43 protein-coding genes, 1 tRNA gene and 1 pseudogene are annotated in these 41,055 nt (G+C 71.2%); 26 read left to right on the top strand and 19 right to left on the bottom strand.

The window, feature by feature from the left end:
* Nucleotides 1-65 precede the first annotated feature (65 nt).
* The 4 genes from JMJ56_RS26525 (at nt 66) to JMJ56_RS26510 (ending at nt 3,109) form a co-directional block, all read left to right on the top strand.
* The gene (locus tag JMJ56_RS26525; protein WP_202834765.1) at nt 66-617 is read left to right on the top strand and encodes a D-glycero-alpha-D-manno-heptose-1,7-bisphosphate 7-phosphatase; all 552 of its coding nucleotides are present in this window, start codon (nt 66-68) and stop codon (nt 615-617) included.
* An 87-nt stretch (nt 618-704) separates the two neighbouring features.
* Nucleotides 705-2,237 (top strand): PAS domain S-box protein, encoded by a 1,533-nt coding sequence (locus tag JMJ56_RS26520; RefSeq protein ID WP_202834764.1) that lies wholly within the window; start codon nt 705-707, stop codon nt 2,235-2,237.
* Nucleotides 2,238-2,414: 177 nt separating this feature from the next.
* Complete coding sequence (locus JMJ56_RS26515) at nt 2,415-2,594, top strand: CsbD family protein (RefSeq protein WP_202834763.1); 180 nt, start codon at nt 2,415-2,417, stop codon at nt 2,592-2,594.
* 212 nt (nt 2,595-2,806) lie between these two features.
* Complete coding sequence (locus tag JMJ56_RS26510; protein WP_202834762.1) at nt 2,807-3,109, top strand: CsbD family protein; 303 nt, start codon at nt 2,807-2,809, stop codon at nt 3,107-3,109.
* 45 nt (nt 3,110-3,154) lie between these two features.
* On the opposite strand, the gene JMJ56_RS26505 is transcribed toward JMJ56_RS26510, so the two are convergent.
* Entirely contained in the window at nt 3,155-4,879 is a 1,725-nt protein-coding gene (locus tag JMJ56_RS26505) for a glycosyltransferase family 2 protein (RefSeq protein ID WP_202834761.1), read from the bottom strand.
* A gap of 107 nt (nt 4,880-4,986) precedes the next feature.
* Between JMJ56_RS26505 and JMJ56_RS26500 the strand changes: the two genes are divergently transcribed.
* The 3 genes from JMJ56_RS26500 (at nt 4,987) to JMJ56_RS26490 (ending at nt 8,196) form a co-directional block, all read left to right on the top strand.
* A complete protein-coding gene (locus tag JMJ56_RS26500; protein ID WP_202834760.1) occupies nt 4,987-6,090 on the top strand; it encodes a hypothetical protein in 1,104 nt (367 codons plus the stop codon).
* A 144-nt stretch (nt 6,091-6,234) separates the two neighbouring features.
* Nucleotides 6,235-7,617, top strand: coding sequence for a leucyl aminopeptidase family protein (locus JMJ56_RS26495; protein ID WP_202834759.1), 1,383 nt, complete (start codon nt 6,235-6,237; stop codon nt 7,615-7,617).
* Nucleotides 7,618-7,782: 165 nt separating this feature from the next.
* A complete protein-coding gene (locus JMJ56_RS26490; protein WP_043361185.1) occupies nt 7,783-8,196 on the top strand; it encodes a MarR family transcriptional regulator in 414 nt (137 codons plus the stop codon).
* 54 nt (nt 8,197-8,250) lie between these two features.
* Here JMJ56_RS26490 and JMJ56_RS26485 read toward each other — a convergent pair whose 3' ends face one another.
* From JMJ56_RS26485 to JMJ56_RS26465, 5 genes are all read right to left on the bottom strand, one after another.
* The gene (locus JMJ56_RS26485; RefSeq protein ID WP_202834758.1) at nt 8,251-9,183 is read right to left on the bottom strand and encodes a 2-hydroxyacid dehydrogenase; all 933 of its coding nucleotides are present in this window, start codon (nt 9,181-9,183) and stop codon (nt 8,251-8,253) included.
* Between the two features lies 1 nt (nt 9,184).
* Nucleotides 9,185-9,628, bottom strand: a complete 444-nt coding sequence (locus JMJ56_RS26480; protein ID WP_202834757.1) for a hypothetical protein — start codon at nt 9,626-9,628, stop codon at nt 9,185-9,187.
* Nucleotides 9,625-11,226 (bottom strand): ABC transporter ATP-binding protein, encoded by a 1,602-nt coding sequence (locus JMJ56_RS26475; RefSeq protein ID WP_202834756.1) that lies wholly within the window; start codon nt 11,224-11,226, stop codon nt 9,625-9,627. Before JMJ56_RS26475 ends, JMJ56_RS26480 begins: the two co-directional genes overlap by 4 nt.
* On the bottom strand, nt 11,223-12,257 hold the full coding sequence (locus JMJ56_RS26470) for an ABC transporter permease (protein WP_202834755.1): 1,035 nt from the start codon (nt 12,255-12,257) through the stop codon (nt 11,223-11,225). The genes JMJ56_RS26475 and JMJ56_RS26470 overlap by 4 nt, the downstream gene beginning before the upstream one ends.
* A gap of 77 nt (nt 12,258-12,334) precedes the next feature.
* On the bottom strand, nt 12,335-12,553 hold the full coding sequence (locus JMJ56_RS26465; protein WP_043361174.1) for a DUF3072 domain-containing protein: 219 nt from the start codon (nt 12,551-12,553) through the stop codon (nt 12,335-12,337).
* Between the two features lie 225 nt (nt 12,554-12,778).
* Between JMJ56_RS26465 and JMJ56_RS26460 the strand changes: the two genes are divergently transcribed.
* Together JMJ56_RS26460 and JMJ56_RS26455 are read left to right on the top strand one after the other, a co-directional pair.
* Nucleotides 12,779-13,882, top strand: a complete 1,104-nt coding sequence (locus JMJ56_RS26460) for an extracellular catalytic domain type 1 short-chain-length polyhydroxyalkanoate depolymerase (RefSeq protein ID WP_202834754.1) — start codon at nt 12,779-12,781, stop codon at nt 13,880-13,882.
* 50 nt (nt 13,883-13,932) lie between these two features.
* The gene (locus tag JMJ56_RS26455) at nt 13,933-14,883 is read left to right on the top strand and encodes an aldo/keto reductase (RefSeq protein WP_202834753.1); all 951 of its coding nucleotides are present in this window, start codon (nt 13,933-13,935) and stop codon (nt 14,881-14,883) included.
* A gap of 50 nt (nt 14,884-14,933) precedes the next feature.
* Here JMJ56_RS26455 and JMJ56_RS26450 read toward each other — a convergent pair whose 3' ends face one another.
* Nucleotides 14,934-15,254 (bottom strand): hypothetical protein, encoded by a 321-nt coding sequence (locus JMJ56_RS26450; RefSeq protein WP_202834752.1) that lies wholly within the window; start codon nt 15,252-15,254, stop codon nt 14,934-14,936.
* A 158-nt stretch (nt 15,255-15,412) separates the two neighbouring features.
* On the opposite strand from JMJ56_RS26450, the gene JMJ56_RS26445 reads away from it, so the two are divergent.
* Complete coding sequence (locus JMJ56_RS26445; protein WP_052214123.1) at nt 15,413-16,291, top strand: manganese catalase family protein; 879 nt, start codon at nt 15,413-15,415, stop codon at nt 16,289-16,291.
* 63 nt (nt 16,292-16,354) lie between these two features.
* Entirely contained in the window at nt 16,355-17,671 is a 1,317-nt protein-coding gene (chrA, locus tag JMJ56_RS26440; protein ID WP_202834751.1) for a chromate efflux transporter, read from the top strand.
* A gap of 44 nt (nt 17,672-17,715) precedes the next feature.
* Here the strand turns inward: chrA and JMJ56_RS26435 are convergent, their stop codons facing one another.
* The 7 genes from JMJ56_RS26435 to msrA form a co-directional block, all read right to left on the bottom strand.
* Entirely contained in the window at nt 17,716-18,189 is a 474-nt protein-coding gene (locus tag JMJ56_RS26435) for an AAC(3)-I family aminoglycoside N-acetyltransferase (protein WP_202834750.1), read from the bottom strand.
* A gap of 63 nt (nt 18,190-18,252) precedes the next feature.
* Nucleotides 18,253-19,425: a BaiN/RdsA family NAD(P)/FAD-dependent oxidoreductase gene (locus JMJ56_RS26430; RefSeq protein WP_202834749.1), complete on the bottom strand. Its 1,173-nt coding sequence runs from the start codon at nt 19,423-19,425 to the stop codon at nt 18,253-18,255.
* 147 nt (nt 19,426-19,572) lie between these two features.
* Nucleotides 19,573-20,532, bottom strand: coding sequence for a sterol desaturase family protein (locus tag JMJ56_RS26425; protein WP_202834748.1), 960 nt, complete (start codon nt 20,530-20,532; stop codon nt 19,573-19,575).
* 3 nt (nt 20,533-20,535) lie between these two features.
* The gene (locus tag JMJ56_RS26420) at nt 20,536-21,282 is read right to left on the bottom strand and encodes a polysaccharide deacetylase family protein (protein WP_328702476.1); all 747 of its coding nucleotides are present in this window, start codon (nt 21,280-21,282) and stop codon (nt 20,536-20,538) included.
* Nucleotides 21,279-22,454 (bottom strand): YVTN family beta-propeller repeat protein, encoded by a 1,176-nt coding sequence (locus JMJ56_RS26415; RefSeq protein ID WP_202834747.1) that lies wholly within the window; start codon nt 22,452-22,454, stop codon nt 21,279-21,281. The genes JMJ56_RS26420 and JMJ56_RS26415 overlap by 4 nt, the downstream gene beginning before the upstream one ends.
* Before the next feature lie 123 nt (nt 22,455-22,577).
* Nucleotides 22,578-23,015, bottom strand: a complete 438-nt coding sequence (msrB, locus tag JMJ56_RS26410) for a peptide-methionine (R)-S-oxide reductase MsrB (protein WP_202834746.1) — start codon at nt 23,013-23,015, stop codon at nt 22,578-22,580.
* A gap of 12 nt (nt 23,016-23,027) precedes the next feature.
* Nucleotides 23,028-23,588 (bottom strand): peptide-methionine (S)-S-oxide reductase MsrA, encoded by a 561-nt coding sequence (gene msrA, locus JMJ56_RS26405; protein WP_202834745.1) that lies wholly within the window; start codon nt 23,586-23,588, stop codon nt 23,028-23,030.
* A gap of 140 nt (nt 23,589-23,728) precedes the next feature.
* Between msrA and JMJ56_RS26400 the strand changes: the two genes are divergently transcribed.
* The 6 genes from JMJ56_RS26400 to JMJ56_RS26375 all read left to right on the top strand — a co-directional run bounded on the left by JMJ56_RS26400 (nt 23,729) and on the right by JMJ56_RS26375 (nt 29,317).
* A complete protein-coding gene (locus tag JMJ56_RS26400; RefSeq protein WP_202834744.1) occupies nt 23,729-24,565 on the top strand; it encodes a hypothetical protein in 837 nt (278 codons plus the stop codon).
* A gap of 22 nt (nt 24,566-24,587) precedes the next feature.
* Nucleotides 24,588-25,703, top strand: coding sequence for a THUMP domain-containing class I SAM-dependent RNA methyltransferase (locus JMJ56_RS26395; RefSeq protein ID WP_202834743.1), 1,116 nt, complete (start codon nt 24,588-24,590; stop codon nt 25,701-25,703).
* A 46-nt stretch (nt 25,704-25,749) separates the two neighbouring features.
* A complete protein-coding gene (locus tag JMJ56_RS26390; protein WP_202834742.1) occupies nt 25,750-26,382 on the top strand; it encodes a class II aldolase/adducin family protein in 633 nt (210 codons plus the stop codon).
* A 214-nt stretch (nt 26,383-26,596) separates the two neighbouring features.
* Nucleotides 26,597-28,336: a tetratricopeptide repeat protein gene (locus tag JMJ56_RS26385; protein WP_328702475.1), complete on the top strand. Its 1,740-nt coding sequence runs from the start codon at nt 26,597-26,599 to the stop codon at nt 28,334-28,336.
* Entirely contained in the window at nt 28,336-29,187 is an 852-nt protein-coding gene (locus JMJ56_RS26380) for a 4-(cytidine 5'-diphospho)-2-C-methyl-D-erythritol kinase (protein WP_202834741.1), read from the top strand. The genes JMJ56_RS26385 and JMJ56_RS26380 overlap by 1 nt, the downstream gene beginning before the upstream one ends.
* 55 nt (nt 29,188-29,242) lie before the next feature.
* Nucleotides 29,243-29,317: transfer RNA gene (locus JMJ56_RS26375), tRNA-Gln, on the top strand.
* A 48-nt stretch (nt 29,318-29,365) separates the two neighbouring features.
* Here the strand turns inward: JMJ56_RS26375 and JMJ56_RS26370 are convergent.
* The 3 genes from JMJ56_RS26370 to pal form a co-directional block, all read right to left on the bottom strand.
* Nucleotides 29,366-31,252, bottom strand: coding sequence for a monovalent cation:proton antiporter-2 (CPA2) family protein (locus tag JMJ56_RS26370; protein WP_202834740.1), 1,887 nt, complete (start codon nt 31,250-31,252; stop codon nt 29,366-29,368).
* Nucleotides 31,253-31,255: 3 nt separating this feature from the next.
* Nucleotides 31,256-31,801 carry a glutathione-regulated potassium-efflux system oxidoreductase KefF gene (gene kefF, locus JMJ56_RS26365; protein WP_202834739.1) on the bottom strand — a complete coding sequence of 182 codons (546 nt, stop codon included), beginning with the start codon at nt 31,799-31,801 and terminating at the stop codon, nt 31,256-31,258.
* An 80-nt stretch (nt 31,802-31,881) separates the two neighbouring features.
* Complete coding sequence (gene pal / locus JMJ56_RS26360) at nt 31,882-32,424, bottom strand: peptidoglycan-associated lipoprotein Pal (RefSeq protein WP_202834738.1); 543 nt, start codon at nt 32,422-32,424, stop codon at nt 31,882-31,884.
* 115 nt (nt 32,425-32,539) lie between these two features.
* On the opposite strand from pal, the gene JMJ56_RS26355 reads away from it, so the two are divergent.
* Nucleotides 32,540-33,940, top strand: coding sequence for a phospholipase D-like domain-containing protein (locus JMJ56_RS26355; RefSeq protein WP_202834737.1), 1,401 nt, complete (start codon nt 32,540-32,542; stop codon nt 33,938-33,940).
* Nucleotides 33,941-33,953: 13 nt separating this feature from the next.
* Here JMJ56_RS26355 and JMJ56_RS26350 read toward each other — a convergent pair whose 3' ends face one another.
* Nucleotides 33,954-34,562 carry a hypothetical protein gene (locus JMJ56_RS26350; RefSeq protein ID WP_202834736.1) on the bottom strand — a complete coding sequence of 203 codons (609 nt, stop codon included), beginning with the start codon at nt 34,560-34,562 and terminating at the stop codon, nt 33,954-33,956.
* Nucleotides 34,563-34,738: 176 nt separating this feature from the next.
* Between JMJ56_RS26350 and JMJ56_RS26345 the strand changes: the two genes are divergently transcribed.
* The 5 genes from JMJ56_RS26345 (at nt 34,739) to JMJ56_RS26325 (ending at nt 37,593) form a co-directional block, all read left to right on the top strand.
* Nucleotides 34,739-35,266: a prolyl-tRNA synthetase associated domain-containing protein gene (locus JMJ56_RS26345; RefSeq protein WP_202834735.1), complete on the top strand. Its 528-nt coding sequence runs from the start codon at nt 34,739-34,741 to the stop codon at nt 35,264-35,266.
* Between the two features lie 100 nt (nt 35,267-35,366).
* Nucleotides 35,367-36,317: a tetratricopeptide repeat protein gene (locus tag JMJ56_RS26340; protein ID WP_202834734.1), complete on the top strand. Its 951-nt coding sequence runs from the start codon at nt 35,367-35,369 to the stop codon at nt 36,315-36,317.
* Nucleotides 36,318-36,327: 10 nt separating this feature from the next.
* The gene (locus JMJ56_RS26335) at nt 36,328-36,999 is read left to right on the top strand and encodes an LON peptidase substrate-binding domain-containing protein (protein WP_202834733.1); all 672 of its coding nucleotides are present in this window, start codon (nt 36,328-36,330) and stop codon (nt 36,997-36,999) included.
* Between the two features lie 11 nt (nt 37,000-37,010).
* On the top strand, nt 37,011-37,214 hold the full coding sequence (locus JMJ56_RS26330; protein WP_043338233.1) for a Trm112 family protein: 204 nt from the start codon (nt 37,011-37,013) through the stop codon (nt 37,212-37,214).
* A gap of 7 nt (nt 37,215-37,221) precedes the next feature.
* Entirely contained in the window at nt 37,222-37,593 is a 372-nt protein-coding gene (locus JMJ56_RS26325) for a gamma-butyrobetaine hydroxylase-like domain-containing protein (protein ID WP_202834732.1), read from the top strand.
* Nucleotide 37,594: 1 nt separating this feature from the next.
* Here JMJ56_RS26325 and JMJ56_RS26320 read toward each other — a convergent pair whose 3' ends face one another.
* Nucleotides 37,595-38,866: a UbiH/UbiF/VisC/COQ6 family ubiquinone biosynthesis hydroxylase gene (locus JMJ56_RS26320; protein ID WP_202834731.1), complete on the bottom strand. Its 1,272-nt coding sequence runs from the start codon at nt 38,864-38,866 to the stop codon at nt 37,595-37,597.
* Nucleotides 38,867-39,049: 183 nt separating this feature from the next.
* Here JMJ56_RS26320 and JMJ56_RS26315 point away from each other — a divergent pair, with 183 nt between their 5' ends.
* The 3 genes and pseudogenes from JMJ56_RS26315 to JMJ56_RS26305 form a co-directional block, all read left to right on the top strand.
* Nucleotides 39,050-39,388 carry a P-II family nitrogen regulator gene (locus tag JMJ56_RS26315; RefSeq protein WP_202834730.1) on the top strand — a complete coding sequence of 113 codons (339 nt, stop codon included), beginning with the start codon at nt 39,050-39,052 and terminating at the stop codon, nt 39,386-39,388.
* 55 nt (nt 39,389-39,443) lie between these two features.
* Nucleotides 39,444-40,775, top strand: a complete 1,332-nt coding sequence (locus JMJ56_RS26310; protein ID WP_202834766.1) for an ammonium transporter — start codon at nt 39,444-39,446, stop codon at nt 40,773-40,775.
* An 89-nt stretch (nt 40,776-40,864) separates the two neighbouring features.
* A pseudogene (locus JMJ56_RS26305) lies at nt 40,865-41,055 on the top strand (hypothetical protein); the annotation flags it as partial.

Below are 41,055 nucleotides of genomic sequence, written 5' to 3'. Positions count from 1 at the left end.
GTCATCCGCCTCGACGCTGGCCGCATCGCACAGGACGGTACCGTCACCGAGGTCCTCGGCGAACCGTGAGGCGGGCGCTCTTCCTCGACCGCGACGGCATCGTCAACATCGACCATGGCTATGTGCACCGGCCGGACCAGGTGGCGTTCGTCCCCGGCATCTTCGCGCTCTGCCGGGAGGCGGCGGCGCGCGGGCTGCTGCTGGTGGTCGCAACCAACCAGTCGGGCATCGGGCGGGGGCTCTACACCGAGGACAACTTCCACGCGCTGATGCGCTGGATGGGCGAGCGCTTCGACCATGAGGGCGCGCCGCTCCACGCCGTGGAATACTGCCCCGACCATCCGCAGCACGGCATCGGCCGCTACAGGCGCGAGACGCCGCGGCGGAAGCCGGGGCCGGGCATGCTGCTGGATGCGGCGTCGGCGCATGGCATCGCGCTCGGCGCCTCGCTGATGCTGGGCGACAAGGCGAGCGACATGCAGGCGGCGCTCGCCGTCGGCATCGGCACGCGCATCCTGGCAAGCGAGGATGCTGCCGAGGTGGCGAAGGCACCGGCCGGTACGCTGGTGCTGCCCTCGGTCGCCGCCGTCGCCGCCTGGTTCGCCGGCACAGCCTGACCGGCGATGACGACGCCCCCGGAACTCGGGGCGGCCATTCCCCCTTTCGTGCCACGGCCGTAGCGGCCGCACGAACGAGGGTTTCCCATGGCGGATCAAGGAGACGAGACATTGTTCCCCGCCCGGCATCAGGCGGACCACCGGCAATTGCAGCAGCTCGTCACCGCCCTGACCGAGGGTGTCATCCTCATCGAACTTGACCAGACCATCGCCTGGGCCAATCCGCGCAGCCTCGAGATGCATGGCATCGAGCGGATCGAGGATCTCGGCCGCACGGTCTCGGATTACCGGACGCGCTTCGAGCTGCGCTACCGCAACCAGCACCGCCTGCCCGAAGGGGCTTATCCGATGGAGCGCATCCTCTCTGGCGAGGCCTTCGACGAAGTGGTCGTGCAGGTCGCGCCGGCAGGCAGCGCGGAGCCGCTCTGGACGCACCGCATCCGCAGCCTCGCCCTCACCGATGCCGATGGCCGTCCCGATTGCCTGGCGCTCATCCTCAGCGACGAGACGGAGCGGTACGACGCCGAGGAACGCTTCGAACGGACCTTCGGCGCGAATCCTGCGCCGGCGACGATCCTGCGCCTCGCCGACCTGCGCTACGTGAAGGTGAATGCCGGCTTCCTCGAACTCACCGGCTACACGCGCGAGGACGTCATCGGCCGCTCGCTTTACGAACTCGACGTGCTCGATGGCGCTGACCAGCGCGAACTCGCGGTCGAGCGGCTGCGCGAGGGCCGGACTGTCCCGCAGATGGAGGCCTCGCTGCGGCTCGCCGATGGCAGCGCCAAGCTCGTCATCGTCGCCGGCCAGCCGATCGACGTAGGCGACGCGGCCTGCATGCTCTTCACCTTCGCCGACCTCGAGCCGCGGCGGCGGGCGGAGACGCTGCTGCGCCAGAGCGAGGAGCGCTTCGCCAAGGCGTTCCGCCTCGCGCCCGTGCCCATGGCGATCACCGAGACCGAAGATGACGGGTTGCGCTTCGTGCTGGTCAACGACGCCTTCCGGCAGACCTTCGGCCATGCCGAGGCCGATGTGCTCGGCCGCGGCGCGACGGAGCTGCACTTCTGGGAAGACCAGTCGGCGCACCAGGAATTCGAGCGCCTGCTCGCCGAAACCGGCACGGTCCAGGCCTTCGCCACACGGCTCCGCCCGCGGGAAGGCGAGGCAATGGACTGCCTGGTCTCGGCCGAGACCGTCAGCATCCAAGATCGGCCGCACGCCCTGCTGACCTTCCTCGACATCACCGAGCAGCGGCGCACCGAGGCGGATGTCGTCGCCGCTCTCGAAGCGGTCATGCAGGACACATCGTGGTTCCACTACACCATGCTGCAGGCCCTTACGCGCCTGCGCCAGCCGGGCCGTCGCGGCACGAAGCCGGGCGGCGAGATCGCCGACATCTCGGGGCGCCGCCGCGAGGTGCTTGGGCTGGTCTGCGAAGGACTCGACAACAACGCCATCGCCAGACGCCTCGGCCTGTCCCTGGCCACCGTGCGCAACCACGTCAACGCGCTCTATGCCCGGACCGATGTGCATAGCCGGGCCGCCCTCGTCGTCTGGGCGCGGGAGCAGGGGTTTACAGGAGCGACACTCCAATCCGGTCGCGTGAAACATCGAAAATAGCGCAAATGCCCTAATTGATTGATGCATCTGCTTCCATTGTCGCTGCGCTTCGGCACCCAAAATCGTGCGGCACCAAACGGAACCTGCCCGGTTCGATCAGGTTATGGACCGGCCCCCGGCTGGATCGCCGCTCCGGGTCAAGGTGCCGTCTGGGCACGAACAACAAGGAGGGTTCACATGGACAAGGATCGTATTGCCGGTGCCGCGAAGCAGGTGAAGGGCTCGGTGAAGGAGGCGATCGGCAAGGTCACCGGCGACGCGGCAACCCAGGCCGAGGGTGTTGCCGAGAAGGCCGAGGGCAAGGTGCAGAGCGGCGCGGGCAAGGCGAAGGACACCGTCCGCGACATCACGCGGTAACATTGGCTCAGTCGGTCCTGCGTCGGGCCAGCGCAAGGCCGAATGGGCCGGTTCCTCGCCCGGCGCGTCACCAGAGCCCGCTTGCCGGGGCGGAACACAAGCGGCCGACCCGGCTTCCTCGCACTGCTGCCGGGGATGGCGGCGGCCTTGGCCGGCGCTGGCCGCCTGATCCATCGACCTAATCATCCCATGAAACGAGAAGGACTCGAACCATGAACAGCGACAATCTCGAAGGCGCCGCACGCGGCGTGGCCGGCAAGGCCCAGGAAGTTTTCGGCGAGGTCACCGGCAGCGGCAGCCAGCGTGCCGAGGGCGTCGCCCGCCAGGTGGCCGGGCAGGCGCAGGAGGTCTACGGCGATGTGCGCAAGGGCGCCGAGGCCGCGGCGAGCCAGGTCGGGCATGTGGTGAAGCAGCAGCCGGCGATCGCGCTGCTCGTCGCCGGCGTCATCGGCTATGCGCTCGGCGTGCTGACTGCCAGCTCCCTTGGCGGCCACAGCCGGCGCCACTGGTGGTAAGGCGACGGGGGAGGCGAGGCATCGCCTCCCCTGACTTCGAGGGCGCTATCCAGCCTTGTCGTCGGCAGGGGCTGGCGCGGTGGGGCCTGCCGCGTGCCGCCTAGGGCGCGGCAGGGCGTCCGACAGCACCGGGATCGGGTGGCTGTAGTCGAGATTGGGATTGGCGAAGGGATCGCGCCGCAAGGTCTCGCCCCAGCGCCGCTGCATATGGGCGATCTCGCTGGCGAAGCGCCGCGCCTTCGCCCCGGTCACGTCATCGCCGCGGGTGGCCGATTCGTGGTGGTACAGCTCTGCGAGCGGCGTCCACAGGATGCGCCAGCCGGCCTCGCGGATGCGCAGGCAGAGATCGATGTCGTTGAAGGCGACGGCTAGCGCCTCCGCATCCAGCCCGCCTACCGCCTCGAACACCGCCCGCCGCACCGCGAGGCAGGCCGCCGTCGCCGCGGAGACCTCACGCACCAATCGGAGGGAGCCGGCATGGCCGGCGGCGCCGGGCGCGGCTTGTGGCAGGTAATGCCCGGCGACGCCGCCCTGGCCGATCACCACGCCGCCATGCTGCAGAGTGCCATTGGGGTAGAGCAACTTCGCCCCGACCGCGCCGATGCCCGGCCGCAGCAGCAGCCCGACCATCTCGCGCAGCCAACCGGGGCCGATCACTTCGATGTCGTTGTTCAGCAGCAGCAGCACCTCGCCGCGCGCCTCGACCGCGGCCCGGTTGTTGAGGGCGGAGTAGTTGAAGGGTCCGGGCGCGGCGAGGATGCGTACCCGCGGGTCCCGCCGCAGCCGGTCGAACAGGGCGAAGGTCTCGAGGGCGGTGCTGCCGTTGTCGACGATCAGGAGTTCGATCGCTGGGTAGTCGGTGCGCCCGAGCAGGCCGGCGGTGCAGGCCTCCAGCATGGCGGCGCCGTCCCGCGTCGGGATGATGACGGAGACGAGCGGCGCCGGATCCGGCACGGCTGCGGTGAGTGGCAGCCAGCCAGGCTCCCGGCCGGGCGCCTGCCGCCGGTGGTACAGCACCTGCGGGAGGTGGCGGAGGCATCGCGGTCCGTGGGCGGCGACGAGGCGCGTCGCCAGGGCTTGGTCCAGCCGGTCGTCCTGCGTCAGCGCCGCCCGCCGGACCACGCCGAGGCGGCAGGCCAGATCCTGCTGGAGCAGCAGCACGGCATCGGCATCCGGCTTGAACCAGGGGCTGTGGCGCAGGCCTTTGGCGTCGATCCGGTCCTCGTCGGAATAGGCCAGCATCGCCTCGGGATGGGCAGTCAGCTCCGCCGCGACGGCCAGGAGCGCATGCGGTGCCAGCCGGTCGGCGGCCGGTAGGGTTGCGAGCCAGTCGCCGCTGCCGAGACCGGCGGCCGGCCCCGGCGGCAGCAAGCGAATGCGCGGATCACCCGCCGCCAGTTCCACGAGGGCCGACGAGGCTTCAGGCGTGACCAGACACAGCTCCCAACCTGGGTAGAGCTGGCCGTGCAGCGCCTCGATGGCCGCGCGCAGCTCCACCACCGCCTCCCCCTCGGCCGGCATCACCAGGGAGATCACCGGCCCCGCCGGAAGGGGGGCGGCGACGGCCGGTCCCTGCCGGGCGAGCCAGGCGCGGTAACTCACCGGATCGTTCGGGTCCTGCAATTCGTCGCGAGTGAGCCAGGGCACCTGGCGCAGCATCCGCCGCGCCAAGCCGCCTAGACGCAGTCGGAACGGCAGGGCGGAGGCCGGCAGGAGCTCCCAGAGACCGTGCCAGAGGCGCCGCAAGGTCCGGCCGGGCAGGAGGGGCATCGCTTGGTCCTTGGCTGCGATTCGTGCGAGACGCCGACGTCTTGGCATCCGGACCGAGTCCGACCAAGGCCCGCCCTTCCCTCCCGCCGGACCAGCCCCTCCTGCCCATGAATTTCGAGCCCTATCGGCTGACCGCGCTCACCGAGCAACCGCCCGGATTGCGCCGCGCCATCCATGGCTACAGCACCGCCGGCACCTGGGGCCGACTGGCGCGGCGGGTGCTCGAGGTTGGGCTGGAAGTCGGCCGCAGCCTGCCTCGGGATGCCTGGCGCCGCCTGAACCCCGGTTTGCCACCCCTGCTGCGGCTGGAGCCAGGCGAGGATGCCCGGCCCGGGGCGCGCAGCGTCGCACTCTATGTTCATTACGCTGCCTCCGGCCGCATTTCGGGAATGGTCCTGCGGCAGGTGGCGGCGCTGGCGGCGGAGGGCTTCGCCGTCGTGTTCATCACCATGGCGGCGGCGATGCCGGAGGAGGACTGGCAGGCGATGCGCGCCCATGCCGCGCTGCTGGCGCAGCGGCGGAACTTCGGCCTCGACTTCGGCGCCTGGCGGGACTTGGCGCCGGAGACGGCACGGCGCTGGCCGGAGGCCGCGGAGCTCATGCTCGCCAATGACAGCGTGCTCGGCCCGATCCGCCCGATGGGGCCGGTGATCGCGGCGCTGCGCGGCGGCGGGGACGGGCTCTTCGGCATGACGGAGAGCATCCAGGGCGGGCCGCATCTGCAGAGCTACCTGCTGCTTGCGCGCGGCGCGGCGGCGGTGGGCGATGTGCATCGCTTCCTGGCCGCGATGCGGATCAGCCATTCCAAGTGGCTCGTCGTGCAGCGGGGCGAGTTGCGCTTTGCCCGCTGGATGCGCGGGCGCGGGCACCGGGTCGCGGCGCTGTTCGGCTATGGGCGGCTGGCCGGGGCGGTGCTGGCGGACCCTGCGGAGCGGGCACTGCTCGCCGCCTCACACCCGCTGCTGCGGGGGCTGGAGGCGATGGCGCCGGAGGCGCGGGCTGCGCTGCTGGCGGAGCAGCCGCTCAACCCGACGCATCACCTTTGGGCGGCGCTGGTCCGCCGCCTCGGCTTCCCCTTCCTGAAGACGGAGTTGGTGCGGCGCAATCCGGGCCGCCTGCCGGGGGTGGAGGACTGGCCGGCCCTGGTACCGGCGGAGGCGCCCTGCCCGCCCGCGGTGATCCGCGACCATCTGCGCGGGTTGGTATCCTAGGAGGCGAGAACCGTTTTCGTTACTTACCTGTTGCGATTTACTGGACATTGCTCGGCCATCAGAGCAGGTTAAGCGCGGGCCACACGCGAAGGTTGTGGATCGCTTGGCCCGGCGACCGTCATCCCATCAGGATTCCGGAGACCCATGCTCGATTGCCTCGCCGCGCCAGATGAGAATGCCTTGCCGTTGCATTATACCGGCCCGGCTGGTCTCGACGCGCTGCTGGGGCGGCTGCCGGCAGCGGCAGGCGGCTTCCTGCGGACCATCGGTTTCGCCGGACGGGCGCAGGAACTGGCGCTGCTGCCGGGCGAGGCAGGGCTGGCTGGCGCGGTCCTGGGCCTCGGCGAGGGCACGGTGACGCCCTGGTCCTTCGGCGCCCTGGCCCAGGCCCTGCCCGCCGGCAGTGCCTGGCGGCTCGTCGAGCCGGCGCCGCATGGCGAGGCGGCGGCGCTTGGCTGGTGCCTTGGCGCCTATCGCTTCACCCGCTTCAAGGCGCCGAGGCAGGCCCCGGCACGGCTGGTGCCACCACCGGGCAGCGATACGGCCATCGCCACAGCCGAGGCGACCTACCGGGTCCGGAACCTCATCAACATGCCCGCCAACCTGCTCGGCCCGGCCGAGCTGGCGGCGGAGGTGCAATCTCTGGCCGAGGCGCATGGCGCCACCTGCCGCGTCATCGAGGGCGAGGCGCTGGCGGATGGCTTCCCGGCCCTTGCCACGGTGGGCCTTGGCAGCCCGCGGGCGCCGCGGGTCGCCATACTGGAATGGGGCGAGCCTGGGGCGCCCCTGGTCGCGCTCTGCGGCAAGGGCGTCTGCTTCGACACCGGCGGGCTCGACTTGAAGTCACCCTCCGGCATGCTGCGGATGAAGAAGGACATGGGCGGCGCCGCGACCGTGCTGGGCCTTGCCGAGCTGGTGATGCGGCAGCGCCTGCCGGTACGGCTGCTGGTGCTGGTCGGCGCCGTCGAGAATGCCGTCTCCGGCCATGCCTTCCGCCCGATGGACGTGCTCCGCACCCGGGCCGGCCTCAATGTCGAGATCGGTAATACCGATGCCGAGGGGCGACTCGTCCTCTGCGACCTGCTGGCTTTTGCGGCGGAGCGGGAGCCGGCGCTGATGATCGATTGCGCGACGCTGACCGGCGCCGCCCGGGTTGCACTCGGGCCGGATTTACCCGCGCTTTTCACTCCTGACGATGCGCTCGCGGAAACGCTACTGGCCGCGGGGCGGGAGACTCATGATCCAGTATGGCGCTTGCCTTTGCATGACGTTTACGATTCCTGGCTGGATAGTACGGTAGCGGACATGAACAACGTCTCGTCTCGACCGATGGCTGGGGCGATCGTTGCTGCATTATTTCTGCGGCGTTTCGTGCCCAAGGGCGTCCGTTGGGCGCATCTCGACCTCTACGCCTGGAACGACGCCAACCGTCCTGGACGGCCAGAAGGCGGAGAAGCTCAGGCTTTGCGGGCCCTGGCACAGGGTTTCGCAGATCTGTTCGGGGCGGCAAGGGGGCCGACCCGGTAACGAAAACGAGATGGTGGGGAAACTTTTCAGGTCTAGCCGCTCTGATGCATGAGCGGGAAAGCGTTATCCAAGACTGAAGTGACTGCGTTGTCGATGCCGGCCAGCAGGCCAGAGCCTGGGCGCCGGACTGTTCAAAGGCCCACAATGGGCGAGGGGATTGGAGCTATGGCGGTACAGAGCAACCCCGACCAGCTGGTCGGCATTCTGCGGGACACGGTAGTCGCCCTCGTCCGGCGCGATGGACCTGATCTTTCGGCGCGCCAGCTTGGCGTGTTCCTTACGGTCTACCTGACCGACGGCCCGCATACGGTGCGTGGCCTGGCGGCCGAGCTGAACGTTTCCAAGCCGGCGATCACCCGGGCGCTCGACCGGCTCGGCGAGCTTGATCTCGCGCGCCGCAAGGTGGACCCGATGGACCGCCGCAGCGTCATCGTGCAGCGCACGCTGAAGGGCACCGCCTTCCTGCGCGACATGCGCCAGATCATGTCCGAGGCCGAGACCACGACGCATGAGATGCCGGCAGTCGCCAACGAGCCCGCCAATGCCGACACGGCCCGCGAGAACCGCAAGGCCGGCTGAGCTGCGCCTATCCAGGATCCCCGCAAAACTGCACGGCAGTTTTGCGGGAAGGTGTCAGTAGCCGGCGGCGAGGTCGACCAAGTTCAGGGACGCGAGGCCCGCCCGCGCCCGATGGATGTTCTCCACGACCTGAGGTGCTGCGCTGCGGGGGATGGTGATGCTGGCGGCGTGGGGCGTCAGCACGACCTTGGGGTGCATCCAGAAGGGGTGCTCTGGTGGCAGCGGCTCCGGCTCGAAGACATCGAGCGCGGCGCCGGCAAGGCGGCCGCTGTCGAGCGCGGCCAGCACGTCTGCTGCGACCATATGGCCGCCGCGGGCGGAATTGAGTAGATAGGCGCCATTGGGTAGCAGGGAGAGCCGCGGCGCGTTGAGCAAGCCGCGCGTTTCCGGCGTCAACGGCAGCAGGCAAACAAGGATGTCGCTGCGGCGGAGCATGGCGGCGAGGCCGTCATCGCCACAAAATCCTTCGACGCCGGGGAGCGACCTCGGCCGGCGCGACCAGCCCATCACCGGGAAGCCGAGCGCCAGCAGGGCGCGGGCCGCATCGCCGCCGAGCGCGCCGAGGCCGAGGATGCCGATGTGGCGCCGCGCGGTGTCGGGCGCCGGCAACTCGTTCCAGAGCTTCGCAGCTTGTTGGGCACGATATTCGGGGTCCTGGCGGTGGAAGCGCAGCACGTTGAGCAGCACCCATTCGGTCATGCCCTGGGTCAGCCGGTCATCGACCAGCCGCGCCACCGGCACGCCCGGCGGCGGGCCCGGCGGGCGCAACAGGTGGTCCACCCCGGCGCCCATGGAAACAAGCAGCTTCAGGTTCGGGTAGCGGCGCAGCTCTCCCAGGTCATGCGCCGTCCAGCAGACCGCGGCCTCGATGTCCGAGGGATCGCCGGCCTCGGGGAAAAGGCGGATCTCGAGACCCGGATCCACCTCCAGCAGGGCATCGCGCCAGTCCTCCATGGTGGAGGCCTTGGTCGAGAGCAGCACGGCCATCCTATTTCCCCTTCGGCTCGAGTATCTGCAGTTCCTCGGGCAGGGCGCGCACCCAGTCCCGCCAGCTCTGCCGGGAGGTCGCCGCCCGCTCCTCGCCATCGGCGAGGCGGGCATAGAGGCTGAGCACGCCCTGCGACCACCAGAAATCGAATTGGCGTTCGTCGGCGAGGACGAGCGCCGCGGTGCGGTCGAAGACGCCGTCCTTCACCCGTGGCAGCTGCTTCGCCAGCCACCACCAGCAGCCAGCCGCCAGCACCACCGCGCCGAGATAGAAATGCACCAGCATGGTGCTGCCGAAGGACAGGACGAGGATGACGGCCGCCGGCGCCACGTTCTCCATGCTGCGGTAGACCGGGCTGCCCGGCGAGTTCATCCGGCGGATATGCACGCCGAGCTTCACCTGCCCTGCCGTCATCAGGGCGCGCAGCCTCTCCAGTTCCGTCATGCCCCCGCCTCGGCCCGTAGATCGAACGCCGCCGCCATCAGCGCGCGGGTATAGGGCTCGCGCGGCGCGGTGGCGAGTTGCTCCGCCTCGCCTTCCTCCACCACGCGCCCGTCCTTCAGCACGATGATGCGGTGGGCGAGCGCGCGGACTACGCGGAGGTCGTGGCTGATGAAGAGATAGGCGAGGCGGTGCCGGGCCTGGAGTGCCCGCAGCAGCTCCACCACCTGGGCCTGGACGGTGACGTCGAGCGCGCTGGTCGGCTCGTCCAGCACCAGCAGGCGTGGCTTGAGCACGAGGGCGCGGGCGATGGCGATGCGCTGGCGCTGGCCGCCGCTGAACTCGTGCGGGTAGCGGCCGGACATGGCCGGGTCGAGGCCGACCTCCTCCAGCGCGTCGGCGACGGCGGCCTCGCGGGCGGCGCGGGCAAGGCCGGGCTCATGCACCTCGAGCCCCTCGCCGACGATTTCGCCGGCGGAGAGGCGGGGCGAAAGCGAGCCGTAGGGGTCCTGGAAGACGATCTGCATCCGCCGCCGCAGCGGGCGCAGGGCGCGGCGGGAGAGTGGCTGGATGTCCTGGCCTTCGAAGCGGATGGCGCCCTGGCTGCCCTCCAGCCGCAGCAAGGCAAGGCCGAGCGTGGTCTTGCCGCTGCCGCTCTCGCCGACGAGGCCGAGCGTCTCTCCCTCCCGCACCGCGAGCGAGACGCCGTCGACCGCCTTCACCGCCCCGACCTGGCGGCGGAGCAGGCCGCGGCGGATGGGGAAGTGGACGCGTACGGCCTCGGCCTCCGCCACCAGTGGCGCGCCGGCGGCGATGGGGGCCGGGCGGCCGTGAGGCTGGGTCGCCAGCAGCATCCGCGTATAGGGGTGCTGCGGGGCGGCGAAGAGGGCGGCGGCGACATCCTGCTCCACCGCCTCCCCGTCGCGCATGACGACGACGCGGTCGGCATGGCGGCGGACGATGGCGAGGTCGTGGGTAATAAGCAGCATCGCCATGCCGAGCCGCGCCTTGAGGTCGGCCAGCAGCTGCAGGATCTGCGCCTGGATGGTGACGTCGAGCGCCGTCGTCGGCTCGTCGGCGATCAGCAGCTTGGGGTCGTTGGCCAGCGCGGCGGCGATCATCACCCGCTGGCGCTGGCCGCCGGAGAGCTGGTGGGGATAAGCGGCGATGCGTTCCTCGGCGCGCGGCAGGCCGGCGATGCGCAGCAACTCCAGCACGCGGGCGCGCAGCGCGGCGCCGGCAAGGGGGCGGTGGAGCGTCACCGCCTCCCCCACCTGGCGGCCGATGCCGTGCAACGGGTTGAGCGAGGTCATCGGTTCCTGGAAGACCATGCCCGCCACGCCGCCGCGCAGCCGTTGCAGGGCGCGCTCGTCGGCGGCGAGAACATCGGTGCCGTCGAGGGTGATGCGGCCGGAGAGGATGCGCGCGGCGGGCGGCAGCAGGCGGAGGGTGGACAGCGCCGAGAGCGACTTGCCGCTGCCGCTCTCGCCGACCAGGGCGAGCGTCTCGCCGCGGCGGAGGGTGAAGGAGAGGTTGCGGACCACGGGGCGCGGGCCGAAGGCGAGGGTCAGGTCCTCGACCGCGAGCAGCGGCGCGCTCATCGGCCGCCGCCCGGGAGCTTGCGCGGGTCGAGCGCGTCGCGCACCGCCTCGCCCACGAAGATCAGCAGGGTCAGCACGCCGCCGAGGACGATGAAGCCGGTGAACGCAAGCCAGGGGGCCTGGAGGTTGTTCTTGCCCTGGCTCAGCAGCTCGCCGAGCGAGGGCGAGCCGGGCGGCAGCCCGAAGCCAAGGAAGTCGAGCGAGGCGAGGATGGTGACGCTGCCCGAGAGGGTGAAGGGCAGGAAGGTGAGCGTCGCCACCATCGCATTCGGCAGGATGTGGCGGGCCATGAGGCGGGTGTCGGAAACGCCGAGGGCGCGGGCGGCGCGGACGTAGTCGAGGTTGCGGCCGCGGAGGAATTCCGCCCGCACCACGCCGGTCAGCGCCATCCAGGAGAAGGCGAGGAGGAAGGCGAGCAGGATCCAGAAGCTCGGCTGGATGATGCTGGCGAGGATGATCAGCAGGAAGAGCTGCGGCATGCCCGACCAGATCTCGATGAAGCGCTGGAAGAGCAGGTCGGTCAGCCCGCCGTAGAAGCCCTGCACCGCGCCGGCGGCGATGCCGATGGCCGAGCCGAGGATGGTGAGCGTGAAGCCGAACAGCACCGAGATGCGGAAGCCGTAGATGACGCGGGCCAGCACGTCGCGCGCCTGGTCGTCGGTGCCGAGCCAGTTGCGGGCCGAGGGCGGCGAGGGCGCCGGGCGGCCGAGGTCGCGCACCACCGTCGCGTAGGAATAGGGGATGGCGGGCCAGAGCATCCAGCCGCCGCGCTGCGCGATCTCCTCGACCAGGGCCGGGTCGTGCCAGTCGGCCTCGGTGGGGAGGCCGTCGGGAAGGATGTCGCTCTCGGCATAGTCGGCGAGGACGGGGACGAACCAGCGGTCATCCACCCGCGCCATCAGCGGACGGTCGTTGGCGATGAATTCGGCGAAGAGGGTGACGACGAAGAGCGCGGCGAAGATCCAGAGGGACCACCAGCCGCGCCGGTTCGCGCGGAAATTTGCCAGCCGTCGCGCATTCAGCGGGGTCATCGGCTGGTGGGGAGCCTGTCCGAGGTCATCCCCCCTGCTTAAGCATGGGGGGATGCCTCGGGACAAGCGGGCGGAGGCTACTTGCCCCGGCCGGTCTTGGCCTGCAGCTCGTCGATGCGGCGGGAGGCGTCGGCCTTGGTCAGCTCTGGGTCGAATTCCTCGCCGGCTTCCTCGCTGAGGGTCTTGAGGTAGCTGGCCTGGGCGCCGGTCATCTTCTCGTCGCCGGTGGTCCAGTCATCCGGGTCCTTGATGGTGTTGGAGCCGGGCTCGGCGTCGGTCTTCGGGTTCTCGGTCATGGAAAGCTCCTTGGTCGTGTTCCCTTAACGTTCATGACCGCTTGGCGTTGCAGCCTGGAATACGAGGAGACAAAAACCCATGTTGCAGTGCAGCGAAACCCGGGCCGTACCGATACGCTAGGGCCGCATGAGACGCGGGCCATTCCGCACACCGCCCGAAAGGATCAGCCTTTGAACCAAATGCGCAGCCGCCTGTCCGACTTGGTTCGCCAGTCGCAGGCTAGGATGAGCGCCGCGGCCGGCGCCGCGACGGATGAAGGCAGCCTCGTCGAGCTGGCCGGCTTCGGCCCCGATCCCGGGTCGGTCCGCATGCTGGCCTATTTGCCGGATGAGCTGCCCCAGGGCGCCCCGCTGGTGGTTGCCCTGCATGGCTGCACCCAGACCGCGGCGGGCTATGCCACGGGCAGCGGCTGGACGACGCTTGCCGAGGCCGGGCGCTTCGCCGTGCTGCTGCCGGAACAGCGCCAGGCCAACAACCCGAACCGCTGCTTCAACTGGTTCGAGGCGGGCGACTCGACGCGCGGCCAGGGCGAGGTCGCCTCCATCCATTCCGCCATTCAATACATGGTGGCGACGCGGGGTATCGACCCGAAGCGGGTCTTCGTCACCGGCCTGTCGGCCGGCGGAGCCATGGCAGCCAACCTGCTTGCCACCTACCCGGAGGATTTCGCCGCCGGCGCCATCATCGCCGGCCTGCCCTACGGCGCGGCGAGCAGCATGCCGGAGGCCTTCGAGGCCATGGCCACGGGCAAGCCCCGCGCAGCGGCCGACTGGGCGGCGCTGGTGCGGGCGGCCTCGCCGCACCGTGGCCCTTGGCCGCGCGTCTCCATCTGGCAGGGCGATGCGGATACCACCGTCCGGCCGGCTAATGCCGAGCAACTCACCCGGCAATGGGCGGCGCTGCACGGCACCACCGGGGCGCCGGTCGAATCGGGCAGCGGCACGCACCGGGCGGTGGCCTGGCGCGATGCCAAGGGGCAGGTGGTGCTGGAGCATCACACCGTCGCCGGCATGGCGCACGGCGTGCCGCTGGATGCCAGCGGCATCGGCCAGGCAGGGCCCTACTTCCTCCAGGCCGGGATCGGCTCCACCGCCACCATTGCCGAGTTCTTCGGCCTGCCGGTGGAGCAACCGGTGCGCCAGCCGCAGGGCCAGGCGCGCCCGGCCGGCGCCGCTGCGCCCCGCACGGTCATCGACCAGGAGGGGAACCGGGCCGAGCAGCCCGCGGCAGGTGAGGATTTCAGCCTGGGCGGGATCAAGCTCACCTCGATCGATCCGGGCGGGGTGATCCGCAAGGCGCTGACCGCGGCCGGGCTGATGAAGGGCTGACATAGCCCGGGGCCGACCCCATGCTCCTCCCCACCCCAGGGAGATGGAGCATGGAACAGCGCAGCCTCGGCCGATCCGGCATCAAGGTCCCGCCGCTGATGTTCGGCGGCAACGTCTTCGGCTGGACCATCAACAAGGCCCACTCGCATCGCATCCTGGACCGGCTGGTGGATGCCGGGCTCCACGCCATCGATACGGCGGATGTCTATTCCGCCTGGGCGCCGGGCCATCAGGGCGGCGAGAGCGAGACCATCATCGGCGAGTGGCTGAAGGCGAGCGGCAAGCGCGGGCAGGTCGTCATCGCCACCAAGGTCGGCATGAAGATGGGCTCAGGCGAGCAGGGCCTCTCGCGCGCCTGGATCATGCAAGAGATCGAGGCCAGCCTGCGCCGCTTGCAGACTGATGTCATCGATCTCTACCAGGCGCACAAGGACGACGAAACGGTGCCGCTGGAAGAGACGCTCGGCGCCTTTGCCGACCTCATCAAGGCAGGCAAGGTGCGAGCCATTGGCGCCTCCAACTACAGCGCGCCGCGGCTGAAGCAGGCGCTGGAGGTGAGCACGAGAGACGGCCTGCCGCGCTACGAAACCTTGCAGCCGCTTTACAACCTGATGGACCGCAAGGTCTTCGAGGAGGCGCTCGGGCCGCTCTGCCAGGCAGAGGGCATCGGTGTCATCAACTACTATGCGCTGGCCTCGGGCTTCCTCAGCGGCAAGTACCGGTCGGAGGCGGATTTCGGCAAGAGCAAGCGCGGCGGCAACATGGGCAAGTACCTGACGCCGCGCGGGCTGAAGGTGCTGGCGGCGCTCGACGCCGTCGCCGGCGAGACAGCGGCGACGCCGACGCAGGTCGCCATCGCCTGGCTGCTGGCGAAGCCAGCGGTGACAGCGCCGATCGCCAGCGCCACCAGCGCCGACCAGTTGGAGGATCTGCTGGGCGCGACGGCGCTCGGCCTCAGCCCGGCGCAGGTGGCGGCGCTCGACGAGGCGAGCGCGGAGTAACTCCCCCGCGAAAACGCTGCGCGGCTTCGCGGGGCACCCGGTTTCCGCGCCTACCCCTTCCCCGTCATCCTGGCGAAGACGGCCCGGTCCCGGTTCTCCTGCATCAGCATGCGGAAGCCCGGGATCGTGTCGAGGCCGAGGCCGAGCGGGATGCCGGTCTCCTCGTCCGCAGTGACCTTCGCATAGCTCTCGCCGGTGAATTTCTCCCATTTGCCGGCGGGCTTCTTCACCTCGATATGGACGACCGTCGCCTTCAACACCATCCGCACGATCGCCTCCTTCGGCGAGGAGGGCTTGGTGAGGCTCGGGTTGCCGGCGATCGTCACCCAGCCATTGGCCATCGCCCAGGCAGTCAGCTCTTCCTTGGTCATCGGGGACATCCTCTTGCGCGTGCAGCGATAGTCCGAAAGCGTACGCCTTGCACGGGGGGCTTCACGGAAGGCGGAGAGGCGCGGCTCGTTGCCTGGCTCGGCCCGAACCCATGCCAGTCCCATTGGTTCGGGGGGGACCAACCCTGTTGGAGGTCCAGATGTTCTATACCGATGGCAAGCTGCAATACCCCGTCCGCGTCGAGCGGCCCAACCCGGTCTTTGCCCGCGCCCTGCAACAGGCGATCGGCGGCGTCGAGGGCGAGATCCGCGTGATGATGCAGTATCTCTTCCAGGGCTGGGGCAGCCGCGGCCCGCAGAAGTACCGCGACATGCTGATCAACACCGGCACCGAGGAGATCGGCCACATCGAGATGCTCTCGACCGCCGTGGCGCTGAACCTCGAGGGCGCGCCGCTCTCCTTCCAGGAGGAGGTCGCGGCCGATCCGGTGGCGGGCGCGGTGCTGTCGGGCATCAACATGCGCCACATCCTCTCGACCGGCCTCGCGGCGACGCCTGAGAACAGCAACGGCGTGCCGTTCAACGCGAGCCATGTCTATGCCAGCGGCAACATCGCCGCCGACATGTACGCCAACGTCGCCGCCGAGGCGACCGGGCGCGTGCTGGCCACGCGGCTCTACAACATGACCGAGGACGCGGGGATGAAGGACATGCTCTCCTTCCTCATCGCCCGCGACACCATGCACCAGCAGCAATGGCTGGCGGTGATCGAGGAGCTGGGCGGATCGACGGCGAACCTCCCGGTGCCGAACAGCTTCCCGCAGGAGCAGGAGGCGACGCAGTTCTCCTACGCCTATTTCGGCCATCGCATCGATGGGCAGGTGCCGGCCGGGCGCTGGACCGAGGGCACCTCGATCGACGGCAAGGGGCAGTTCAGCCCGATGAAGTCGGAGCCGCTCGGCGGGGTACCGAGCTTGGCGCCGCCGCGCCCCGACAGCGGCGCGCAGTCCGACCAGATCAGCGCCTCGCCGCTCGCGGCCAACGACCCGCTGGCCGGCGGCACGCCGAGCGTCGCCTGACTGTCACGGATCCGGAGTGGGCAGAGCCTTCCCCGGATCTTTCCTGTCCTGCTACAGCGGGACATGGCCTTCCCCTCCTTCTCCGATGCGCTCCGCGTCTGGCTGCGCATCGGCTTCCTTTCCTTCGGCGGACCCGCCGGCCAGATCGCCCTGATGCACCGCGAGGTGGTCGAGCAGCGGCGCTGGGTATCCGACGCACGCTTCCTGCATGCGCTGAATTTCTGCACGCTGCTGCCGGGGCCGGAGGCGCAGCAGCTTGCCACCTATCTCGGCTGGCTGATGCATGGCGTGCGCGGAGGCGTGGCGGCGGGGCTGCTCTTCATCCTGCCTGGCGCGGCGGTGATGCTGGTGCTCTCGGCCATCTACGCCGCCTTCGGCGAGGTGCCGCTGGTGGCGGCGCTGTTCTTCGGCCTGAAATGCGCCGTGCTGGTGCTGGTGGTCGAAGCGCTGCTGCGCGTCGCCCGGCGGGCGCTGAAGGGCACCGTGCCCTGGCTGCTGGCAGGGGCGGCCTTCCTTGCGCTCTTCCTCTTTGGCCTGCCCTTTCCGGTGGTGGTGCTGGCCGCGGCCCTGGCTGGGCTGGCGATGCCGGAGGCCTTCGCCGGCGGCGGGCATGGCCGGGCGCAGGACGGCCCCCCTGCCCTGCTCGACGCGCTGATCGCTGCGGAGCCGGGGCGCATCCCGCGCATGGCGGGCGCGGCGCGGCGGGCGGGGCTTGCCGCGCTGGCGCTCTGGCTCTGGCCGGTCGTGCTGCTGATGCAGGCGGGCGGCCTCCTTGGCGACCTCGCCTGGTTCTTCTCGAAGATGGCCGTCGTCACCTTCGGCGGCGCCTATGCGGTGCTCGCCTATGTCGCGCAGGAGGCGGTGGAGGGCTATCGCTGGCTCTCGGCCGACCAGATGCTGGCCGGGCTGGGGCTTGCCGAGACGACGCCGGGGCCGCTGATCCTCGTGCTGCAATTCGTCGGCTACATGGCGGGCGGCACGCTCGGGGCGCTGGTGGTGCTGTGGGTGACCTTCCTGCCCTGCTTCGCCTGGATCTTCCTCGGCGCTCCCTATGTGGAGCGGCTGCACGACATGCCGCGGCTGCGCGGGGCGCTGGCCGGGGTGACGGCGGCGGTGGTCGGCGTCATCGCCAACCTGGCGCTGTGGTTCGGCCTGCGGGTGCTGTTCCGCCTGATCCGCGAGGTGCCGCTCGGGCCGATGCGGCTGGAGGTGCCGGTGCTGGCAAGCCTCGATTCGCTGGCGCTGCTGCTGGCGGTGCTGGCGGGGGTGGCACTGTTCCGGATGAAGCTCGGCGTGGTGCAGACGCTCGGCCTCACCGCGCTCGCGGGGCTGGTGCTGAAGCCGGCGGCGGACTGGCTGCTGGCGGGGTTCGGCGGGTGATGGAGGCTGCCCTGCTGAATGGCTGATCGCAGCGGAAAGCGGGCTCAGGACGCACTTAGTTTGGCTTCAATGTCGAAGTGCAGGACCTCCTCACGGGCGCCGAGTTTCTCATAGAGAGCGATGGCGGGATCGTCGCCGTGATCCGCCTGGACGAAGATGACCCAGGCCTTTCGTTGCACGGCGATATTGCGCAGCAGCTCGATCATCCCGGTCGCCAGGTGCTGCCGTCTGTGCTCCGCCGCAACGGCCAGGTCGTAGATGTAGACTTCCCGGCGCATTCTCTCGGCCTTGTCGAATTCATAGGCAACCAGTCCGCCGAGAACCTTGCCCTCCGCCTCTGCGACGACGGCGATGATGTGCTCCTTTGCCAGGAGGCCTTCCAAGTAGGCTTCGGTTGACGGAGCTCCCCGATACGTCTCATGGTCGCCGGAGGCCTCGGCGAAGACGTCATTCAACTGACGGAGAAGCAAGCCATCGCCGGGGCCGAGGCGGCGAAAGACGGCATGTGGGCGCGACATGGCCCAAGGATAGTCAGCTTCGAGAGCACGGTCATCGGACCCGAAGCCCTTCGTGCGGGGCGGTCACACCGCTTCGCCCGCGACCCAGCCGCTGCTCCAGGCCCACTGGAAATTATAGCCGCCGAGCCAGCCGGTGACGTCCACCGCCTCGCCGACCACGAAGAGGCCGGGAACCGCCTTCGCCTCCATCGTGCGGGAGGACAGCGCGCCGGTATCGACACCGCCGAGCGTCACTTCGGCCTTGGCATAGCCCTCCGTGCCTGCGGGCCGCAGCTCCCAGTGCTTCAGCATCCCGGCGAGGGCATCGAGGGCACGATCCGGCAGCTCCGCCATGGGCTTCGCCGGCAGATGCGCCTCGGCCAGGACGGCGGCGAGGCGCGTGGGCAGCAGCTCGCCAAGCACCGTCTTCGGCTCGGCCCTGGGCCGGGCGCGCTTGCGCTCGCGCAGCAGGGTCGCGGCATCGAGCTTCGGCAGCAGGTCGAGGGCGATGGCCTCGCCCTCCCGCCAGAAGGAGGAGATCTGCAGGATCGCCGGGCCGGAAAGGCCGCGATGGGTGAAGAGCGTCGCCTCCGGGAAGGAGCGCTTGCCGCAGCGGGCGATGGCCGGCAGGGCGAGGCCGGAGAGCGGGCGCATCAGCGCCAGCGCCTCACCCTCGAAGGTCAGCGGCACCAAGCCGGGCCGCGGCGCGACGAGGGGCAGGCCGAAGCGGCGGGCGATGTCATGGGCGAGGCCGGTCGCGCCCATCTTCGGGATGGACAGGCCGCCCGTCGCCAGCACCAGGGCCGGCGCCGAAACCTCGCCCTGCCCGGTCGCAACGCGGAAACCGTCCGCCTTCTCCACGCCGCTGACGCGCTGGCCGAGCCGCAGTTCCACGCCGGCCGCGGCGCATTCCGCCAGAAGCATCGCCACCACCGCCCGCGCCGAGCCGTCGCAGAAGAGCTGGCCGAGCGTCTTCTCGTGGAAGGCGATGCCGTGCCGCCGCACCAGTGCGATGAAGTCGTGCTGCGTGTAGCGCGCGAGCGCCGAGCGGGCGAAATGCGGGTTGGCGGAGAGGAAGCGGTCCGGTGCGCAATGCAGGTTGGTGAAGTTGCAGCGCCCGCCGCCGGAGATGAGAATCTTCCGCCCGGCCTCCGGCGCATGGTCGAGCACCAGCACCCGCCGGCCGCGCCGCCCGGCGCTGACGGCCGCCATCAGCCCGGCGGCGCCGGCGCCGAGGATGATGGCATCGTAGGGCATCAAGCGAGGGTGACGGGGGCGGCCAGCAGGTGGCGGCGATGCATGGGGAGCCCTCCTGCGGCAGGTCGGCCATCAGCATAGCCGCGCCGCGTCACGTCCGACATCGCCCTCGGTGCCGCCGACCCCGGAGCGGCCTCCGCCTTTGCCCTAGTCACGTCCGGCAAGCGCCAGCGCCACCCGGCGGAAGCCCGCCCATTGCTGGCGGAGCCAGCCGCCGGTCGCCATCGTCTCATCCATGCCGGGGGCGCCGGTGCGGGGATAGGCACGCCGGTTCCAATCGGCGGTGCCGAAGATCCAGTCCCAGACCGGCAGCAGCACGGCGTAGTTCTTCCCCGTCGCCCCGGCGGACAATACGCCATGGTGCAGCCGGTGGAAGCGCGGCGAGACGATCAGCCGCTCCCCCAGCCGGCCATAGCTGAGGCGGACATTGGCGTGGCTCATGCTCTCGGCTAGGCGCAGCACCAGCAGGATGAAGGGGAACTGTCCCGGCGGCACGCCGATCAGCAGCGCAATGCCACCGAACCAGAGCGCCGCCAGCACATCGTCCAGGATGTGGTTGCGGTCGTCGGTCCAGAAGGTCATCTGCCGCTGCGCATGGTGGATGGCGTGCAGCGCCCACCACCAGCGGAAGCCGTGCTGCGCCCGGTGACGCCAGTACTCGCCGAAATCCAGCACCACGACATAGACAAGGAAGGCAAGCAGCGGTGCGGCGCGGAGCGGGGGGAACAACTCCTCCAGCGTCGGCGGCAGCAGCCCGGCCTCGGTCAGCCAGCCCTCCCAGCGGGATTGCAGCGAGGCGAGCAGGACGAAGGCGACCAGCGGCAGCACCCCGAGCCGGGCGAGAAAGGTATAGACCATGTCGGTGCGGACGGCCCGCCGGTCTGCCACCGGCTCGACCGGCCGCCAGGCTTCGAGCGGCCGGCAGACCAGATAGACCACGGCGATGGTCAGCAGGCCGTAGAGGCCGAAATCCAGCCAGTCATAGGCATCCTCCGCCCAGTCCATCAGGCCGAGCGCATAGAAGGCGGGCTGCACGAGTGTCTCGAAGAGCCAGCCGGTGACGGCGGCCCAGGCGGTGGTGAAGGTATCGGTGGTGAAGCTGTCCATGTCTCAGGCCTTGCCTTGCGGCGGCAGGGTGGCGAAGCAGAAGCCGCGCGCCTGGAGGCCGGCGATCACTTCCTCCAGCACATGGGCGAAGGGGTCCTGGCGGCTGCGGATGCCCCAGTGCATCACCACCACCTCGCCATCCCGCGTATCGGCGATGGCGCGGCGGGCCAGCGCGGCATTCGGGTGGGCAGCACTGTCCAGCTCGTCGCCCCAGAAGCCGCGCGCGGTCCAGCCCTGGTGGCGGAGGCCGCAGGCGGCGGCGAGGGCGATGGCGTTCGGCGTCGTCCGCCCGCCCGGGGCGCGCCAGAGCGGCAGGATGCGCGCCTCGGGCGCCATCTGGCGCAGGCGGGCGATGGGGCGCTCCAACTCGGCGCAGAGGGCGCGCAGGTCCAGAACCTCGCTTCCCGGCCCGGTGCGGTTGGCGTAGCGGACTTGGCCCGGCGCCGGGTCGCCCCGGAAATACCAGTGCCGCCAGGTATGGCTGGCGAAGGCATGGCCCTCGGCCGCCCGGGCGCGCCAGAAGGACGCCCAGCTGTCGTCGAGCGTGCGGTCGCCGCGGAAGGTCGGCTCATCGGCGACGAAGAGCGTCGCCCGCACGTTGCGGCGCCGGAGGATGGCGGCGATCTCCTCCGCCTCGCGGCTCCAGCCGGTGTCGATGGTGAGGTAGACGGTGCCGCCGCAGGCCGTCTGCTGGGCGGCCGCGGCAAAAGGCAGTCCGGCGAGGCCGCCGAGCAGCGCGCGCCGCCTCACCGGCGCATCCAGTGGCGCCACCAGGACGCGGCCTCGGCAGGCGCGGCGGGCTGCGACGTGACGGCGGCGGGGACGGGTGCCGGCGCCACCGGCGCCGCGCGCACCGACTGCACCGGAGCCTCGCTCTGGAGGTCCTCCGGCTCGCTCGCGGCAGTGGCGGGGCGGGGGCCGGGCAGGCCGGCGCTCGGCACGGGGGCCATCGGCTCCCGCCGTGGCTGGACGAAGATGCCGTGCGGCGAGCGGCCGACGGGGATGGCCTCCGCCTGGCCCGTCGCCGTGTCGACCACCGCGACCTTGGCGATCCAGCGCAGGGTGACCCACATCTTGCCCTCGGGGTCGAAGGCGATGCAGTCCGGCCCGCCGGGGATGTCCCAGCGCGCCTTCGGCTCCAGCGTCTGCGGGTCGAGCACGGTGATGCGGCTGTCGACCCGGCTGGTGACGTAGAGCGCGCGGCCGTCCGGCGCGGGGAAGACGGTATGGGCGCCGCGGCCGACGAAGACGGTGCGCTCCAGCCTGGCCTCGGCCGGATTGACGACGGCGACGTGGTCGGAGCCCATGACGCCGACCAGCAGCCGGCCGTTGTTCCAGATGACGCCCGCCGGCTGCGAGCCGACCTCGACGGACCAGACCGGCTTCCGCTCGGCGAGGTCGATCGCCATCAGCCGCCGCGCGCCCTGGAGGGTGACATAGGCGAATCTGCTGTCGGGCGAGAAGGCGAGGTGGCTCGGCTTGTCCGGCACCTTGAGCCGGGCGAGCAGGGTGCGGCTGCCGGCCTCGTAGATGTCGACCTGGTCGCGGCGCAGGCTGGTGACCACCAGGTACCGCCCGTCCGGGCTGTGCTCCATGTGGTAGGGGTTGCTGAAACGCTCGCGCCGGGTCACCTCGGCCGTGGCGGGATCGAGGAAGAGTAGCTCGTTGCCGCCCGAATCGCCGATCATCAGCTCACGCCGGTCGGGGGTGAGGATGAGGTGATGCACCTCCCGTAGCACGGGGATGCGCCGCACCTCTTCCCGGCTGATGCTGTCCACCACGCTGATGGAGGCATCGGCCGAGTTGAGGACATAAATCAGGTTGGCCCGGGCAAGGCCCGGCAGGGCAAGGGCCAGGGCGAGAGCCGTGGGCCAGAGCGGCCGCGGCCCGCGCTGCCGCTCTGGCGTGTTGTCTGATCGCATTTTCCGGGTCGTCCGGCGCTCCGCGCCGGACTTGAAAATGCTCGGGAGCCGCATTCTGGGTGCCTTAGGACTGGATCACCGAGGAATTCAGCGCGGCTCGGTAAATGGCAAGTTGATAGTCGTTCAACCCTCGGCCGCAACGGGCTCGAAGCGGAGCGAGACGCCGTTCATGCAGTAGCGGAGGCCGGTCGGCGGCGGCCCGTCTGGGAAGACGTGGCCGAGATGGCCGCCGCACTTCGCGCAATGGACCTCCGTCCGGGTCATGAAGAAGCTGCGGTCGGTGGTGGTGCCGACATTCCCCTCGATTGGGGCGAAGAAGCTCGGCCAGCCGGTGCCGCTCTCGAATTTGGTGCCGGCTTCGAAGAGCGCCGTGCCGCAGCCGGCGCAGGCGAAGGTGCCGGGCCGCTTCTCGGCATTCAGCGGGCTGGTGCCGGGGCGCTCCGTGCCGTGCTCGCGCAGAACGCGATAGGCCTCGGGCGAAAGGCTGGCGCGCCATTCGGCGGCGCTCTTCTGCACCGGGTAGTCGGCCTCGGGGGCGGTTTCCTTGTGGAAGAGGGACATGGCTCGTTCTCCTTACGCCGCCGGGCGCTTCAGCCGGTCGGCGTAGACCTTGCGGAATTTGGCGACCTTCGGCGCGATGACGACGCGGCAATAGCCGCTCCAGGGGGTGCGGGCAAAATAGTCCTGATGCTCCGCCTCGCCGGGCCAGAACCGGTCGAGCGGCTGCACCTCGGTCACCAGCGGGGCATCCCAGATGGCGCTCGCGCCGATCTCCGCCATCACCTCGGCAGCGACCTTCGCCTGGTCCGGCGAATGGGTCAGGATGACGGAACGGTATTGCGGCCCCACATCGGCGCCCTGCCGGTCCTTGGTGGTCGGGTCGTGGATGGTAAAGAATACCCGCAACAGGTCGGCATAGGAGACCTGCGCCGGGTCGAAGGTGATCTGCACCACCTCGGCATGGCCGGTCTTCTTGCCACAGACCTCCTCATAGGTCGGGTTCTCGGTGTGGCCACCGGCATAGCCGGAGACGACCCGCGAGACGCCGCGCAGGTCGCGGTAGACCGCGTCGAGGCACCAGAAGCATCCGCCGCCCAGGGTCGCAGTTTCGGTTGCCAATTCCGTGCCGCTCATCGCGCGCCTCCTTCTCTCAGCTTGCGCCCGATATAGGGAGCCGGGGGCCGGGATGCAGCGGGGCGCCGGCCTGCCCTGGCTTGGTCGCAATTCGCCAATATGTCCCCCGCAGACTGCGTGCCTTCCAACCGGGGTAGACCATGACCGCCGCCACCGATGCCTGCGACTGGAGCATCGTCCTGTTCACCCGGGGCGAGGCCGCGCGCCTGGCCCGCTGCCTCGCCGCCATCCGCCGGGCCGCCGAGGGCCGCGACGCGCGGGTGACCGTCCCGCTGCGCGGCAGCGAGCGGGAGGCGGCGGCGCTGGCCGGACGGCTGGGCGGCGCGGCGCCGGGCCTCCGCCTCTATGCCCTGCCGCAGGGCGACCGGGCGAATGCCTGGAACCAGTATGTCCATGCGCTGCGGCCGCGGGCGTCGATGCATGTCTTCCTCGAGGACCACGCCGAAATCGGGCCGGAGGCGCTGCAATCCCTGGCTGCCGCGCTGGCGGTGGAGCCGAGGGCCGAGGCGGCGACCGCCCTCCCCTCGGGGGGCCGGGATGCGGCGGCGCGGCGGGCCCGGCTGCGGCGCGGTGGCCAACTGCATGGCACGCTGCATGCGCTGCGCGGCCGCTGGGTCGAGGCGCTGGCGGCCGAGGAGATGCGGCTGCCGGTCGGGCTGGAGCGCATCCATCCCGTCCTTGCCCGCCGGCTCGGCGAGCGCATCACCGTGGCCGAGGAGGCGAGCTGGCAGCCCCTGCCGCAGCGCCTCGGCGAGGGCTGGCGCCGCCGGCTGCGCGCCGCGCGGGCGCGGATCGAGGAGGCGGCCCTGGCCGGGCGGGAGAGCCTGCCGGAATTCGCCCTGCCCCTGCTGCGCGACTGGCTGGCACGGCAGGCAGGGCCGGGCGAAGGGTTCTTCGACTGGCTCGCCCAGCGGCGGCTGGCGCTGGAAGCCATCCCCTCGCCCGAGGCGCTGCGGCCACGCCCGGTCCTGGTATGAGCGCCGCCACCATGCGGGCCCGATGACGGCCGCGGATCATTTCGAGATCTTCCTCGCCACCGCGCCGGGGCTGGAGCCGGTGCTCTGTGCCGAGGTGCGGGGCAAGGGGTTCCGCCAGCCGAGGCCGGTGCCGGGCGGCGTCGTCCTCCGCGGCGGCTGGCCGGAGGTCTGGCGGGCCAATCTCTGGATCCGCGGCGCCGGGCGGGTGCTGGCGCGGCTCGACGCCTTCCCCGTCACCCATCTCGCCCAGCTCGATGCCCGCGCCCGCCGCGTCGCCTGGGGCAGCGTGCTGCGGCCGGACGTGCCCTTCCGGGTGGAGGCCTCCTGCACCGGGTCGCGCATCTACCACAGCGGCGCCGCGGCCGAGCGGATCGCCACCGCCATCCGCGAGACGCTCGGCGCCCCGGAGGCGGCGGAGGGCGGGGTGCTGGTGCGGGCACGGATCGAGCGCGACATCTGCACCCTGAGCGTCGACACCTCCGGCGAGCCGCTGCACAAGCGCGGCTACAAGGAGGCGATCAACCCGGCGCCGATGCGGGAGACGATGGCCTCGCTCTTCCTCCAGCAATGCGGCTTCGACGGCACCGGGCCGCTGCTCGACCCGATGTGCGGCTCCGGCACCTTCGTCATCGAGGGGGCCGAGATCGCGGCAAGGCTCAACCCCGGCCGCGCCCGGCACTTCGCCTTCGAGCAACTCGCCACCTTCGATGCGGAGGCCTGGGCGCGCATGCGGGCGGTGCGGAGCGAGCGCGCGCCCGCCGCCCATTGCCACGGCAGCGACCGCGATGCCGGCGCCGTCGCCATGAGCCAGGCGAATGCCGCCCGCGCCGGCGTCACCGGCATCACCGATTTCCGTCAGGCGGCGATCAGCGAGATCGCTCCGCCCGAGGGCAAACCGGGGCTTGTGGTGATCAACCCCCCTTATGGCAGCCGCATCGGCGAGCGGCAGGCGCTGCTCCCGCTCTACCGTGCGATGGGGCAGGTGTTGCGGAGCCGCTTCGCCGGCTGGCGCGTCGGGCTGGTTGCCAGCGAGCCAAGGCTCGCCCATGCCACCGGCCTGCCCTTCCTGCCCCCTGGCCCGCCGGTGCCGCATGGCGGGCTGCGCGTCACGCTCTACCGCACCGCGCCGCTGCCCTGAGCGCGCGCGACGTGCTTTCATGCGCGCGCAACGGGCAGGGCGGGGCATGGCAGCAGGGGAGATCATCGCCGCGGCGCGGGCGCTGGACGCGCTCGGCTTCATGCCGAGCAAGTCGGGCAACCTCTCGGTCCGCACGGCGCGCGGCTGCCTCATCACCCCGGCCGGCCTGCCCTATGCGGAGACGGCATCGGAAGATCTGGTCGAAGTCGCCCTCGACGGCCGCATCCTCGCCGGGCATCGGCGCCCCTCCTCCGAATGGCGGCTGCACACGGCGATCTATGCGGCGCGGCCGGAAGCGGGGGCGGTGGTGCATACCCACAGCCCCTTCGCCACCGCCCTCTCCTGCGCGAGGCAGCCGATTCCGCCCTTCCACTACATGATCGCCCTCGGCGGCGGCGCCGATATCCGCTGCTCGGCCTATGCCACCTTCGGCACGGCGGCGCTGGCCGAGGCCTGCGTCGCGGCGCTGGAGGGCAGGCGGGCCGCGCTGCTGGCCAATCACGGCGCGGTCGCGCTTGGGCGGACGCTCGCCGGCGCCCGCACGCTGGCGATGGAGGTGGAGAACCTGGCGCGGCAATACCTCGCCCTCCGCGCCGCCGGCCTGCCGCCCGTGCTGCTGAACGAGGCCGAGTTGCGCGAGGTCTTCGCGCAGTTCGGCGACTACGGGCGGCTAACCTGAGGTTCGGCTCGCGCACCGAGCAGATCCCGACGCCGCGCCGCTCCGGCACCTGGCCATCGGCATGGACCACGTGGATGTCACGGTGCAGGTCCCGCCGGAGGCCAGGGTGACCGGCATGCCCGCCTTTGGCGGCAGCAGGCGGTCGCCGAGCTCATCCGCAGCATAACGGATGCGTTCTGGTAGCATATCGCAACAAGCACCGGATGCGGCGCCCGTGCCACGGGGCGATACCGCCGGGCGGCATTCTGTTCTAGCCTCGGCGCCGATGCAGTTCCCCGGTCCCCCGTCCCGGCTCGCCCTCCTGGCCGCCGCGCTCCTCTCCGCCTGTGCCGCCAGCGGCCCGCGCAGCGGCTCCGGCCCCGCCGGCCAGCCCGATTTCGGCGCCTACCTCAGCGGCCGCTTCGCCGCTGCCGAGACCGATACCAGGACCGCGGCCGACCGCCTGCTCGAAGCGCTGAAGGCCGACCCGGACCAGCCGGAGGTGCTGAACCGCGCCTTTCTCGCCTCCCTGCTCGATGGCCGGTCGGACGCCAACCGCCTCGCCCGCCGCCTGCCGGACAATCCGGCCGCCAACCTGCTGCTCGCCGGCGGCGACGTGCAGGGCGGCCGTTGGGACCGGGCGGAGCAGCGCCTGCGCGCCCTCAACCGCAGCGGGCCGGTGCAGGTGCTCCAGCCGGTGATGCTGGCCTGGGTGCAGTTCGGCCGTGGCCATGTGGAGCAGGCACAGGCGACCCTCCGCCCGCTGGTCGAGTCCAACCGGCTGCGTGCGTTGAATGCCCTGCACGCTGCCCTCATCGCCGACCTCGCCGGCAAGCCGCGCGAAGCGGAGCGGCTAGCCCGCCTCGCCGTCGCCGACCAGCCGCAGGCGCCCTGGCGCCTCGCCGTGCTGGCGGCCGGGGTGCTGAACCGCGCCGGCCGCGCCGATGAGGCGAACCGGCTGATGGACGAGGTGGTGGCGAGCGGCGAGGATGCCGCGCTCGCCGCCGCCCCGTCGAACCGGCGCCTGGCGCTGGCCTCCCGCGGCGTCGCCTCGCCGGCGGACGGCATCGCCGAGGCTTATACCGCGCTTGCCAGCGCGCTCCGCGGCCAGGGCTCCAACGACTTCGCGCTGATCCTGGCGCAGCTCGCCCTCCGGCTGCGGCCCGGCTTCGCCCCGGCGCTGGTGCTGGTCTCCGACACGCTGGCCGACCAGAACCACCCGGACGCGGCGCTCGGCGCGCTCGGCCAGGTTGCCGCCGACGATCCGCTGGCGCCGGTGATCGCGCTCCGCCGCGCTGCCCTCCTCGACAAGCTGAAGCGGACGGAGGAGGCGGTGGCGCTGCTTCGTGGCCTCGCCGGGGCCAATCCGTCCCTGCCGCAGCCCCCGGCCCGGCTCGGTGACCTGCTGCGGCGGCACGAGCGCTTCGCCGAGGCGGCCGAGGCCTATGACCAGGCGCTGGCCCGCAGCGGCCCGGTCGATTCCGCGGACTGGCCGCTCTTCTACGCCCGCGGCATCGCACGCGAGCGTTCCGGTCAGGCGGTGGCGGCGGAGGCCGACCTGCTCCGCGCGCTCGAGCTCTCGCCCAGCCAGCCCTATGTGCTGAATTATCTCGGCTACAGCTGGGCCGAGCAGGGGAAGAACCTCGACCGCGCGAAGGCCATGCTGCTGCAGGCGACGGAGCTTCGCCCGCAGGACGGCAACATCGCCGACAGCCTCGGCTGGGTGCTGTTCCGCCTCGGAAACCTGCCGGAGGCGGTGACATGGCTGGAGAAGTCGGTCGAGCTGGAACCGCGCAGCAGCGTCATCAACGACCATCTGGGCGATGCCTACTGGGCCTCGGGCCGGCAGCGGGAGGCGCAGTTCCAATGGCGCCGGGCGCTCGCCCTCGACCCCGAGACGGCTGAGGTGCCGAAGATCCAGCAGAAGCTGCGGGACGGCCTGCCCGGCTACCCCGCCTCCACCGCGCAGCGCTGATGCCGGTCGAATCCGCGCCCGCGAAGGTCAACCTCCACCTGCACGTCACCGGGCGGCGGGCGGATGGCTACCACCTGCTCGACAGCCTCGCGGTCTTCGGCCCGGTGGCCGATGAGGTGGCGGCGGGGCCGGCGGAGGCGCTGTCGCTCGCCATCGACGGCCCCTTCGGCGCCGGGCTGGCGGCGGAGGCGGACAATCTCGTGCTGCGGGCGGCCCGGGCGCTGGCGGAGGCGGCCGGAGCCAGCCCCGGCGCGGCACTGCGGCTCACGAAACGGCTGCCGATCGCCTCGGGCATCGGCGGCGGCTCGGCGGATGCGGCGGCGGCGCTGCGGCTGCTCGATCGTCTGTGGGGCCTCGGCCTCGGCGAGGCGAGGCTGGCGGAAATCGGCGCGCGGCTCGGGGCGGATGTGCCGGTCTGCCTCGCATCCCGCCCGATGCGGATGCAGGGCGTGGGCGAGCTGCTCTCCCCGGCTCCCGCCCTTCCGCCCTGCGGGCTGCTGCTGGTCAATCCCAGCCTCACCCTGGCGACGCCGGCGGTGTTCCAGGCGCGGGAAGGCGGCTTCACCCCGCCTGCCACCTTGCCCGCCGCCTGGGCCGATGCGGCGGCCATGGCGCGCGACCTGGCGGCGCTGCGCAACGACCTGGAGGCGCCGGCGATCCGCCTCTGCCCGCCCATCGCCGAAGTCCTGGCCGCGCTCCGTGCCCTGCCGGGCTGCCTGCTGGCACGCATGAGCGGCAGCGGGGCGACCTGCTTCGGCCTTTTCGCCACGCCGGCCGCGGCGGAGGCGGCGGCGCCCGCCCTGCCGGGCGGCTGGTGGCGCGCGGCGGGGCCGCTGCATCGCGCTGCGTGACGCGCGCTTGGGGCTTTACGCGGCGAGGCCCCGGCCCTATCCAGTGCGCCGCCGCTGGGGCGTAGCCAAGCGGTAAGGCAGCGGTTTTTGGTACCGCCATTCCCAGGTTCGAATCCTGGCGCCCCAACCACCCCTCGCCAGTCGAGCCCTGCATGCGGCGCGCAGCGGATCGGCCCGGTCAACTCTCCGCCCCGCTCGGCGCCGCCTGCCGCCGCACCTCCTCAGCCACGCCCGTGGTGTCCCAGCCATCGTCGGTGGCGATGCGGCCACGGGCCTGGTCGCGCTCCAGCACGCCGACCAGCTGCTCGGAGGCCTCGCGCACCGCCACGCGGTAGCGTCCGTCATCGTCGCGCAGCGCCCCCAGCCGGTGCAGCGTGCGCAGGTCGTGCCGGCGGAACAGCCGTCCGGCCCGCTCCGCCTCATAGGCCGGCAGGCCGAGCCGGCGCAGCGCCTCGATGCCCAGTTCGAGCGCGGAGCCGAAGGTCTCGCGCACCATCGCATGGGCGCCCGCCTCGATCACCGCATAGGCATGGCTGCGGTCGTTGGCGCGGGCGAGGATCTGCGCCTGGGGAAAGTGCCGCCGCACCGTGCCAATGATGGAGAGCGTCGTCTCCGGCGCATCCGTCGCCACCACCACCAGCGCCGCCTCCGCCGCGCCCGCCGCCTGCAGCAGGTCGAGCCGCGAGGCATCGCCGTAGAAGACGCGGAAGCCGAAGCGCCGCAGCGCCTCGATCGTCTCCATGTCGTGGTCGAGCACGGTGACGGGATGGCCCTGCGCCATCAGCAGCCGCCCGACGATCTGCCCGAAGCGGCCGAAGCCGGCGATGACGACGCTGCCCTGCGGCTCGATCGCATCCGGCTCCGGCGCGAGGTCGGTATCGGCCAGCCGGTCGGCGAGGCGGCCATAGGCCATCATCAGCAGCGGCGTCATCGGCATGGAGAGCGCGACGACCGAGACCAGCAGGCTCGCCTCCGCCGCCGGCAGCACGCCGTTCTGCGTGGCGAAGGCAAGCAGCACGAAGGCGAATTCCCCGCCCTGGGAGAGCACCAGCGCGGTCAGCAGCACCTCCGTCCGCGGCCGCCGCGAGGCCAGCCCCAGCCCGGCCAGCACCGCCGCCTTCACCAGCACCAGCAGCACGACCAGCCCGGCGACGGTAAGCGGCGCGGCCGCGACCTGGGCGAAGTCGATCCCCGCCCCGACCGAGAGGAAGAAGAGGCCGAGCAGCAGCCCTTTGAAGGGCTCGATATCGCCCTCCAGCTCGTGCCGGAACTCGCTGTCGGCCAGCACCACGCCGCCGAGGAAAGCGCCGAGCGCGGGCGAGAGCCCGACGGATTCCATCAGCAGCGCGATGCCGACGACGAGCAGCAGCGCCGAGGCGGTGAAGATCTCGCGCAGCCGCGTCTCGGCGATGAGGCGGAAGACCGGCCGCGTCAGCAGCCGCCCGGCCAGCACCACCGCGGCGACGGCGCCGAGCACCGCGGCCGCCTGGCCCCAGGGCGGCAGCGTCGTGATCCAGCCCTCCGCATGCGCCGCGCCACCGGTCGCCGGCGCCAGGGCGAGCAGCGGCAGCACGGTGAGGATCGGGATGACCGAGACATCCTGGAAGAGCAGCACGGCGAAGGTCGTCTCGCCGCCGCCGGTTTTCAGCAGGCCCCGCTCGGCGAGGATCTGCAAAGCAATGGCGGTCGAGGACATGGCCAGGATCAGCCCCGCCGCCAGCGCCATCCGCCAATCATAGCCGAAGGCGAGGCCGATGCCGCCGACCGCCAGCGCGGTCAGCCCGACCTGCAGACCGCCCGCGCCGAGCACCGGCCCGCGCATCGCCCAGAGCCGCGCCGGCCGCAGCTCCAGCCCGACGAGGAAGAGCATCATCACCACGCCGAATTCGGCGAAATGCATCACCTCGCCCGCATCGCCGGCGAGGTGCAGGCCGAAGGGCCCGATCGCCACCCCCGCCAGCAGGTAGCCGAGCACCGAGCCGAGGCCGAGCCGCTTGGCGATCGGCACCGCCGCCACCGCGGCGAGCAGGTAGACGAAGGCCTGGCCCAGGAAACTCTCGCTCATCGTTCAGGCCTCCACCGCGTCGCGCAGGTTCCGCAGCAGCGCCGCATACTCCGCCGCGTGCCGCTCCAACGCCGGTTGTTCCAGCAGATAGGTGCCGTGCAGGATGAAGGGCGGCAGCCAGCGCATCCGGCAGAGCCGCGCCGTCGCCTCGAAGGGGCGGAGGAATTCCTCGAGGGAATGACAGTTCATCCCCTCCGGCCCATAGGCCGCCTCGGCGCCCCCGGCGGTGACGGCCGAGAGCAGCGCCTTGCCGGCCAGCGCCGTGCCCTCCCGCCCGAAGGCGAAGCCGTGCTCCAGCACCAGGTCCAGCCATTCCTTCAGGATGGCAGGCGAGGAGTACCAGTAGACCGGATGCTGGAAGACGATGACGTCATGCTCGAGCAGCAGCGCCTGCTCCGCCTCCACGTCGATCAGGAAGTCCGGATAAGCCTCATAGAGATCGTGCAGCCGGACGCCCTCCACCTGCCGGGCGGCGGCGGTGAGCGCGGAATTGGCACGGGACCGCCGCCGCACGGGATGGGCAAGCAGCACGAGGATGCGCTGGGGCATGAGGGGTCCTGTCCTGGGGAGGGACAAACTCGGTTCTGTCCCTCCCCCGGGTCAAGCCGCCCGTTCGGCGAGGCCGCCTCTCAGCGTACCGTGGTCACCGCGCGGCGGTTCTGCGCCCAGGCCTGCTGGTCGGAGCCGAGGGCTTCCGGCCGGTCCTTGCCGAAGCTGATCGTCGTGATCCGCGTGCCGGCAACGCCCTGCGAGACCAGCACGTCCCGGGCCGCATTCGCCCGCCGCTGGCCAAGGGCGAGGTTGTACTCGCGGGTGCCGCGCTCATCCGCATGGCCTTCGACCATGACGGTGACCTGGCGGTACTGCTGCAGCCAGGCCGCCTGGCGCTCCAGCACCGGGCGCTGGTCGGCGCCCACGGTCGAGCTGTCGGTCACGAAATAGACGCGGTCGCCGACATTCGCGGCCAGATCCTCCTGGCTGCCGGGCCGCGCATTCGCGCCGCCGCGCCCGCCGCCCGGCCCGCCCCCTGGCCCGCCGAGCCCGCCCGGATTGGCCGCGCCGAGGCTGGAGCCCCCGCCCTGCCCGGTCGCTGCGGCATTCTGGTCCGAACTGGAGGAGCAGCCAGCGAGCAGGGCCATGGCGGCCAAGGCGGCGAAAGTCCTGATGAGCATGCGATCCTGATCCCTGAAACCGGCCGGATATGGCAGCAGGTCCTGACTGGTTTATGAGTGTCGCCCCGGCCGGGTCCGCGCGACACCGGGCCGGTCATAGGGCCATGGAGGAACGATGGCGACCACCGGCCTGATGGTGCTGCACGTCATGCTCGCGGCGCTGGCGACCATGCACGTCCTGCTCCGCAAGCGTGATGTCGGCACCTCGATCGGCTGGATCGGCCTGACCTGGCTTTCGCCCTTCCTCGGCGCCGGGCTCTACTGGCTTCTCGGCATCAACCGCGTCGCCAACCGCGCCCGGGCGCTGCGGCGCCCTCCCGGCCGGCCTCCCGCCGATGCGGACGAGCCCTTCCCCTGCCAGCTGCCACCGGGCCTCATTGCCCTCGACCGCACCGCGCGCCGCCTCACCGGGCACGCCGCCCTGCCGGGCAACCGGATCACGCCCCTGCGAAACGGCGATGCCGCCTATCCGCGGATGCTGGAGGCCATCGAGGCGGCCGCGCACTCAGTCCTGCTCTCCAGCTACATCCTGCGCGACGACGCGGCCGGCCGGCCGATCCTCGATGCGCTGATCCGCGCGCATGAGCGCGGCCTTGCGGTCCGCGTGCTGGTGGATGGCATCGGCGGCGGCTATTTCCTCTCGCCCGCCTGGCGCCGGCTGCGGCGGCATGGCGTGCCCGCGGCGCGCTTCATGCACACCTCCCTGCCCTGGCGCATGCCCTTCCTCAACCTGCGCTCGCACAAGAAGCTCCTCATCCTCGATGGGCGCCTCGCCTTCACGGGCGGGCTGAACATCGGCCGCGAGAACCTGCTTGCCAGCAATCCCCCCCACCCGGTGCGCGACATCCATTTCGCCATCGAGGGACCGGTGACGGCGCAGCTGGTCGAGGCCTTCGCCCGCGACTGGCATTGGGCGGCCGGCGACGGCGACCCGTTGCCGCCGCCCGCCGCCGCGCCGCTGCCGGCGGCGGGCGAGGTGACAGCCCGGATCGTCACCTCCGGCCCGGACCAGGACCTCGAGAAGATTGAAACGCTCACCCTCCAGGCCATCGCCTGCGCGCAGCACTCGATCCTGGTGCTGACGCCCTATTTCCTGCCCGACAGCCGGGTGATCACCGCCCTCAGCTTGGCCGCCCTGCGCGGCGTCGCGGTCGACATCGTCGTGCCGCAGCGGAGCGACCATCCCTTCGTCGACTGGGGCATGCATGCGCATGTCGACCCGATCCTCAGAGCCGGCTGCCACATCTGGTACAACCCGCCGCCCTTCGACCATTCGAAGCTGATGGTGGTCGATGGGGGCTGGAGCCTGATCGGCAGTTCCAACTGGGACACGCGCAGCTTCCGGCTGAATTTCGAGCTGGATGTCGAGATCTACGACGCTGCCATGGCCGCCGCCCTGGCCGATGTCATCCGGCAACGGCGCGGCCAAAGGCTGCTGGCTGCGGAGCTGGCGCAGCGTTCCCTGCCGGTGCGGCTGCGTGACGCGGCGATGCGCCTGGCGCTGCCCTATATCTGATCGACATATCTGGTCAGCGGCGCTCGGGCCCGACCCGGCAGGGCGAGGAGGCCGGCGCCCTGGCATAGCTGCACACCACATAGCCGGGCAGGTCGAGCCCGTCCTCGATGCGGGCGAAGCCCGAATCCTCGCCGGGCCGCAGCAGCCCGGTCTCCCGCGACAGCAGCTTCGACCGGTCGGCGGCGTAGAGCACCTTCACCGGAAAGTCGCAGCGGTTGGTGAAGCGCACCGCCCGCTGCTTCGGCTCGCCCTCGCCGCCGCGCCGCAGGTCGCGGGCCGCGCAGGCCGGCGTGACCAGCGTCGCCACCGGCTCCGGCCCGGGGGCAACGTCGGGGACGGGGTCTGCCGCGGGCTGCTCCACGGCCGCCTGCGGCGGCTCCGGCTGCCTGACAGTAGGCGGCGCCTCGGCCAGGACGGGCCGCGGCTCGCCGCATTCCTCGCCGCGCCGCGCCAACTCGCGCCGCATTTGGCCGCCGCTGACCGGGTTGTCGCGCCAGGTGCAGAGCTGCGCCGTCGGCACCTGCTGCATGCGGTCGCCGCCGATCCGGTCGAGGGCCGCGCAGGCGGCGAGCGACAGGACGAGCCCCAGCAGGGCAGCGGCATGGGACCGGCGCAGAGGCATGGGAGGCGGGTTTCCTGAATGAATGGGGGCCGGGCGGCGCCATCCAAACGCCGCAGCGCCGCATTGGTCCAGCCCGTCAGAAGGTCGATGCGGAGGCGCACCGCGCGGCCGGAGGGGGTTGCCGTGCGGCTCGGCTTTGGGCACAGCCTTGCCCGCCCCAGACAGCAGTCCCCAGGATGCCCGAGACTCCCGAATCCCTGCTGGCGCGCCTTGCCGCGCTCGGCATCGAGACCACTACCACCGCGCACGCCCCGGTTTTCACCGTGGCGGAAAGCCAGGCCCTGCGCCGCAGCCTGCCGCAGGGCGAGGCGGGTGGACACAGCAAGAACCTGTTCCTCCGTCCCGCGAAGTCTGGGCCCGGCCCGCACCTGCTGGCAGTGCTGGAGGAGGACCGCAAGGTCTCGGTCAATGCCCTCGCCCGCGCCGTCGGCGCCGGCCGGGTGGAAATGGCACCCGCCGAGGATCTCCGTCGCCTGCTCGGCGTCGAGCCCGGCTCCGTCACCCCCTTCGGCATGGCGAACGCGCCGCCCGGCGCCGTGCGGGTCCTGCTCGATGCCGGGTTGCTGCGGGATCACGAGGTCGTCCATTTCCACCCGCTGGCGAACGGCATGACCACCGCCATCCGCCCGGCCGACCTGCTGCGCTTCCTCGAGCATCTCGGCCACCGGCCGGAGCTGGTAGAGCTGCCGCCTCCGGCCGGCTGACGCATTGAAACGGGCTCGGGGCGCCTACCATCTGCTCCCTGCCCCATTGCCCTTGCGTCGGACCGGCGCATGTATGACCACAGACCAAGGAATTCCGCTCATGGACGTCATCTTCGACCCGAACCGCCAGGTTCCCCCTGCCGGGGCCCAGGCAGGCGGCGCCGACCTGATCATGGATGGCGATCAGAAAACCTTCATGCAGGACGTGGTGGAGGCCAGCCGCCAGGTTCCCGTCCTCGTCGATTTCTGGGCGACCTGGTGCGGCCCGTGCAAGACGCTGACGCCGGCAATCGAGAAGGTGGTGCGCGCCGCCGGCGGCCGGGTGAAGCTGGTCAAGATCGACATCGACAAGAACCGGGCGCTCGTTCAGCAGCTCACCCAGCTCGGCCTTCCGCTGCAGAGCGTGCCGACCGTCGCCGCCTTCTGGCAGGGCCAGATCGCCGACCTCTTCCAGGGCGCGCTGCCCGAGGGCGAGATCAAGCGCTTCGTCGAGGGGCTGCTGAAGCTCACCGGTGGGCAGATGCCCTCCGCCGACCTGCTTGCCGAGGCCAAGGCGGCGGCCGAGGAGGGCGACCACCAGACTGCCCTGCAGCTCTACGGCGCCCTGGTGCAGGAGGAGCCGGAGAACCCGGAGGCCTTCGCCGGCGTCGCCCGCAGCCTGATGGAACTCGGCCAGGAGGAGCAGGCGCTCCAGGTCCTCGACAACCTGCCGCCCAAGATCGCCGACCACGCGGCCATCGCTTCGGTCCGCAGCACGCTGGAACTGGCCGCCGAGGGCCGCCGTGCCCGCGAGAAGACCTCCGAGTTCGAGGCGCGCCTCGCTGCCGACCCGAACGACCATGAGGCACGGATCGAGTTCGCCGTCGCCCTCAATGCCGCCGGAGACCGGGCCGGTGCCGCCGATGCGCTGCTCGAGGCCTTCCGCCGCGACCCCGCCTGGAACGAGGAGGCGGCGCGCAGGCAGCTGCTGAAATTCTTCGAGGCCTGGGGCTTCTCCGACCCGGCGACGGTGGCAGGGCGGCGCAAGCTTTCCTCGCTGCTGTTCCGCTAGCGCCGCCACGGTGGCAGCCCTCCGCGCCGAGCCAAATGCGCTGCCGGCCGAGATTGCGGTCTTCCCGCTGTCCGGGGCCTTGCTGCTGCCCGAGGGGCGGCTGCCGCTGAACATCTTCGAGCCGCGCTACCTGGCGATGACGGAGGACAGCCTGGCCGCCGGCCGGATGTTCGGCATGATCCAGCCGGACCCGGCCGCGCCACGGGGCGAGACGGGCCCCGGCCTCTATCGCATCGGGTGCCTCGGGCGCCTCACCTCCTTCGCCGAGACGGAGGATGGGCGCTTCCTCATCACCCTGACCGGCGTGACCCGCTTCCGCATTGCCGGGGAATTGGAGATGCGCCACGGCTACCGCCGGGTCCGGGCCGATTACGCCGCCTTCCGCGCCGACCTCGTCCCCGCCACGCCGCTCGCGCTCGACCGCGCGGCGCTGCTCGCCGCTCTCCGCCCCTTCTTCAAGGCGCGTGGGATCGACGCGAATTGGGAGGCGGTAGAGCAGACCGAGGATGGCGAGCTGGTGACGACGCTCGCCATGATCTGCCCCTTCGAGGTACCGGAGAAGCAGGCGCTGCTGGAAGCGGCGACGCCCGCCGACCGCGCCGCCATGCTGATCGCCTTGCTCCAGATGGGCGCCCATGGCACCCCATCCGGCGACGCGCCGCCCCGCGGGCGGCTGAGCTAGAGGACCACGCCATGAGCCACGCCACGACCGATGCCCCGCCCCCCGAGGTGGACCCCGCCCTGCTGGAGATCCTCGTCTGCCCGCTGACCAAGGGCCCGCTGCGCTACGACCGCGCCGCCGGCGAGCTGATCAGCGACCAGGCCCGCCTCGCCTATCCGATCCGCGACGGCATCCCGATCATGCTGCCCGACGAGGCCCGCCGCCTCGACGACTGAGCGGCCCATGCCGACCCCGACCGAGATTCGCCTGATCCGGGCCGAGCGCCTGCTGGAGGTCGCCTTCGACGACGGCAGCCGCTTCCGCCTGCCGGCCGAGTACCTGCGCGTCGAGAGCCCTTCGGCCGAGGTGCAGGGGCATGGGCCGGGGCAGAAGGTGGTGGTTGCCGGGCGGCGCGAGGTCGGCATGCTGCGGCTGGAGCCGGTCGGCCACTACGCCATCCGCATCGCCTTCGACGACCTGCATGACAGCGGGATCTACAGCTGGGACTACCTGCACCGGCTGGGTGTGGAGCAGGCGGAGCGCTGGGCAGCCTATGAGGCGGCGCTGGCGGAGCGGGGGCTGAGCCGCGACCCGCCGCCGCGGCGGAAAGGCTAGCCTACCCCGCCTTCATCAAGCCCTGTCCCGCCAGGAGCCCCGTCACCCCCGGGCCGAGCCCCATCGCCTGCCGGGCGAAGGCCCGCTTCAGCCCCGGCATTCGATCGACCGCCGCGATGCCGAGCCGCCGCGCGATCCGCACCGGCGCGAAGTCGTTGCCGAAGAGCCGCTCCAGCGCATGCATGCCGGTCAGCATCAGCAGCGTATCCGGCCGCCGCCGCGCTTGGTAGCGCGCCAGCACCGCCGGCGTGCCGGGGTCGTCGCCCGCGTTCCAGGCGGTGATTACCTCCTCGGCCAGCGCCGCCACGTCGCGGAAGCCAAGGTTGAGCCCCTGCCCTGCGATCGGGTGGACACCATGCGCCGCATCGCCGATGAGGGCGAGGCGCGTATCCGTCCAGCGATCGACCAGCAGCGCCGAGAGCGGGTAGGACCAGCGCCGCCCGATCGGCTTCACCGCGCCCAGATGCGGTCCGAGCCGGCGTGCCAGCTCCCGCCCGAAACCCTCGTCGTCGAGCGCCAGCATCCGCCGGGCGATCGGCGTCCGGTCCGCCCAGACGAAGGCGGAGGCATGGGGGTAGGCGGCCGTGCCGAAGCGGTCCGGCCCGGCAAGCGGCAATTGCGCGAAGGGCCCGTTCGGCAGGAACTGCTCGAGCGCCACCCCCTCATGCGGCAGTTCATGGGCGAAGGCGCCAACCATGCCGATCTGGTGGTAGTCGAGCGTCGTCGCGCGGATGCCGGCCTGGCGGCGGAGCGGGCTGTTGCGCCCCTCGGCGGCGACGACCAGCCGCGTCTGCAGCACCTCCCCGGTCGAGAGACGCACCGTCGCACCATCGGCCCGGCGCTCTACCGTTGCCGTCGCCGGGGCGAAGACCCGCAGGCTCGGCATCTCCGGCATCGCCGCGTTCAGCGCCATCCGCAGGCTTCGCGCCTCGACCATGTAGCCGAAAGGCTCCTCCGAAACCTCGGCCGCCTCGAACTTCAGCGAGAGCGGCGAGGCCGGCTCGCCCGGCCGCCCATCGGCGACGCGGATGCGGCGGATGCCGCAGGGCTCGGCTGGCAGCCGTTCCCACACCCCCGAGGCCGCCAGCAGCCGCTTCGAGGTCAGGGCGATGGCATAGGCCCGTCCGTCGAAATCCGGCAGCGCCATGGGCGGCAGAGGCGCGCTGTCCACCACGGCCACGGGCAGGCCGGCGGCGGCGAGCGTCGCGGCGAAGCTGGCGCCGACCGGCCCGGCGCCGATCACGCAGGCGGCCAATTCGGGGTTCGATGTCATGGCTGGTTCATCCCATGGCTGTGACCTGGGGTCCACCTGCCCAAGCCTTGCCCGCTCTGCCCGATAAATAGGCAGGCTTGCAAACAATCGCGACGCATTCCCCGGCCCGGTCCCGGCTCCGACCTGTGGCACGGGATTTGTAGGCGAAGCCCAGCCGGGACCATCGAGGAGGATCGTGGGCAGATGAAGCTGGTGATGGCGTTCATCAAGCCCTTCAAGCTGGACGAGGTGCGCGAAGCGCTCACCCCGCTCGGAGTGCAGGGGCTGACGGTGACCGAAGTGAAGGGCTTCGGTCGCCAGAAGGGGCAGACGGAAATCTACCGCGGTGCCGAGTACCAGGTCAGTTTCCTGCCGAAGATCAAGATCGAGGTCGTCGTGCCGGACGAGTTGGTGGACGCGGTGATGGAAGCCGTCGCCAAGGCCGCCCGCACCGACAAGATCGGCGACGGAAAAATCTTCGTGCTGGATGTGGAGCGGGCGCTGCGCATCCGCACCGGCGAGACCGACACCTCGGCGCTCTGATACTTCGGCGCTTTGGCGCCGCGTGATGCTCAATAGGGATACAGGGGAACACATGATGAGGATGCCCGCACGCGCGCTGGCGCCGCTGGCTGTCGCGCTGCTCGCCGCGACGCCGGCCCTGGCGCAGGACGGCCCGAAGATCGACACCGGCGACACCGCCTGGATGCTCACCAGCACCGCCCTCGTGCTGATGATGACCATCCCCGGCCTCGCTCTCTTCTATGCCGGCATGGTCCGCAAGAAGAACGTGCTCGCCACCATGATGCAGAGCTTCACCATCGCCGCGCTGACGACAGTGGTCTGGATGGTCGCTGGCTACAGCCTGGCCTTCGGCGAGGGCGGTCCCTGGATCGGCGACCTCTCCAAGCTGTTCCTCTCGGGCCTCGCCGAGAACTGGGACAAGCCCTTCACCCTCGGCAGCGGCGACGGCGCGGTGGCCTTCACCATCCCCGAGACGGTCTTCCTGATGTTCCAGATGACCTTCGCCATCATCACCCCGGCGCTCATCACCGGCGCCTTCGCCGACCGGATGAAGTTCAGCGCCATGGTGCTGTTCACCATCCTCTGGTCGCTGCTCGTCTATGCGCCGGTCGCCCACTGGGTCTGGCACCCGAATGGCTGGATCTTCGCCCTCGGCGCGCTCGACTTCGCCGGCGGCACGGTGGTCCACATCAATGCGGGCGTGGCCGGCCTGGTCGCGGCGCTGGTGCTCGGCAAGCGCCTCGGCCTCGGGCACGACAACATGGCGCCCTACAACCTGGCGCTCGCCGTCATCGGCGCCGGCATGCTCTGGGTGGGCTGGTTCGGCTTCAACGCGGGCTCCGCTGCTGGCGCCGGCGCGCGGGCGGGCATGGCGATGCTGGTGACGCAGGTCGCCGCCGGCGTCGCGGCGCTCGCCTGGGTCTTCGCGGAGTGGGCGACCAAGGGCAAGCCGAGCGTGCTCGGCGCCATCTCCGGCGCGGTCGCGGGGCTGGTCGCCATCACGCCCGCCAGCGGCTTCGTCCTCCCGGTGCCGGCGCTGATCATCGGCGTGGTCGCCGGCCTCGGCGGCTTCTGGGGCGCTACGGGCCTCAAGCATCTCTGCGGCTATGACGACAGCCTCGATGCCTTCGGCGTGCATGGCGTCTGCGGCATCATCGGCAGCCTGCTGACCGGCGTTTTCGCCTATGGCGCCCTCTCGGCGACCACGGCGGTGCCGGCCGGCTTCGGCGGCTCCTTCGAGCAGTTCATCATCCAGGCCGAGGCGACGGGCGCGGTCATCGCCTACACCGCGATCGCCAGCTTCATCCTGCTGAAGGTCACCGATGTGATCGTCGGCCTCCGCGTGCCAGAGGAGGAAGAGCGCGAAGGCCTCGACGTCACCCAGCACGGCGAGCGCATCGCCTGAGACAGCGGCCGGCGGGGGCTTGGTTGCCCCCTCCGGCCCTTTTTTTGCCCGATCACGTTACGACATCAAAACCTGGGGGTTACCGAAGCATGAAAACCAAGTCCGGCCTCCTCGCCGCGCTCCGCCACGCCTGGGTTGCCGCCGCCGCCCTGCTGCTGCCGGCCATGCCCGCCGCGGCGCAGACAGCCATCCCGTCCCTCGGTCTCACCGTCACGCTGACGCCGGTGATCGCGAACGACTACCTGTTCCGCGGCATCAGCCAGACGCGCAACAACTGGGC

Origin of the sequence: Belnapia arida (assembly GCF_016773205.1) — a bacterium.
Classification (GTDB): Bacteria; Pseudomonadota; Alphaproteobacteria; order Acetobacterales; family Acetobacteraceae; genus Belnapia; species Belnapia arida.
The sequence above is the reverse complement of the archived record's forward strand: the minus strand, read 5'-3'. Positions and strand labels throughout refer to the sequence as shown.

Excerpts from the sequence above, each read along its gene's own strand:
- JMJ56_RS26425 (WP_202834748.1), bottom strand. The coding sequence starts at position 20,532 with ATGGACAGCTTCACCACCGATACCTTCACCACCGCCTGGGCCGCCGTC.
- JMJ56_RS26480 (WP_202834757.1), bottom strand. The coding sequence starts at position 9,628 with ATGACGGAACTGGAGAGGCTGCGCGCCCTGATGACGGCAGGGCAGGTG.
- JMJ56_RS26400 (WP_202834744.1), top strand. The coding sequence starts at position 23,729 with ATGACCGCCGCCACCGATGCCTGCGACTGGAGCATCGTCCTGTTCACC.
- chrA (WP_202834751.1), top strand. The coding sequence starts at position 16,355 with ATGGCCTTCCCCTCCTTCTCCGATGCGCTCCGCGTCTGGCTGCGCATC.
- JMJ56_RS26435 (WP_202834750.1), bottom strand. The coding sequence starts at position 18,189 with ATGTCGCGCCCACATGCCGTCTTTCGCCGCCTCGGCCCCGGCGATGGC.
- JMJ56_RS26395 (WP_202834743.1), top strand. The coding sequence starts at position 24,588 with ATGACGGCCGCGGATCATTTCGAGATCTTCCTCGCCACCGCGCCGGGG.
- JMJ56_RS26330 (WP_043338233.1), top strand. The coding sequence starts at position 37,011 with ATGAGCCACGCCACGACCGATGCCCCGCCCCCCGAGGTGGACCCCGCC.
- JMJ56_RS26495 (WP_202834759.1), top strand. The coding sequence starts at position 6,235 with ATGCTCGATTGCCTCGCCGCGCCAGATGAGAATGCCTTGCCGTTGCAT.
- JMJ56_RS26415 (WP_202834747.1), bottom strand. The coding sequence starts at position 22,454 with ATGCGATCAGACAACACGCCAGAGCGGCAGCGCGGGCCGCGGCCGCTC.
- JMJ56_RS26345 (WP_202834735.1), top strand. The coding sequence starts at position 34,739 with ATGCCCGAGACTCCCGAATCCCTGCTGGCGCGCCTTGCCGCGCTCGGC.
- JMJ56_RS26325 (WP_202834732.1), top strand. The coding sequence starts at position 37,222 with ATGCCGACCCCGACCGAGATTCGCCTGATCCGGGCCGAGCGCCTGCTG.
- JMJ56_RS26390 (WP_202834742.1), top strand. The coding sequence starts at position 25,750 with ATGGCAGCAGGGGAGATCATCGCCGCGGCGCGGGCGCTGGACGCGCTC.
- JMJ56_RS26500 (WP_202834760.1), top strand. The coding sequence starts at position 4,987 with ATGAATTTCGAGCCCTATCGGCTGACCGCGCTCACCGAGCAACCGCCC.
- JMJ56_RS26475 (WP_202834756.1), bottom strand. The coding sequence starts at position 11,226 with ATGAGCGCGCCGCTGCTCGCGGTCGAGGACCTGACCCTCGCCTTCGGC.
- JMJ56_RS26315 (WP_202834730.1), top strand. The coding sequence starts at position 39,050 with ATGAAGCTGGTGATGGCGTTCATCAAGCCCTTCAAGCTGGACGAGGTG.
- JMJ56_RS26450 (WP_202834752.1), bottom strand. The coding sequence starts at position 15,254 with ATGACCAAGGAAGAGCTGACTGCCTGGGCGATGGCCAATGGCTGGGTG.
- JMJ56_RS26515 (WP_202834763.1), top strand. The coding sequence starts at position 2,415 with ATGGACAAGGATCGTATTGCCGGTGCCGCGAAGCAGGTGAAGGGCTCG.
- JMJ56_RS26520 (WP_202834764.1), top strand. The coding sequence starts at position 705 with ATGGCGGATCAAGGAGACGAGACATTGTTCCCCGCCCGGCATCAGGCG.
- msrB (WP_202834746.1), bottom strand. The coding sequence starts at position 23,015 with ATGTCCCTCTTCCACAAGGAAACCGCCCCCGAGGCCGACTACCCGGTG.
- JMJ56_RS26350 (WP_202834736.1), bottom strand. The coding sequence starts at position 34,562 with ATGCCTCTGCGCCGGTCCCATGCCGCTGCCCTGCTGGGGCTCGTCCTG.
- JMJ56_RS26310 (WP_202834766.1), top strand. The coding sequence starts at position 39,444 with ATGAGGATGCCCGCACGCGCGCTGGCGCCGCTGGCTGTCGCGCTGCTC.
- JMJ56_RS26380 (WP_202834741.1), top strand. The coding sequence starts at position 28,336 with ATGCCGGTCGAATCCGCGCCCGCGAAGGTCAACCTCCACCTGCACGTC.
- msrA (WP_202834745.1), bottom strand. The coding sequence starts at position 23,588 with ATGAGCGGCACGGAATTGGCAACCGAAACTGCGACCCTGGGCGGCGGA.
- JMJ56_RS26490 (WP_043361185.1), top strand. The coding sequence starts at position 7,783 with ATGGCGGTACAGAGCAACCCCGACCAGCTGGTCGGCATTCTGCGGGAC.
- JMJ56_RS26505 (WP_202834761.1), bottom strand. The coding sequence starts at position 4,879 with ATGCCCCTCCTGCCCGGCCGGACCTTGCGGCGCCTCTGGCACGGTCTC.
- JMJ56_RS26320 (WP_202834731.1), bottom strand. The coding sequence starts at position 38,866 with ATGACATCGAACCCCGAATTGGCCGCCTGCGTGATCGGCGCCGGGCCG.
- JMJ56_RS26430 (WP_202834749.1), bottom strand. The coding sequence starts at position 19,425 with ATGCCCTACGATGCCATCATCCTCGGCGCCGGCGCCGCCGGGCTGATG.
- JMJ56_RS26455 (WP_202834753.1), top strand. The coding sequence starts at position 13,933 with ATGGAACAGCGCAGCCTCGGCCGATCCGGCATCAAGGTCCCGCCGCTG.
- JMJ56_RS26340 (WP_202834734.1), top strand. The coding sequence starts at position 35,367 with ATGGACGTCATCTTCGACCCGAACCGCCAGGTTCCCCCTGCCGGGGCC.
- JMJ56_RS26370 (WP_202834740.1), bottom strand. The coding sequence starts at position 31,252 with ATGAGCGAGAGTTTCCTGGGCCAGGCCTTCGTCTACCTGCTCGCCGCG.
- pal (WP_202834738.1), bottom strand. The coding sequence starts at position 32,424 with ATGCTCATCAGGACTTTCGCCGCCTTGGCCGCCATGGCCCTGCTCGCT.
- JMJ56_RS26485 (WP_202834758.1), bottom strand. The coding sequence starts at position 9,183 with ATGGCCGTGCTGCTCTCGACCAAGGCCTCCACCATGGAGGACTGGCGC.
- kefF (WP_202834739.1), bottom strand. The coding sequence starts at position 31,801 with ATGCCCCAGCGCATCCTCGTGCTGCTTGCCCATCCCGTGCGGCGGCGG.
- JMJ56_RS26470 (WP_202834755.1), bottom strand. The coding sequence starts at position 12,257 with ATGACCCCGCTGAATGCGCGACGGCTGGCAAATTTCCGCGCGAACCGG.
- JMJ56_RS26445 (WP_052214123.1), top strand. The coding sequence starts at position 15,413 with ATGTTCTATACCGATGGCAAGCTGCAATACCCCGTCCGCGTCGAGCGG.
- JMJ56_RS26510 (WP_202834762.1), top strand. The coding sequence starts at position 2,807 with ATGAACAGCGACAATCTCGAAGGCGCCGCACGCGGCGTGGCCGGCAAG.
- JMJ56_RS26355 (WP_202834737.1), top strand. The coding sequence starts at position 32,540 with ATGGCGACCACCGGCCTGATGGTGCTGCACGTCATGCTCGCGGCGCTG.
- JMJ56_RS26465 (WP_043361174.1), bottom strand. The coding sequence starts at position 12,553 with ATGACCGAGAACCCGAAGACCGACGCCGAGCCCGGCTCCAACACCATC.
- JMJ56_RS26460 (WP_202834754.1), top strand. The coding sequence starts at position 12,779 with ATGAGCGCCGCGGCCGGCGCCGCGACGGATGAAGGCAGCCTCGTCGAG.